General features: G+C 70.8%; 50 protein-coding genes, 1 tRNA gene, 1 pseudogene and 1 riboswitch. Of the genes and pseudogenes, 30 read left to right on the top strand and 22 right to left on the bottom strand.

Features of this window, described 5'->3' with window-relative positions; genetic code table 11:
- From ACWIHY_RS33675 to ACWIHY_RS33655, 5 genes and pseudogenes are all read left to right on the top strand, one after another.
- Positions 1-140, top strand: a pseudogene (locus ACWIHY_RS33675) (flavodoxin-dependent (E)-4-hydroxy-3-methylbut-2-enyl-diphosphate synthase); the annotation flags it as partial.
- Between the two features lie 22 nt (positions 141-162).
- A complete protein-coding gene (gene dxs / locus ACWIHY_RS33670; protein WP_454380139.1) occupies positions 163-2,058 on the top strand; it encodes a 1-deoxy-D-xylulose-5-phosphate synthase in 1,896 nt (631 codons plus the stop codon).
- A gap of 12 nt (positions 2,059-2,070) precedes the next feature.
- Positions 2,071-3,468 carry an aspartate aminotransferase family protein gene (locus ACWIHY_RS33665; protein ID WP_454380138.1) on the top strand — a complete coding sequence of 466 codons (1,398 nt, stop codon included), beginning with the start codon at positions 2,071-2,073 and terminating at the stop codon, positions 3,466-3,468.
- A 67-nt stretch (positions 3,469-3,535) separates the two neighbouring features.
- Complete coding sequence (locus ACWIHY_RS33660; protein WP_454380137.1) at positions 3,536-4,138, top strand: helix-turn-helix domain-containing protein; 603 nt, start codon at positions 3,536-3,538, stop codon at positions 4,136-4,138.
- Between the two features lies 1 nt (position 4,139).
- Positions 4,140-4,286, top strand: a complete 147-nt coding sequence (locus ACWIHY_RS33655) for a DUF6126 family protein (protein ID WP_454380136.1) — start codon at positions 4,140-4,142, stop codon at positions 4,284-4,286.
- Here ACWIHY_RS33655 and ACWIHY_RS33650 read toward each other — a convergent pair whose 3' ends face one another.
- Positions 4,287-5,111 carry a tyrosine-protein phosphatase gene (locus tag ACWIHY_RS33650; RefSeq protein WP_454380135.1) on the bottom strand — a complete coding sequence of 275 codons (825 nt, stop codon included), beginning with the start codon at positions 5,109-5,111 and terminating at the stop codon, positions 4,287-4,289.
- Positions 5,112-5,762: 651 nt separating this feature from the next.
- Positions 5,763-5,935, top strand: a riboswitch (cyclic di-AMP (ydaO/yuaA leader).
- A gap of 2 nt (positions 5,936-5,937) precedes the next feature.
- On the opposite strand from ACWIHY_RS33650, the gene ACWIHY_RS33645 reads away from it, so the two are divergent.
- Together ACWIHY_RS33645 and ACWIHY_RS33640 are read left to right on the top strand one after the other, a co-directional pair.
- A complete protein-coding gene (locus ACWIHY_RS33645) occupies positions 5,938-6,861 on the top strand; it encodes a M23 family metallopeptidase (protein WP_454380133.1) in 924 nt (307 codons plus the stop codon).
- A gap of 188 nt (positions 6,862-7,049) precedes the next feature.
- A complete protein-coding gene (locus ACWIHY_RS33640) occupies positions 7,050-7,841 on the top strand; it encodes an SGNH/GDSL hydrolase family protein (protein ID WP_454380131.1) in 792 nt (263 codons plus the stop codon).
- On the opposite strand, the gene ACWIHY_RS33635 is transcribed toward ACWIHY_RS33640, so the two are convergent.
- Genes ACWIHY_RS33635 through ACWIHY_RS33610 form a run of 6 tightly spaced genes read right to left on the bottom strand, consistent with a single transcriptional unit; the run spans position 7,794 to position 13,935 of the window.
- Positions 7,794-8,699: an STM4011 family radical SAM protein gene (locus ACWIHY_RS33635; protein ID WP_454380129.1), complete on the bottom strand. Its 906-nt coding sequence runs from the start codon at positions 8,697-8,699 to the stop codon at positions 7,794-7,796. The genes ACWIHY_RS33640 and ACWIHY_RS33635 overlap by 48 nt on opposite strands.
- Before the next feature lie 8 nt (positions 8,700-8,707).
- On the bottom strand, positions 8,708-10,045 hold the full coding sequence (locus ACWIHY_RS33630) for an STM4012 family radical SAM protein (protein ID WP_454380128.1): 1,338 nt from the start codon (positions 10,043-10,045) through the stop codon (positions 8,708-8,710).
- Positions 10,042-10,854 (bottom strand): STM4013/SEN3800 family hydrolase, encoded by an 813-nt coding sequence (locus ACWIHY_RS33625; protein WP_454380142.1) that lies wholly within the window; start codon positions 10,852-10,854, stop codon positions 10,042-10,044. Before ACWIHY_RS33625 ends, ACWIHY_RS33630 begins: the two co-directional genes overlap by 4 nt.
- A 1-nt stretch (position 10,855) precedes the next feature.
- On the bottom strand, positions 10,856-12,025 hold the full coding sequence (locus tag ACWIHY_RS33620; RefSeq protein ID WP_454380126.1) for an STM4014 family protein: 1,170 nt from the start codon (positions 12,023-12,025) through the stop codon (positions 10,856-10,858).
- Positions 12,006-12,977: an STM4015 family protein gene (locus ACWIHY_RS33615; RefSeq protein WP_454380125.1), complete on the bottom strand. Its 972-nt coding sequence runs from the start codon at positions 12,975-12,977 to the stop codon at positions 12,006-12,008. Before ACWIHY_RS33615 ends, ACWIHY_RS33620 begins: the two co-directional genes overlap by 20 nt.
- 7 nt (positions 12,978-12,984) lie before the next feature.
- Positions 12,985-13,935 (bottom strand): STM4015 family protein, encoded by a 951-nt coding sequence (locus tag ACWIHY_RS33610; RefSeq protein ID WP_454380123.1) that lies wholly within the window; start codon positions 13,933-13,935, stop codon positions 12,985-12,987.
- Positions 13,936-14,108: 173 nt separating this feature from the next.
- Between ACWIHY_RS33610 and ACWIHY_RS33605 the strand changes: the two genes are divergently transcribed.
- Positions 14,109-14,435, top strand: a complete 327-nt coding sequence (locus ACWIHY_RS33605; protein WP_454380121.1) for a hypothetical protein — start codon at positions 14,109-14,111, stop codon at positions 14,433-14,435.
- 71 nt (positions 14,436-14,506) lie between these two features.
- Positions 14,507-15,508 carry a DUF6745 domain-containing protein gene (locus ACWIHY_RS33600; protein ID WP_454380119.1) on the top strand — a complete coding sequence of 334 codons (1,002 nt, stop codon included), beginning with the start codon at positions 14,507-14,509 and terminating at the stop codon, positions 15,506-15,508.
- 28 nt (positions 15,509-15,536) lie between these two features.
- On the opposite strand, the gene ACWIHY_RS33595 is transcribed toward ACWIHY_RS33600, so the two are convergent.
- The gene (locus tag ACWIHY_RS33595; protein ID WP_454380117.1) at positions 15,537-16,451 is read right to left on the bottom strand and encodes a carbohydrate kinase family protein; all 915 of its coding nucleotides are present in this window, start codon (positions 16,449-16,451) and stop codon (positions 15,537-15,539) included.
- 132 nt (positions 16,452-16,583) lie between these two features.
- Between ACWIHY_RS33595 and ACWIHY_RS33590 the strand changes: the two genes are divergently transcribed.
- Complete coding sequence (locus tag ACWIHY_RS33590) at positions 16,584-17,339, top strand: SIMPL domain-containing protein (RefSeq protein ID WP_454380115.1); 756 nt, start codon at positions 16,584-16,586, stop codon at positions 17,337-17,339.
- 21 nt (positions 17,340-17,360) lie between these two features.
- Here the strand turns inward: ACWIHY_RS33590 and ACWIHY_RS33585 are convergent, their stop codons facing one another.
- On the bottom strand, positions 17,361-17,981 hold the full coding sequence (locus tag ACWIHY_RS33585; protein ID WP_454380113.1) for a TetR/AcrR family transcriptional regulator: 621 nt from the start codon (positions 17,979-17,981) through the stop codon (positions 17,361-17,363).
- Positions 17,982-18,157: 176 nt separating this feature from the next.
- On the opposite strand from ACWIHY_RS33585, the gene ACWIHY_RS33580 reads away from it, so the two are divergent.
- Genes ACWIHY_RS33580 through ACWIHY_RS33565 form a run of 4 tightly spaced genes read left to right on the top strand, consistent with a single transcriptional unit; the run spans position 18,158 to position 19,572 of the window.
- On the top strand, positions 18,158-18,388 hold the full coding sequence (locus tag ACWIHY_RS33580) for a hypothetical protein (RefSeq protein WP_454380112.1): 231 nt from the start codon (positions 18,158-18,160) through the stop codon (positions 18,386-18,388).
- On the top strand, positions 18,389-18,787 hold the full coding sequence (locus ACWIHY_RS33575; protein WP_454380111.1) for an amino acid permease: 399 nt from the start codon (positions 18,389-18,391) through the stop codon (positions 18,785-18,787).
- Positions 18,763-18,972 (top strand): hypothetical protein, encoded by a 210-nt coding sequence (locus ACWIHY_RS33570; protein ID WP_454380110.1) that lies wholly within the window; start codon positions 18,763-18,765, stop codon positions 18,970-18,972. Before ACWIHY_RS33575 ends, ACWIHY_RS33570 begins: the two co-directional genes overlap by 25 nt.
- Positions 18,973-18,996: 24 nt before the next feature.
- Entirely contained in the window at positions 18,997-19,572 is a 576-nt protein-coding gene (locus ACWIHY_RS33565) for a hypothetical protein (RefSeq protein WP_454380109.1), read from the top strand.
- Positions 19,573-19,845: 273 nt separating this feature from the next.
- Here ACWIHY_RS33565 and ACWIHY_RS33560 read toward each other — a convergent pair whose 3' ends face one another.
- From ACWIHY_RS33560 to ACWIHY_RS33550, 3 genes are all read right to left on the bottom strand, one after another.
- Positions 19,846-20,154: an SDR family oxidoreductase gene (locus tag ACWIHY_RS33560; protein WP_454380108.1), complete on the bottom strand. Its 309-nt coding sequence runs from the start codon at positions 20,152-20,154 to the stop codon at positions 19,846-19,848.
- Between the two features lie 519 nt (positions 20,155-20,673).
- Entirely contained in the window at positions 20,674-21,819 is a 1,146-nt protein-coding gene (locus ACWIHY_RS33555; protein ID WP_454380107.1) for a Glu/Leu/Phe/Val dehydrogenase dimerization domain-containing protein, read from the bottom strand.
- Between the two features lie 23 nt (positions 21,820-21,842).
- Positions 21,843-22,610 (bottom strand): acyl-CoA dehydrogenase family protein, encoded by a 768-nt coding sequence (locus ACWIHY_RS33550; RefSeq protein WP_454380106.1) that lies wholly within the window; start codon positions 22,608-22,610, stop codon positions 21,843-21,845.
- Between the two features lie 268 nt (positions 22,611-22,878).
- On the opposite strand from ACWIHY_RS33550, the gene ACWIHY_RS33545 reads away from it, so the two are divergent.
- From ACWIHY_RS33545 to ACWIHY_RS33505, 9 genes are all read left to right on the top strand, one after another.
- Positions 22,879-24,111 carry an MBL fold metallo-hydrolase gene (locus ACWIHY_RS33545; protein WP_454380105.1) on the top strand — a complete coding sequence of 411 codons (1,233 nt, stop codon included), beginning with the start codon at positions 22,879-22,881 and terminating at the stop codon, positions 24,109-24,111.
- Between the two features lie 247 nt (positions 24,112-24,358).
- Positions 24,359-26,530: an ATP-binding protein gene (locus tag ACWIHY_RS33540; protein WP_454380103.1), complete on the top strand. Its 2,172-nt coding sequence runs from the start codon at positions 24,359-24,361 to the stop codon at positions 26,528-26,530.
- Between the two features lie 64 nt (positions 26,531-26,594).
- The gene (locus ACWIHY_RS33535; RefSeq protein ID WP_454380101.1) at positions 26,595-27,029 is read left to right on the top strand and encodes a roadblock/LC7 domain-containing protein; all 435 of its coding nucleotides are present in this window, start codon (positions 26,595-26,597) and stop codon (positions 27,027-27,029) included.
- The gene (locus ACWIHY_RS33530) at positions 27,029-27,403 is read left to right on the top strand and encodes a DUF742 domain-containing protein (RefSeq protein ID WP_454380100.1); all 375 of its coding nucleotides are present in this window, start codon (positions 27,029-27,031) and stop codon (positions 27,401-27,403) included. Before ACWIHY_RS33535 ends, ACWIHY_RS33530 begins: the two co-directional genes overlap by 1 nt.
- Entirely contained in the window at positions 27,381-27,986 is a 606-nt protein-coding gene (locus tag ACWIHY_RS33525) for a GTP-binding protein (protein WP_454380098.1), read from the top strand. The genes ACWIHY_RS33530 and ACWIHY_RS33525 overlap by 23 nt, the downstream gene beginning before the upstream one ends.
- Positions 27,983-28,552 carry a GAF domain-containing protein gene (locus ACWIHY_RS33520; RefSeq protein ID WP_454380096.1) on the top strand — a complete coding sequence of 190 codons (570 nt, stop codon included), beginning with the start codon at positions 27,983-27,985 and terminating at the stop codon, positions 28,550-28,552. The genes ACWIHY_RS33525 and ACWIHY_RS33520 overlap by 4 nt, the downstream gene beginning before the upstream one ends.
- A gap of 178 nt (positions 28,553-28,730) precedes the next feature.
- Positions 28,731-29,609: an ABC transporter permease gene (locus ACWIHY_RS33515; protein WP_454380095.1), complete on the top strand. Its 879-nt coding sequence runs from the start codon at positions 28,731-28,733 to the stop codon at positions 29,607-29,609.
- Between the two features lie 13 nt (positions 29,610-29,622).
- Positions 29,623-30,651 carry an ABC transporter substrate-binding protein gene (locus tag ACWIHY_RS33510; RefSeq protein WP_454380093.1) on the top strand — a complete coding sequence of 343 codons (1,029 nt, stop codon included), beginning with the start codon at positions 29,623-29,625 and terminating at the stop codon, positions 30,649-30,651.
- Positions 30,648-31,451, top strand: a complete 804-nt coding sequence (locus ACWIHY_RS33505; protein ID WP_454380091.1) for an ABC transporter ATP-binding protein — start codon at positions 30,648-30,650, stop codon at positions 31,449-31,451. Before ACWIHY_RS33510 ends, ACWIHY_RS33505 begins: the two co-directional genes overlap by 4 nt.
- 75 nt (positions 31,452-31,526) lie before the next feature.
- On the opposite strand, the gene ACWIHY_RS33500 is transcribed toward ACWIHY_RS33505, so the two are convergent.
- Positions 31,527-32,255, bottom strand: coding sequence for a TetR/AcrR family transcriptional regulator (locus ACWIHY_RS33500; RefSeq protein ID WP_454380090.1), 729 nt, complete (start codon positions 32,253-32,255; stop codon positions 31,527-31,529).
- A gap of 147 nt (positions 32,256-32,402) precedes the next feature.
- Between ACWIHY_RS33500 and ACWIHY_RS33495 the strand changes: the two genes are divergently transcribed.
- Entirely contained in the window at positions 32,403-33,353 is a 951-nt protein-coding gene (locus ACWIHY_RS33495; RefSeq protein WP_454380088.1) for an NAD-dependent epimerase/dehydratase family protein, read from the top strand.
- Between the two features lie 90 nt (positions 33,354-33,443).
- Here ACWIHY_RS33495 and ACWIHY_RS33490 read toward each other — a convergent pair whose 3' ends face one another.
- Positions 33,444-34,319, bottom strand: coding sequence for a sugar phosphate isomerase/epimerase family protein (locus ACWIHY_RS33490; RefSeq protein WP_454380086.1), 876 nt, complete (start codon positions 34,317-34,319; stop codon positions 33,444-33,446).
- A gap of 11 nt (positions 34,320-34,330) precedes the next feature.
- Positions 34,331-37,810, bottom strand: a complete 3,480-nt coding sequence (locus tag ACWIHY_RS33485; RefSeq protein ID WP_454380084.1) for a ThuA domain-containing protein — start codon at positions 37,808-37,810, stop codon at positions 34,331-34,333.
- Between the two features lie 192 nt (positions 37,811-38,002).
- Between ACWIHY_RS33485 and ACWIHY_RS33480 the strand changes: the two genes are divergently transcribed.
- From ACWIHY_RS33480 to ACWIHY_RS33470, 3 genes are all read left to right on the top strand, one after another.
- Positions 38,003-38,929 (top strand): alpha/beta fold hydrolase, encoded by a 927-nt coding sequence (locus ACWIHY_RS33480; protein WP_454380082.1) that lies wholly within the window; start codon positions 38,003-38,005, stop codon positions 38,927-38,929.
- 82 nt (positions 38,930-39,011) lie between these two features.
- A tRNA-Pro gene (locus ACWIHY_RS33475) sits at positions 39,012-39,085 on the top strand.
- Between the two features lie 259 nt (positions 39,086-39,344).
- Positions 39,345-40,499, top strand: a complete 1,155-nt coding sequence (locus ACWIHY_RS33470; RefSeq protein ID WP_454380081.1) for an acyltransferase family protein — start codon at positions 39,345-39,347, stop codon at positions 40,497-40,499.
- A gap of 4 nt (positions 40,500-40,503) precedes the next feature.
- Here the strand turns inward: ACWIHY_RS33470 and ACWIHY_RS33465 are convergent, their stop codons facing one another.
- From ACWIHY_RS33465 to ACWIHY_RS33450, 4 genes are all read right to left on the bottom strand, one after another.
- A complete protein-coding gene (locus tag ACWIHY_RS33465; protein ID WP_454380079.1) occupies positions 40,504-41,274 on the bottom strand; it encodes a metallophosphoesterase family protein in 771 nt (256 codons plus the stop codon).
- Positions 41,271-41,525, bottom strand: coding sequence for a hypothetical protein (locus ACWIHY_RS33460; RefSeq protein ID WP_454380077.1), 255 nt, complete (start codon positions 41,523-41,525; stop codon positions 41,271-41,273). The genes ACWIHY_RS33465 and ACWIHY_RS33460 overlap by 4 nt, the downstream gene beginning before the upstream one ends.
- Complete coding sequence (locus ACWIHY_RS33455) at positions 41,522-42,151, bottom strand: nucleotidyltransferase family protein (protein ID WP_454380141.1); 630 nt, start codon at positions 42,149-42,151, stop codon at positions 41,522-41,524. The genes ACWIHY_RS33460 and ACWIHY_RS33455 overlap by 4 nt, the downstream gene beginning before the upstream one ends.
- Before the next feature lie 112 nt (positions 42,152-42,263).
- Positions 42,264-43,067: a VOC family protein gene (locus ACWIHY_RS33450; RefSeq protein ID WP_454380076.1), complete on the bottom strand. Its 804-nt coding sequence runs from the start codon at positions 43,065-43,067 to the stop codon at positions 42,264-42,266.
- Between the two features lie 251 nt (positions 43,068-43,318).
- Here ACWIHY_RS33450 and ACWIHY_RS33445 point away from each other — a divergent pair, with 251 nt between their 5' ends.
- Positions 43,319-43,645: a plasmid stabilization protein gene (locus ACWIHY_RS33445; protein WP_454380074.1), complete on the top strand. Its 327-nt coding sequence runs from the start codon at positions 43,319-43,321 to the stop codon at positions 43,643-43,645.
- A 12-nt stretch (positions 43,646-43,657) separates the two neighbouring features.
- On the opposite strand, the gene ACWIHY_RS33440 is transcribed toward ACWIHY_RS33445, so the two are convergent.
- Positions 43,658-45,190, bottom strand: coding sequence for an FAD-dependent oxidoreductase (locus ACWIHY_RS33440; protein WP_454380072.1), 1,533 nt, complete (start codon positions 45,188-45,190; stop codon positions 43,658-43,660).
- A gap of 85 nt (positions 45,191-45,275) precedes the next feature.
- Complete coding sequence (locus ACWIHY_RS33435; protein WP_454380140.1) at positions 45,276-45,386, bottom strand: DUF6766 family protein; 111 nt, start codon at positions 45,384-45,386, stop codon at positions 45,276-45,278.
- 306 nt (positions 45,387-45,692) lie between these two features.
- On the opposite strand from ACWIHY_RS33435, the gene ACWIHY_RS33430 reads away from it, so the two are divergent.
- Both ACWIHY_RS33430 and ACWIHY_RS33425 read left to right on the top strand, forming a co-directional pair.
- Positions 45,693-47,102 carry an NADP-dependent succinic semialdehyde dehydrogenase gene (locus tag ACWIHY_RS33430; RefSeq protein WP_454380071.1) on the top strand — a complete coding sequence of 470 codons (1,410 nt, stop codon included), beginning with the start codon at positions 45,693-45,695 and terminating at the stop codon, positions 47,100-47,102.
- A 29-nt stretch (positions 47,103-47,131) separates the two neighbouring features.
- A complete protein-coding gene (locus ACWIHY_RS33425; RefSeq protein ID WP_454380070.1) occupies positions 47,132-47,650 on the top strand; it encodes a GNAT family N-acetyltransferase in 519 nt (172 codons plus the stop codon).
- Between the two features lie 39 nt (positions 47,651-47,689).
- Here the strand turns inward: ACWIHY_RS33425 and ACWIHY_RS33420 are convergent, their stop codons facing one another.
- Positions 47,690-48,523, bottom strand: a complete 834-nt coding sequence (locus ACWIHY_RS33420; RefSeq protein ID WP_454380068.1) for an isocitrate lyase/PEP mutase family protein — start codon at positions 48,521-48,523, stop codon at positions 47,690-47,692.
- Positions 48,524-48,924: the final 401 nt, after the last annotated feature.

Raw genomic sequence — 48,924 nt, 5'->3', positions numbered from 1 at the left:
TCTTCGTCAAGGGCGAGGTCATCAAGACCGTCCCCGAGTCGAAGATCGTCGAGACCCTCATCGAAGAGGCGATGAAGATCGCCGAGCAGATGGAGGACGAGGGCATCCCTTCGGGGGCGCCCGCCGTCACCGTGAGCTGAACGACCAGAGAGGGGGCCGAGCGTGACGATCTTGGAGAACATCCGGGGGCCGCGCGACCTGAAGGGTCTGACAGACCCCGAGATCTGTCAGCTGTCATCGGAGATCCGGGAGTTCCTGGTCCACGCGGTCGCCCGGACGGGCGGCCACCTCGGCCCCAACCTCGGGGTGGTGGAACTGACCATCGCCCTGCACAGGGTCTTCGACTCGCCCGTCGACCGCATCCTGTGGGACACCGGCCACCAGAGCTACGTACACAAACTGCTGACCGGCCGGCAGGACTTCTCCAAGCTGCGCGGCAAGGGCGGGCTCTCCGGCTATCCGTCGCGCGAGGAGTCCCAGCACGACGTCATCGAGAACTCGCACGCCTCGACGGTCCTCGGCTGGGCCGACGGACTCGCCAAGGCCAACCAGGTGCTCGGCCGGCACGATCACGTCGTCGCCGTGATCGGGGACGGGGCGCTCACCGGCGGCATGGCCTGGGAGGCGCTCAACAACATCGCCGCCGCCAGGGACCGGCCGCTGATCATCGTCGTCAACGACAACGAGCGCTCGTACTCCCCGACCATCGGCGGACTCGCCAGCCACCTGGCCACCCTCCGCACCACGGACGGGTACGAGAAGTTCCTCGCCTGGGGCAAGGACGTGCTCCAGCGCACCCCCGTCATCGGGCAGCCGCTGTACGGGTCGCTGCACGGCGCGAAGAAGGGCTTCAAGGACACGTTCGCCCCGCAGGGCATGTTCGAGGACCTGGGGCTGAAATACGTCGGCCCGGTCGACGGCCACGACACTGCGGCCGTCGAGTCGGCCCTCAGCCGCGCCAAACGCTTCCACGGGCCGGTACTGGTGCACTGTCTGACCGAGAAGGGGCGGGGTTACGCCGCCGCCGAGCAGGACGAGGCCGACCGATTCCACGCTGTCGGCGCCATGGACCCGCTGACCTGCGAACCTCTCGCGCCGGCCAACGGCCCTTCCTGGACCTCGGTGTTCGGCGACGAGATCGCGAAGATCGGTGCGGAGCGGCCCGACGTCGTCGCGATCACAGCGGCCATGCTGCATCCCGTGGGGCTGACCAAGTTCGCCGAGGCGTTCCCCGACCGGGTCTGGGACGTCGGGATCGCCGAGCAGCACGCCGCGGTCTCCGCGGCGGGGCTCGCCACCGGCGGACTGCACCCCGTCGTCGCCGTCTACGCGACCTTCCTCAACCGCGCCTTCGACCAGCTGCTCATGGACGTGTCGCTGCACAAGTGCGGCGTGACCTTCGTACTGGACCGGGCGGGCGTCACCGGGGCCGACGGGCCCTCGCACAACGGCATGTGGGACATGTCGCTCCTCCAGGTCGTACCCGGCCTGCGGATCGCCGCGCCGCGCGACGCCGACCAGCTGCGTGCCCAGCTGCGCGAGGCCGTCGCCGTGGACGACGCGCCCACTGTCGTGCGTTTCCCCAAGGAGTCCGTGGGGCCGGTGATTCCGGCGGCCGGCCGGGTGGGCGGCATGGACGTGCTGTGCCGGACCGGTGAGCCCGACGTACTCCTGGTCTCCGTCGGGGCGCTGGCGCCCGTCTGTCTCGAGGCGGCCGGGCTGCTGGCGGAGCGCGGCATCGGCTGCACGGTCGTGGACCCGCGCTGGGTCAAGCCCGTCGACGAGCATCTCGCGCCGCTCGCGGAGCGGCACCGTCTCGTCGCGGTCGTCGAGGACAACAGCCGCAGCGGCGGCGTCGGTTCGGCCGTCGGGCAGGCACTGCGGGACGCCGGTGTCGACGTACCCCTGCGTACGTACGGCATCCCCGAGCAGTTCCTCGCGCACGCGAAGCGCGGCGAGGTGCTGGCCGACATCGGGCTCACGCCCGCGTCGATAGCGGGCCGGATCAGCCTCGCCCTGGCGGCCGGGGAGACCGGCCGTCCCACTGGGGAACGCTAAGGAGACGGCGGAATGACAGACGGCGCGCCGATGGGGTTCGACCTGGCGAAGCTCCTCGCGGAACGCGGGGACGAGCGCTACGAGCTGCACGCCAGGCACCTGAACCACCAGCTGCCCCGCATGCTGCGCACCATCGGTTTCGACAAGGTCTACGAACGGGCCGAGGGTGCCTACTTCTGGGACGCGGAAGGCAACGACTACCTCGACATGCTCGCGGGCTTCGGCGTGATGGGCCTCGGCCGGCACCACCCCGTCGTACGCAAGGCGCTGCACGACGTACTGGACGCCTCGCTCGCCGACCTCACGCGCTTCGACTGCCAGCCGCTCCCGGGGCTGCTCGCCGAGAAGCTGCTCACGCACAGCCCGCACCTGGACCGCGTGTTCTTCGGCAACAGCGGCACGGAGGCGGTGGAGACCGCGCTGAAGTTCGCCCGGTACGCGACCGGCAGGCCCAGGATCCTGTACTGCGCGCATGCCTTCCACGGCCTGACGACGGGCTCGCTCTCGGTGAACGGCGAGGCGGGCTTCCGCGACGGCTTCGCGCCGTTGCTGCCCGACACGGAGATCACGCTCGGCGACCTGGACGCCCTGGAGCGGGAGCTGAGGAAGGGGGACGTGGCCGGCTTCGTCGTGGAGCCGATCCAGGGGAAGGGCGTCCACGCGTCACCGCCCGGGTTCCTGCGCGCGGCCCAGGAACTTCTGCACCGCCACAAGGCGCTGCTGATCGCCGACGAGGTGCAGACGGGCCTGGGCCGGACCGGCGACTTCTACGCCTACCAGCACGAGGGGGGCGTCGAGCCCGATCTGCTGTGCGTCGCGAAGGCACTCTCCGGCGGCTACGTTCCGGTCGGCGCGACCCTCGGCAAGGACTGGATCTTCAAGCGCGTCTACTCGTCGATGGACCGGGTGCTGGTCCACTCGGCCAGCTTCGGCTCCAACGCGCAGGCCATGGCGGCGGGACTCGCCGTGCTCGCGGTGATGGAGGAGCAGGAGATCGTCGCGAACGCCCGGCGCACCGGCGACCTCCTGCGCGAGCGGCTGACGGCGCTCATCAGCCGCTACGAACTGCTGCACGACGTGCGCGGGCGCGGGCTCATGATCGGCATCGAGTTCGGACGGCCCGGCTCACTGAAGCTGCGCAGCCGGTGGACCATGCTCCAGGCCGCCCGCAAGGGGCTCTTCGCGCAGATGGTCGTCGTACCGCTCCTGCAGAAGCACCGGATCCTGACGCAGGTCTCCGGCGACCACCTGGAAGTGATCAAGCTTATTCCGCCGCTGACCGTGGGGGAGAAGGAGGTGGACCGGTTCGTCGACGCGTTCACCGCGGTGATGGACGACGCGCACAGCGGTGGCGGTCTGATGTGGGACTTCGGCCGGACGCTGGTGAAGCAGGCGGTCGCGAACCGCTAGTTCCGGGCGCTTTGCCTCTGAGGCAAGTTATTTGCCCCAGAGGTAAACCCTCTGGCCCAATGGAGGCATGACACCCCGCCTCGAAGAGCCGGCCGAAGGAGCGCTGCCCTCGGTCGCCCCGCGCCTGCGCGACCTGCGCCGGCACAGCGGTCTCACGCTCGAGGCCGCCGCCCGTCGCGCCGGACTCTCGCCCGCGCACCTGTCCCGCCTCGAGACGGGACAGCGCCAGCCCTCGCTGCCGATGCTGCTCGCACTCGCGCGTGTCTACGGTACGACGGTCTCCGCCCTTCTCGGCGAGACCGCCGGCGACCGGGACGCCGTACTGCGCGCGGGTGAGGCCGAGGCCCGGGAGGCCGACGGCTGGACGTACCACCGGGCAGGCGGTCCGGGACGCGCCATGCAGGCGCTGCGCGTGCATGTGCCGCACGGCGCCCAGGGCGATCTGGTGCGCGTCCATCCCGGCGAGGAGTGGCTGTACGTGCTGTCGGGGCGGCTGCGGCTGGTCCTCGGCGAGAGCGTTCACCGGCTCGATGCCGGGGACAGCGCGCATTTCGACTCGCTGACCCCGCACCGCATCGCGGCGGCCGGCCCCGAAGGGGTCGACCTGCTGTTCGTCCACACGCTGCTGCAGAGTGCCACCGCCGGGCTGTGCCTACCTCAGGAGATCTGACATGCCGGAACAGAAATCCACCGCGCGCCGCTTCATCGAGGACAAGATCCCGAGGGGCCTCGCGATCCGGTTGTTCGTGTACTTCGTCGCGGGGCACCTGTTCGCGGCCTTCGTCTACCTGCTCTTCACGCTCGGCGGCTCGCGCTGATCAGCCCTGGTCGAGCAGACGTGTCCGCAACCGCTCGCGGACCTCGGGCGTGACGTTCAGCCCCTCCTCGAGGTAGCGGTCGGTGGTGCCCCAGATCTTCTCGATCGTCTCGAAGGCGGCGGCCAGGTACTCCGCGCGGGCCTCGAAGAGCGGGCTCAGCAGCTCCATGACCTCGGGGGACATCCCGGCTGACGAATCGTCACTGCGGTGGACCTTGTAGCGGCGGTGCGGATCGTTCGACTTCAGGTAGTCGGCCTCGATCGCCTCGCGCTCGACGCCGACCGCCAGTAGCGTCACGGCTATCGACAGGCCGGCGCGGTCCTTGCCCGCCGCGCAGTGCATCAGCGCGGGGACGCTGTCCTCGGCGAGAGCGTGCAGCACCTGGCTGTGCTCGGCCGTGCGCTCCTTGATGATCACCCGGTACGTCGCCGACATCCGGTCCGCGGCCTTGCCGTCCGAGAGGATCTCGCGCAGCTCGTCGAGATTCCCGTCGCGCACCATCTTCCAGAACACGGCGCCGTCGGCCGGGTCCGTCAGCGGCAGATTGACATTGCGCACCCCCGGCAGCTCGACGTCCGGGCCCTCCAGCCGCTGGTCCGCCTCGTTGCGGAAGTCGAAGATCGTGTGGAGACCGAGCGAATTGAGGAACGCCGCGTCGGTGGCGGTGGCGTGCGCCAGATGACCGCTGCGGAAGAGCGCTCCGTACCGGACCCGCCGCCCGTCCACCGTCGGCAGGCCACCCACATCGCGGAAGTTGCGCACCGCGGCAAGCTCCGGCTCCTGCTCGGGCTCTGTCGGCGGGACCTGCGGCAGCTGCTGTGTCACGTGAGCTCCTGAAGTCTGCCGTCGGCGCTGCTCGCCGACTTCGGCGCGTTTCGACGATACGACATGGGTACCTGGGGCAATCATCGCGGCCGAGCCCGCTCGGCCGTCGCCCCCGGCACTCCGCACGGACAGCATTTTCGCACCTGTGCGGATCCGGGGACTCTTACGGCCGGGACAGACGATCACGGCCGTTCCCGGCTGCTCTGCGGGGCGGCTGGAAGGCACGGGCCGTATCTCACCGATCGAGGCGAGCTGGTCCACCCGCACCGCGGTCACGGGGGCTCGGATCTTCCTCGCCGCTGCCGAGTGGCTCTGTCGCCGGGGGTAGTCATATTGCCGCAAAGCGGGCGTAAGCGGCACTTGGCGTGAATGGGGCTATTTCGTGCCAACACCCTTGGCGGGTAAGGGAAATGACGGGACCGCTGGTGAGCAGGATCATATTTGTGACGGTGCGTGGCGAAGGGGTGGGGTCAAATGCCTGTTCGCAGGCGGGGCGTAATGATCCGTAATCCACAGAGGGTGACGGGAATTGCGTCATGAATTCTCGTGGGGCAATGACGGGGTGAATGGACCGGCTTGTACGGGGGAGCTGCATCGGCTTACGGTCACCGTCAATCCGGGTGGACCGCCGAATCCTGCCACCTCCCGGAATCCGCACTCACACTCACTCACGCGTGGCAGGAGCGGGGGAACCAGGTAAGTACGCCGGCGAACCGGAAGTTTCACCTCCGGACCGGCTTTGGGGTTAAGCCGCGCGACAGTGCGGCCGGGCATCTCCAGCCCGAACCCGACAGCTCACCTCGTAGGCGCCGGAGAGGAATGTTCCATGCCCGCAAAGGGTAAGCACCGCCGCCCGAGGTCCAACTCGCTCACGCGCGGATTCGTCGCCGCCGGCACGGGCGGAGCAGTACTCGCACTTCCCCTCATCGCCGCCACCGGCGCGAACGCCGCGGAGAAGGCCGCTCCGGCCGCCGCGTCCGCCGAAAAGGCCGCCGTTTCGGACGTGTCCGAGAAGGCGACGCCGAAGAAGAAGTCCAGCACCAAGACCTACTCCGTGGTCTCCGGCGACTATCTGTCGAAGATCGCCGACGAGCAGGACGTGCGTGGCGGCTGGCAGAAGCTGTACGACGACAACCGTGAGGTCGTCGGCGGCAACCCCTCGCTGATCCTGCCCGGCACGAAGCTGACCCTCGGCGCGAAGGCGGCGGCCCCGGCCGAGTCCGCCCCCGCGAAGCCGGCGCAGCCGGCGGCCGAGGCGCCCGCGCCCGCCGCCCCGAAGCCCGCCCCGAAGGTCGAGGCCAAGACCGAGACCCAGAAGCCCGCCGCCGCGCCGCAGGCCACCGGTTCCGGCTTCACCGCCCCGGTCTCCGCGGGCGTCACCACCTCGTACCGCGCCGCCGGCGGCAGCTGGTCCAGCGGTTACCACACGGGCGTCGACTTCTCCGCCTCCAGCGGCACCCCGGTCAAGGCGGTCGGTGCCGGCACCGTCGTCTCCGCGGGCTGGAGCGGCGCGTACGGCAACGAGGTCGTCATCAAGCACGACGACGGCCGCTACTCGCAGTACGCCCACCTGTCCTCGCTGGCCGTCTCCTCCGGCCAGAGCGTCAGCGGCGGCACCCAGATCGGTCTCTCCGGCAGCACGGGCAACTCCACCGGCCCGCACCTGCACTTCGAGATCCGCACCGGTCCGAGCTACGGCTCGGACGTCGACCCGCTGGCCTACCTGCGCGGCCACGGCGTCACCATCTGACGGATCTGATCCCTCAGGGCTCTTCCGTACGCCCCCTTTTGCTGCCACCCTCGGCGACAAAAGGGGGCGTACGTGCGTTTTAGTCCTATTCCGGGTTGGGTGAATCTTGACCGGTGTCTTATCTCACGCCGCGTCAACCCCTCCCTACGGTGGCGTAGGTCACTCGCTCCAGTGAAGGATGTGCCGACGTGGCAGACGATTCGAGATCATTCAGTGCAGGCACCATCGGGTCGTACGCGGCGATCGGCGACAGCTTCACCGAAGGCGTCGGAGACCCCGGACCCGGCGGTGCGTTCATCGGCTGGGCCGACCGGCTCGCCGTACTCCTCGACGACCGCGTCCCCGAGCACACGTTCCGCTACGCCAACCTCGCCGTACGCGGCCGCCTCCTCGACCAGATCGTGGCCGAGCAGGTCCCGCGCGCCAAGGAACTGGCCCCCGACCTGGTGACCTTCTGCGCCGGCGGCAACGACATCCTGCGGCCCGGCAGCGACCCCGACGCCGTGGCCGAGCGCTTCGAGCGGGCCGTGGCCGAACTCACCGACGCGGTGGGCACCGTCATGGTGACGACCGGCTTCGACACGCGCGGCGTTCCCGTGCTGCGCCATCTGCGCGGCAAGATCGCGACGTACACGGCGCACGTACGCGCGGTCGCCGACCGCTACGACTGCCCGGTGCTCGACCTGTGGTCGCTCAAGTCCGTCCAGGACAGGCGCGCCTGGGACGGCGACCGGCTCCACCTCTCGCCCGAGGGCCACACCCGCGTGGCCCTGCGCGCCGCTCAGGTGCTCGGGCTCGAGGTCCCGGCCGACCCGGACCAGGCGTGGCCGCCGATGGCGCCCCGCGGCTCGCTGGAGGTGCGCCGGGACAACATCCAGTGGGCGCGGGAGTACCTGGTCCCGTGGATCGGGCGGCGGCTGCGCGGCGAGTCCTCAGGTGACCACGTCGAGGCGAAGAGGCCCGATCTGCTGCCCCTGTGAGAGGGCGGCCGGTACGCGCTCCAGGACGCCGCCGGCGAACACGTCGTACAGCGGCAGCGTCTCCAGGTGGACGTAGCCGATGTGGCAGTCGCAGGTGGCGAGCGGGCAGGCGCGGGGGCGCAGTGCCCGGCGGTACGAGCCGTCGTAGAGGTTGCCGAGCTCGGCGCGTACGAAGTGGCAGCGGCGTACCGTGCCGTCGCCGTCCACGGAGATCACCGACTCGCCGGTCCGGCAGGGGAGACCGGCGGAGCGGTGTGGATGGCGGCTGTACGGGAAGAGCGGGTCCAGGGCCGTCCACCGGCCGGCTTCCTCGTCCGTGTAGGTGCGGCCCTCGGCCGCGTTGACCCACAGGTAGACCTCGGAGGGGAGCGCCGCCCGCAGCTTGCGGGCCTCCTCCAGGTGCTCGGGGAAGCCGACCACGCCAACGCTGAAGCGCACGCCACGGGCGGTCAGTTCGCGGCACTTGGCGAGGAAGCGGTCGTACGGCGTCTGACCGGGATGGTACGTGCACCACAGCGCCAGCGTGCCGAGGTCGGCGCCGGCGTCGGTGAGCCAGTCGGTGCGGCAGCTCAGATTCGTCTGGATGGCGACGCGCCGGATGTGCGGCAGCCGGGACAGCTCGGTGAGGGCGCGGCGGTACCAGGAACGGACCAGGCCCTCGCCCCAGGGTGTGAACAGCACCGAGAGGCGGTCGCCGGTCTGTGCGGCGGCCCACGCGGTGAAGCGCTCCAGCGCGGCGCGGTCGGCCCGCAACTGCTCACGGGTGTCGCGCCGCTTCGCGAACGGGCAGTACGGGCAGTCGTAGTCGCAGGAGGCGAGCGGGCCGCGGTAGAGGATCGTCAGGTCCGTCGGGTCCATGGCCGGGCTCACTTCAATTCGTACGCGGCCATGGCGGCCCGTACAGCGGGGGAGAACAGCTCGGGGCCCAGCGCGTCGGAGTGCGCGAGGCCTTCGGGGGACAGCCGCAGCAGGTCCTTCGGCGCGCTGTCGTCGAGCCAGCCGCGGGCGGCGAAGCGGTCGAGCTCGGCGGCGAAGTCGTCGGCCGGCGCTGTGCCGAACCGCTCGCCGTACTCGGCCAGGGGCATGCCCTCGGCCTGGAGGAGGGACTGGAGCAGATGGCGGCGCCGGGCCTCGTCGGCGTCGACGTACCAGCCCAGCTCGGCACGGGAGAAGTCCTCGGTGGCGGTGTAGTCGTCGATGATCTTGCGGATCTCGCGCATGTCGACGGCGTAGTCGAAGGAGTAGTGGAGCGCGGAGGTGTACGAACGGGCTCCGCAGCCCAGGCCGATCATGCCGTCGGTCTGGCAGGCGTAGTCGTCGGCCGCCTGCTTCGGCGCGTCGGTGCGACGGAACATCCGCATCGAGACCTGCTCGTACCCGTGCGCCAGGAGATGGTCCCTTCCCCGGCGGTAGAGCCGCAGCCGCTGGGAGTCCCAGGCCGCGCCGGCCTCGGCGCCGACGCGGCCGAGGCCCGTGAGCGGGCGTACGTACAGCGGATAGAGGTAGAGCTCCTCGGGCCGCCAGGCGAGCGCCGCGTCGAGCGAGGTCTGCCAGGTGACGGGGGTCTGGCCCTCGATGCCGTATATGAGGTCGATGTTGAGGACGGGGATGCCGGCGTCGCGGACGGCGGCGAGGGCCGTCTCGACGTCGGCGCGGCGCTGCGGGCGCACGGCCGCGCGCGCCTCGGCGTCGACGAAGCTCTGGACGCCGAGGCTGAGGCGGGTCGTGCCGCGCCCGGCCAGTACGGCGAGCCGGTCGGGGGTCGCGGTGGCGGGCGATGCCTCGACGGACAGGGGTACGGCGCCGAGGTCCGCGCCCATCCGCTTCTCCGCGATGTCGCAGAGCCTCTCGAGTTCGCCGGCGTCCAGGAAGGTGGGGGTGCCGCCGCCGAAGGCCGCGGCGGCGAAATGGACGCCGGTGGCGTCGCTGTCGCCGAGCGCGTCGCGGACGGCGGTGGCCTGGCGGTCGAGGGCGTCGAGATACCGGCCGGTCAGCTCGTCCGGGGCGCCGATCCGGGTGAAGAGATTGCAGAAGCCGCAGCGGACCTCGCAGAACGGTATGTGCAGGTAGAGGGAGAGGGCGTTCTTGGGCTCGCCGGACCAGAGGTCGCGGAGCGACGGGCGGCTCCCCAGCTCGCGGTACGCCGTTTTGTGCGGGTAGGCGTAGACGTAACTCTGGTAGGGGCGGGGCGTCGCGGTGCTCATCGGGTGGCCCCTTGATCGAGGGTGAAGTGGGCGTAGGGGACGGTCCAGACAGCCTCGTGGCCGAGGCGGTGGCCGGTGTAGCCGTCGTCGCCGTACGCCGTGCCGTGGTCGGAGCAGACGATCGCGAAGCAGGGGCGGCGGCTGCTCGCGGCGGCGAACAGGCGGCCGATGTGCTCGTCGACGTACTCCAGAGCGGCCGCGTGGGTGGCCCGCGAGTCGCCGGCCTCGCGGGTGGCGCCCGGGAGGTGGAACCAGTTGGGCTGGTGCAGCGCGGAGACGTTGAGGAACAAGAACAGCCGCTGGTCGGCGGGGAGCCCGGCGACGACCCGTTCGGCGCGGGAGACCTGCTCCTCGAAGGACGTGGGCGAGGCCACGCCGAACTCCGGCTCCCAGTGGCTCTCCTGGAACATGCCGGGCAGCACGGAGCCGAGCGGGCCCTGCCGGTTGAAGAACCCCACGCCGCCGATGCACACGGTGCGGTAGCCGGCGTCCGCGAGGCCGGAGACGAGGTCCGGCGCGTCGAAGACGAAGGTACGCTCCGCGGTGGTCTCGCTCCCCGCGAAGCGCGCGGCGAACAGCCGGGGGTGCGGTCCGGGGGCGGCGGGCGTCGGCAGGAAGCCCGCGAAGATCGCCTGGTGCGAGGCGTAGGTGAAGCTGCCGGGAGCGTGCCGCTTCTCCCATGCGCCGCCGGGCAGGTGCCGGACGAGATTCGGTATGCGGCCGGCGGCGGCGAGTTCGGCGGCCACGTCGTGGCGCAACGTGTCGAGGGTGACGAGCAGCAGATCGTGGCTGCCGACGATCTCGTTCATGTCAGGTGATCGCATGGTGGTTCCTTGTCGTGCGCGATACGGCGCGCTGTACGGCGGCTACCTGCGCCGCGTAGGTGTCCAGGCCCTCGGCGCCGCTGCCCGGCAGGCCGGTGAGCCGCGGCAGCAGGTCGCCGAACGCGTTGACCTCGCAGACGGCGAAGCGGCGCCAGCCGACGGCGGGCAGCAGGTCGACGCCCACACAGAGGGTCCGGGGGAAGCACGCGGCTGCCCGCTCGCACACCTCCGCGGCCTCTTCCCAGCTGCCGCCCGCCGCGGCCATGGCGGCGCGGGCGTCGTCGAGGTCCCCGCGCACGCCGCCGAGATGGAGGTTGGTCATGGGGGAGCGGCTGGTGCGGACGACGGCGTGCGTCGCCCTGCCGCCGATCACGACGACCCGCAGATCGGCGGCCCGGCCCCGCTGCGCTGCCTTGGGCAGCCAGCGTTCGATGTGGAGTCCGTCCGGTGCGAGCGCGTCCACGATGGCCGCGACCTCGGCCTCGGTCGTACAGCGGCGTACCCGCAGGGAGTTGAAGAGCCTGCCCCGCGGGTCGCGCTCCACGGACGTGGTCGCCCGTACGCGGCCGGGGCCCGCCGTCTCGACGGCCAGCACACCGGAGGCCGACGAGCCGTGCGCGAGCTTCACGAACGCGCGCGGCATTCGGTGCGCGCGCAGCAGTTCCCGTACGTCGGCCCAGCCGCGCAGGGCCGGATCCGTGGGGCCGGAGGTGGGCGAAGGCGGCACGGGGACGCCCGCGTCGTGCAGGACGGCATGGCACAGCCGCTTGTCGAACAGCACCGCCAGCTCGTCGGGGTCGTCGAGGAGGGTGCGGCCCGCCGCCGCCCGGCCCACTGCGCGCACGGCAGCCGTGAACCGCTCGTACCAGCGCGCCGAACCCTCCACGCGGGTGGCGTCGCCGACGCCCCGCAGGAGCTGCTCGACCTCGGGGTCTTCGCCGGGTGAGTCGATCCGCACGGTCTCGTCCGGCCGGAAGGAGGCGGCCCGCCCCTCGAGCACCTCCAGCCAGGGGACGACTCGCGCGGCGGGGAGGCCGGCGGCGGCGACGGCGGCCTGGAACAGGGCGACGCGGCGGTTGGCGGGGTTGGCGACGACCGCGAAGCGCGGCCCCGGGCCGCCCGCGTCGCTGTCGGGTCTACTCGTCGACGGCGACATAGCGGGGTTCGTCGTCCTCGGGGTCCCAGTAGTCGGGCCCGTCGAGATTCAGCCGTACGCCGTGCGGTTCGAGCGTCTTGCGCAGGCGCTGCTGGAGGGGCTCGGTGATGTAGTGGTGGTGCAGGTCCAGTTCGCTCAGGTGGGTGAGCGGCTGGCCGTCGAGCAGGGCCTGCGCGCCGCTGTCGCCGAGGGTTCCCATCGACAGGGCCAGCGAGTCCAGTTGCGCCACGACGGGCGCGGCGGCGACGGCTGCCGCGATCTCGTCCTGGATCTCGCTGTTCTGCACGCCCAGGTGACGCAGGCGCGGAAGGGCACCGCCGGACAGCAGGGGCGCGAGGTCTGCGACCGTCGCGTCGCCTCCGTAGTGCGTGACACCCAGCCACAGTTCCAGGCGTTCCAGGGCGGGGAGCCGGGAGGCGGCGACGGCGCGGACCACGGAGCCGGGCAGGCCACCCGATTCGAAGCGCAGTACCTTCAGCGCGTCGTGGCTGACCGGCCGCAGGGAGAGGACGTCCGTGTCGGAGAGCGACTCGCCGCAGCCACGCACGATCAGCTCCTCGAGCCTCGGGAACGCTTCGACGCACGGCGTGAGGTCGGTCATCTCCAGCCAGGACACCTCGCACTCCTCGCTGATGACGTCGGCGAGGAAGAGCCCGCGCAGCGCGGGGAAACGGTGCGCGTCCGCGAGAACCCGGTCCAGGACGGGACGCAGGTGTTCGTAGTCGCCGTGCCACCAGGGGCCGATCAGCAGGGCGCGCACCTGCGTGGAGTCGACGGAGTCGAGGAAGCGCGGCCACAGTTCGGTGAACGGATTGTCCTCGTTCCACAGACAGTCCAGACGCCAGGCCACGGAGTCCGCGGGCGGGAGGGGTGGGGCGTGCGCCTGGCCAGGCTCGGGCAGGGTGAAGACCGGAAGCGCGTGGAACGTCTCGGGGTGCTCGATGTCGGTCATGTCCGTCTCACTCCGCCACTGCGGTGTAGCGGCCCTCGGCGCCGCGGTTGTCCCACGGCTCCAGACGGTCCGACAGGTCGACACTCACGCCGTGGGGCTCCAGGGCCCCGGCCACACGCTGCGCCATGTCCTCCGAGAGGAAGTGGTGGTGCAGGTCGAGCTGCTCGAGGTGAGTGAGCGGCTGTCCTTCGAGGAGCGCCGCCGCGCCCTCGTCGCCGAGGGTGCCGTTCGACAGGTCGAGAGTGTCCAGCCGGGCGACGACGGGGGCGGACGCGAGCGCCGCGGCGATCTCGTTCTGGATCTCGCTGTTGCGCAGCCCCAGATGGCGCAGCCCCGGGAAGCGGGTTCCGGAGAGCAGCGGCGCGAGGTCGGCGATCTCGGTGTCGCCGCCGTACTCGGAGACACCGAGCCAGAGTTCCAGGTGGTCCAGGGAGGGCAGTTCGCTCTCGGTGACGCCGCGTACGACCGTCGCAGGCAGGCCGCCGGACTCGAAGACGAGTGAGCGCAGCCGCTCGTGCCGCACCGGCGGGAAGACGAGGCCCGTACCGCCGCGTACGCCGAACTCCAGCAGCCGGGGGAAGGCGTTGAGCAGGACGGTGACGTCGGACTGTTCGATCCAGGAGATCTCGGCCTGCTCCTGGGTCATGTCACCGACGAAGAGGGCTTCGAGGGAGGTGAGCCGGTCGGCCGCTGCGACGACCAGGCTGACGGGGTAGCTCGAATCCGCGTCGTACGACTCGCCCCACTGGCCGATGATCAGCGCACGTACCCGCGCCGGATCGACGGACTTCAGAAACGCGCCGAACCTGTCCTCCCACGGCTCGTCGTCGTCTTCGTACGGGTCCACGGAGACGCGCCACGCCGCGGCGTCCGCGGCCGGCAGTGGCGAGGGGGAGTCGGGACGGAAGTCGACGGCCGGGAGGCCGAGCAATTCCTGCAGATGGTCCACACCGGACATGGCCCTGATCTCCTGACACTGTGCGAGCGACTGACGTGCGAAAGGTTTATCAAGCGCCACTGACAATCGCGCCAGTGGGTTCGTTTTCGCAGGTCAGGCTCGATTGTCAGACCCTGGCCGTAGCGTTTTCCACGTGGTCGGCACAGGGTGTGCGGCCTGGGAGGGAGACAGTCATGTACCGGCAAGGGGACGTGCTCATCGTGCCGTTGGACGAGTCGGCGGTGCCGGCGCGGCTGGCGGAGGCGTCGGGTGAACGGCGCGACGCACGCGGCCGGCTGGTGCTGGCGCTGGGCGAGGTCACGGGGCACGCGCACGCCGTGCAGGGGCCCGGCAGGCTGCTGCGGGAGGGGGGCCCGCTCGATCCGATGCTGCTCCATCTGCCCGAAGGCGGACGGGTCGTGCATGAGGAACACGCGGCGATACCGCTGCCCAAGGGCTGGTACCGAGTGGTGCGCCAGCGCGAGTACGTACCGGGATCGGTACGCGTCGTGGCGGACTGACCGGCAGGCGCGGGAAACGCCCGAACAGGGAAGCACGACCGGGGAACAGGGATCAGGGGACAGGGAATTCGATGCAGCATGTGAACACTTGGCGGGCCGTCGCGGCGGCGACCGGCGCGGCGGACCGCGTGGCCGCGGAGGAGGGTGTGCGGCTCGCCTACCGCACGGCGGGCCTCGCGGAGCCGGAGCGGATCATCTGGGCCACCTCGCCCAAGGCGGCGGTCGAGGCCGTCGAGCGGCTGTCCGGCGCGGGACGGTCGGTGCGCGAGGAGGTACGCACGGGACCGTGGGCCGGGGAACGGCGGCGGCTGCACGACGAGTTGGGCCCGGCGGGCTGGGCGGCGCTGTGGTCCGCCACCGGGGCCCAGTTGTGGGACACCACCAGGGAACTGGCCGAACGGATACGGACGGGGGTCGTCGCCGAGCTCATGGAGAGCCCGCAGGACGAGTCCGACGTCCGGCTGGTCCTGCTCGACGCGGTGCTCGGCCAGCACGACGCCGCCTGGCTCGCGGCGTTCGACGGCCGCGGCGAGCGCCTCGCGGGGCTGGCCCAGGTGGCCAGGAACGCCGGCTGGTGGTGGCCGTACGAGAACGCCGTGGTGATCAGCGAACGGCCGGTGGAACTCCACCGGGACGAGGCGGGACGGCTCGACCGGGGCGACGGCCCCGCCCTGGCCTTCCCCGACGGCTTCGCGCTGTACGCCTGGCGCGGCATGCCGGTGCCGGCGGCGTTCCTCGCCGAGCTGTCCTCGCTGACACCCGGGCGCATCCGGGCCGAGGAGAACGCCGAGCTGCGCCGCGTGATGCTCGAGTACTACGGCTACGACCGCTACCTCGGCGAGTCCGGCGCGCAGCCGGTGCACCGCGACGAGACCGGCGTCCTGTGGCGCATAGCACTGCGGGGCGACGAGGACGTGGTGATGGTCGAGGTAGTCAACTCCACCCCCGAGCCGGACGGCACACACCGCACGTACTGGCTGCGTGTGCCGCCCGCTACCAGGACCGCCAAGGAAGGGGTGGCCTGGACGTTCGGGATCGGTCAGGAGGCGTACGAACCGCTGCGGCAGACCTGAGCCCGAGGGCCCGCAGCCCGCGCGTGCTCTAGGCGGAGAGGAGGTCGCCCGGCCCGATGAGGTCCGCGTTGCCCTCCGTCGTGCAGGCGTGGGCACCCGCCCGTGCGCCGAGGCGGGCGCACTCCTCCAGGCCCCGGCCGGTGAGGCGCCCGTACAGGAATCCACTGACGTACGCGTCCCCGGCGCCGTTGGAGTCCACCACCGGGCCGGGCGGTACGGTCGCCGGGACGGGCCGCGGCGTACGGCTGCCGTCCCGCGTCAGCAGGTACGAGCCGCCCGCCCCCGCCGTGGCCACCACGGCCTCGGCGCGGCCCTCGCGAAGGATGTCGCGCATCACGGCGGCGATCCGTTCACCGGCGCCGGCCGCGCTGAGGAACACCAGGTCGCAGCGGAGCGCGAACTCCCGTTGATGATCGGCGAGTCCGTCCCAGTCGTGCAGATCGGTCGAGACGGGGACGCCCAGCTCCTCGATGTCGTCGAGCAGGTACCGGGCGAAATCCATGATGGACAGGTGGACATGCCCGGCCCGCCGCAGGTGGGGCAGGTAGAAGTCGCGGGGCATCCGCAGATCGCCGGGGTCCCGGGCGTCGTAGAACGACATCCGGTGGCCCGTCGAGCTGTCGACAAGGTTCACCGCGCGGCGGGTGCCCGCCGGTGAGATCAGCGGCTCGAAGTCGACACCGCCCTTGGCGAGCCGCTCCCTCACCTGCCCGCCGACCCAGTCGTCACCGATGAAGTCGAGGAACTTGACGTCGAGTCCAAGTGCCCGGCAGCCGAGGGCGACATTGCCGCCCGTGTGCCCCGGCCACTCCCGGATGGCCGGTACGCCGAACGAATCGGCGACCGGTACGGGCAGCGAGTCGACGCGGACGACCGTGTCCACCCCGCTGCCGCCGACGACCAGGACGTCGTACACCGCGTGTTCAGACTGCTGTTCAGACACCGCAACTCCTTCCGGCCCCGCTGGAGCACAGTATGGCTGGTACGGAGAGGTGACAGGGCGGGAGTGGCGCGACCGGTCCGGCGGCGCCCGGTGCTGGGATGGGCTTTCCTGACCTCTGGAAGGACGAACTTCATGTCCGTACGTACGGCCCTCACCGTCGCAGCGCTCACCGGCGGACTGTTCCTCAGTGGCGGCGCACCCGCCGTCGGGGCGGTCCCCGCGGCAGCCGCACCGTCCTCCGCCCCCGCGTCCACTCCCGACGCCGCCACTGTCTCCGTGGGCGGCGAGGGGAGGGCCGCGGCGGCCCCCGACATGGCGGTCCTCACCGCCGCCGTCGAGACCACGAAACCCACGGCGAAGCGGGCGCTGGCCGCCCAGTCGGCGGCGGCCGACGCGCTGCTGGCCGCCGTACGCAAGCAGGGCATCGCCGACCGTGACGTACAGACCGAGAATCTCTTCCTGAACGCCGTTTATCAGCACACCGACCGCGCCTCCAAGCTGACCGGCTATCAGGCAGGTCAGTCCTTCGCCATCAAGATCCGCGAGATCGGCAGGACCGGCGCGGTCGTCGAAGCCGTGACGAAGGCGGCGGGTGACGCGGTCCGGATCAACGGCGTCAGCTTCGATGTGGCCGACCCGTCCGCGCTGCGCGCGAGGGCCCGCGAGGCCGCTCACGCCGACGCGAGGTCGAAGGCCGAGCAGTACGCGCAGCTCAGCGGCCGTAGGCTCGGCAGGCTGGTGTCGCTCGCCGAGACGGGAAGCGAGGTGCACCGGCCCGCGGAGGTACCCGGGGCCGCGTTCGACGAGGCGAAGGTTCCCGTGGCACCCGGCGAGATCCGTAACGCGGTCAGCGTCACCGCGGTGTACGAGCTGCGCCGAGCGTACTGATCGGCGGGCCCGACCGGCGCCTCAGCGCGTCGCGGACGCCAGCGTCGCGCGGTCGATGCCCAGCTCGCGGGCGAGCGCGTCGTCGGTCCACTCCAGCATGGCGGTACGGGACAAGGACCCCGCGTACGAGGTCATTTGGACGGCGAGGCCGTCCAGCAGGGCGGTCAGCCGCCAGGCCGCGGACGCGGGGTCCTCGCACCGGAACTCCCCGGCCTCCGCGCCCTCCGTGATGACGTCCGTCAGTGCCGCCTTCCACCGCTGGTCGAGGTCACGCGCCACCTCGCGGAGCGCCGGCTCACGCAACGAGGCCGCCCACCCCTCGATCCACAGCTTCCACCCCTTGGCCTGCCCGGTCGGCGCATACCACCGGACGGCGGTGCGCAGCCTGCGGACAGCGCTGGTGCGGCGGCCGAGCAGCTTGCGCAGCTGGGCGAGATCGCCCTCGGCGGCGTACGCGAAGGCGGCCGCGACGAGCTTCTCCTTGGTCGAGAAGTGATAGAGGACCAGCGCGTTGCTCACGGAGAGGGCCGAGGCGACGTCGGCGATGCGTACGGCGCTCACGCCCCGCGCCTCGATCTGCTCGACAGCGGCGCGCAGCATTTCCTCGCGCCGTTCCTCCACGCTCAACCGGACTCTGGCCACGCGGTAACCCTACACACGGGTCACCTGACGAGGCCGGTCACGCGGATGCCGAAGAGCCCTTGACAGCGTGCTGTGGCGCAGGCCGCAGTCGCCTCTACTGACTGTCTGTTCAGTCAATTGGAAGGGTGAAGTGCCGCGCCAGTACACACTCCCGTACCGCCGTAGGAGTCAGCCCCGTGACCCAAGCACCTCCTTCCAGAACAGCATCGGCATCGGCATCCTCATCAGGATCCGGGACAGCGGCTGCCGCCCAAGCACCCGACCTCTCCGAGGGCTGGGGCGAACAGCGCGGCAGGCTCCACAAGGACCTGCGCCGCCTCGACGTCCTCTTCTTCCTCATATGTGCGCTCGTCGGCCTCGACACCATCGGTTCGGTGGCGGCCGAGGGCCCCAGGGGCCCGACCTAAATGGCGATCCTCGCCGTCGCTTTCTTCCTCCCGTACGGACTGCTCGTAGCCGAGCTCGGCTCCGCCTTCCCGGTGCAGGGCGGCCCGTACGTCTGGACACGGCTCGCCTTCGGACGCCTCACCGCCGGGCTCAACCAGATCCTCTACCGGATCTCCAACCCGGTCTGGGTGGGCGGCAGCCTGTGCATCATCGCCCTCACCACCTGGGAGGAGTTCTTCACTCCGCTGCCCGGCGGCTGGAAGTACGCGGCCGGACTCGTCTTCATCTGGGGCGGGGCGCTCGCCGTCGTACAGTCCGTACGCGTCGGCAAGTGGGCGCCGATCGCGGCGCGATCGCCCGGATCGTCCTGCTCGGTTTCTTCCTCGTCTCGGTCGTGGTCTTCGCCGTCGTCGTACTGATCTGGCCGGGCTTCGGCGTCAGATGGTTCGGCAAGGAGGGGTCGGCCGCCGACTCGCTGCCCGAAGCCTTCGCGGGCGAACGGCTCCAGTACACGCTCAGCCAGGTCGTACCGCTGCTGTTGTTCCTGGCGATCGGGCTCGTCTTCTACGCGCGGGGCGCGAAGACGCGGCGCGCCAAGGGATGAGATGTAGGGGATAACGTGCGGCGCATGGGCGATGCGTACGTATGGGTGGCCGATCTGGATGCCCGGCCGGAGGAAGCCGCTGTGCTCGCCGGCCGGGTCATGGACTGGCTGGAGCGCCGTGGCATCGTCCAGGGCGAGCTGACGAACTGCCTGCTCGGCGACGAGCTCGGCAGGGCGCCGGGGCCGCACGCCGCGCGCGCCGTCACCGAGGACGAGGTGACGGCGGGCGGGGCGTGCGGCGTCGGCATGGAGATCGAACGCCGCGTCTACGTGTGCGCGGACCTCTGGACGGCGACCTGCCCGTCCTGCGGCGCGACGCCCGAGCCCGCCGACCGGGGTCCGGACATGTGGACGGGTGAGTGGGCCCCGCTGCTCGACGATCTGTACGCCTGGTTCGGGGGTACGGGGCCGGGCAGCGGGGCCTGTGTGCGGTGCGGTGAGCGGGCGGAGTTCATGGCGTGGGCGATCGATCCGCCGGTCGCGGTCGCGCACCTGGGGCTGGTGCTGTGGAACTGGCCGCCGCTGGGGGAGCCGTTCCTCGCGGAACTCGCCGCGGTGCTGGGTGGTCACCGGCTGGTGACCGCGAGGACCACGGTCTGACGAAGCGCTGTCGGGGCCGCGCCGCGGGGAGCGGTGTCCGGGGCTGCCTACGGCTTCGCCCGGCGAGATGCCCGGGGCTGCCTCCGGCTTCGCCCGGCGAGATGCCCGGGGCTGCCTCCGGCCTCGCCCGGCGCGCTGCCCTGGGCTGCCGTGCCGTGGCCCGCCGCGCGCTGCCGCGCTCCCCCATGGCCCGCCCGCCCGGCGTACTACCGCCCAGCCGCCTCCGCGGCCCTCCCGTACACCTGCTTCCCGAGCCACTGCCCGCGTCCACCGTCAGCACTCGCCCGTCACGTACGACGCCCGCTCGCCCAGCAGGAACAGCGACGCGTCCGTGATCTCCGCCGGGTCCGCGAAGCGGGCCGCCGGCACCGACGCGAGCACCTCGGACCGTGCCTCGTCCGTGACCCACAGCGCGGCGCCCGCGCCTGCTGTCTCCGTCGGCCCCGGTGCGACGCGGTTCAGCCGGATGCCGAGCGGGGCGAGTTCGACCGCGAGGGTGCGGGTCATGGCCAGGACGCCGGCCTTCGCGGCGGCCGAACGGACCGTCCCCGGGTGCCCGTGCCAGGCGTACGTCGCGATCACCGACAGCACCGAACCCCCGGTGCCCTGTTCACGCAATGCCTTGCGACGGCGCGGGTGCAGTACTACGAGCCGTTGAGGACGATGTCGACGACCGCGCGCCAGCCGTTCGGGCTGATGTCGATGCCCGGCGCGACGAAGTTGCCCGCGGCACCGTCGCGCGGGCGCTGACCAGGGCCCCGTGTGGCAAGCCGCCGCCCGGCCCGAGGCCTCGCTGCGGCCCACGGTCAGCAGGAGTACCGGCTTGCCCGCCGCGTGGGCCGGCGGCCAGGGTGCGGGCCAGGCGGCGCCCGTCGCGGAAGTCCTCGACGTACGCGGCGACGACGCGCGTGGGGCCGCCGCGCAGTTCGCCGCCGCGCCGGTTCACCAGGTGGACCGTACGGCGGTCACGTCCTTCGAGGGCTCCGGAGGTCAGCCAGTACCCCCATTTCGCCGGGGTGGCGGACGCGCCGACGACCGCGACCGACCTGGGGTCGAAGAGCGCGTCCAAGCCGACGCCCGGCGCCGGCTGAGCGGCCGCGGTCACCTGTACCACCCGAACCGCTCCGCGATCACCGGCAGACGGTCGGCGACGATCGCGTGCGCCGCGGCGCGCGGCGTCGTGCCGTCCGTCTCGGCCCGCGCCAGCATCTGGTCGATCAGCGCGCGCATCGAGCGCCGCGTGTACGCGAACGCCTCGTCCGCGTCGGCCCCGATGTCGCCGAAGAGTGTCCACCACCACCAGGCGTTCGTACCGGAGTTGACCACGACGTCCGGCAGAACCGTCACCCCGCGCTCCGCCAGCAGCACCTCGGCCTCGGGCAGCACCGGCATGTTCGCCGCCTCGACGATCCAGCGGGCGGTGTGCCCGATCCGCTCCTGATTGGTGGCGTCGACGGCGTACGAGACGGCTGCCGGAACCAGAACCTCCGCCTCCGCGGACAGCCAGGCCCCGCCCGGCAGTTCGAGGTCGCCGGGGCGCAGCACACCCCGGTCCACGGCCCCGTACGCGTCCCGCCCTGCGAGCAGCGCTTCGACGTCCAGGCCGTCGGGGTTGGCGACCGTGCCCCGCACGTCGGCCACCGCGACGACTCTCAGCCCGGCGCGGGACAGGAATCGGGCGGTCGCGCCGCCCATCGTGCCCAGGCCCTGCACGGAGACCCGTGCGTCCTCGTACGCGAGACCCGCGCGGTCGAGCGCCGCGAGCACCGACTCGGCGACCCCGCAGCCACCGACCAGCTCGTCCAGCCCGATGCCGTCGACCTCGACGGCGAACGCCTCGGCCAGCCGCCGCCGCGCCGCCACCTCGTCGTCGAGCAGCGGATAGACGGCCTGGATGGAGGAGACCAGACCGGCCTCGGCGCCGGCCTTGTCGACGATGTCCTGGGTCAGTCCGAGGTCCTCGCCCGTGGTCCAGAAGTTCTCGATGTGCGGACGCATGGCGCGCAGATAGCGGACCAGAATTCCGTACGCCTCGGGGTCCCGCGGGTCGCAGTCGATGCCGCCCTTGGCGCCGCCGAGCGGGATGTATCGGCCTTCCGCGTTGTAGTGGAGGGCCTCCTTCATCGTCATGCCGCGGGCCAGTCCCGCGACCTCGGCGAGCGTGCAGCCCTCGCGCATGCGCAGGCCGCCGCTGGACACACCGCGTACGAGCCGGTCGACGACCAGGAAACCCCGGCGCCCTGTCACGTGATCGGTCCAGGTCTGCGAGATCAGCCCAGCACGGCGCGCGAGATGTCGAAGGTACGCGTCAGACCGCTGAAGCCCTGGCCCCGGGCGCCGAGGCGGTCGGCCTCGGGCACGAAGGCGTCCGAGAAGAAGATCTCGCGGCAGACGATCGCGCGCCGGCCCATCTTGCGCATGGGCTCACCGAACACGACGCCCGGCGTGTCCTTGCGGAACAGGAACGCCGTAACGCCGCGCGAGCGCAGGGAAGGGTCGGTCTTGGCGAAGACGACGTACTGCTCGGCCTCTCCGGCATTGGAGATGCACGCCTTCTGACCGTTGATGCGGTAGCCGCCGGCCGTACGGGTCGCCGTCGTGACGATGGAGGCGGCGTCGGAGCCCGAGACGGGCTCGGTGGTCGCCAGGGACGTCATCGGAGTGTCGGGCCCGGTCAGCGGGGTCAGCCACTCCCGCTTCTGCTCCGGGCTGCCCAGCGCCATTAGGGGGTCGGCGAAAAAGCCGTTCGAGCAGAGCGGATTCCCGATGCCGAGGTCGCCGACGCACAGCTCCTCCTGGACGAGGCACTGGGTGAAGACATCGGTGAAACCCCCGCCTCCGTACTCCTGCGGGAGCATGAATCCCGTGATGCCGACCTCGGCGGCCTTGCGCCACAGGTCCCAGGGGGTCTCGATGTCCGCCTCGTCCACGGCGCGGGCCCGGGGCCTGATCTCCTCCCGCGCGAAGGTGCGTGTGAGCTCAACGATGTCGCGCTGCTCCGCGTGGAGCGGAACGAGCTCGGTGGGGAGGCCGGACATCGGTGCCTCCAGGAACGACGACGGTGTCTTAACTGAACCGTCGGTCAGTATCTGGAGCCTGGAGCGCCCCTGTCAACGAGATGTGTTACTGAACCCCCGATCAGTTCAATTCGCGCCCCGGGCTGCCCCGGACTGCCCCGCGCCCGACCGCGTGGACGCCCGCCCGCCGTCCCGTGCCCCTCCTCGTACGCGTGCCCGTAATGGCCCCGTTCCCGCGCTGTCGTACCCGACGCTCATAATGGGAAGACACTGAGCCCCTGGAGGTCCTGTGACCGGCGCTGATGCCCTGCAACCGCTGCGCTCCCGGCTGCGCTCGCTGCGGACCGCCCCCTTCGGCGCGGACCCGTCGGGTGAGCGGATGGAGCGCATCCGCCGCTCACCCAACTTCGCCGACGGCGTCTTCCAGAACCCGGTGGGTGCGCGGACGCGGCCCTCGGGCTCGACGCTCGAACTGATGAAGGTCTACTTCCGCAAGGAGGAGCGGCGCCGCCGCGCTCCGGCCGGTCCCGTACCCCTGCACGCCACGACCGTCGCCGAGCTGGCCGGGGCGCCCGTCACAGGGCTGCGCCTCACCTGGATGGGGCATTCGAGCGTGTTCGCCGAGATCGACGGGCGCCGCGTGCTCTTCGACCCGGTGTGGGGGGAGCGCTGCTCGCCCTTTTCCTTCGTCGGCCCCAAGCGGCTGCATCCCGTGCCGGCCCCGCTGGCGTCGCTGGGCCCGCTCGACGTGGTCGTCATTTCCCACGACCACTACGACCATCTCGACATGTCCACGATCCGCGCGCTCGCCGGCACGCGCACGGCCTTCGCGGTACCGCTGGGCGTCGGAGCCCACCTCGAACGCTGGGGGGTACCGGCGGACCAGGTGCACGAGCTGGACTGGAACGAGTCGGTGAAGATCGCCGGGCTCAGCCTGACCGCGACCCCGGCCCGCCACTTCTGCGGCCGTGGCCTGCGCAACCAGCAGCACACCCTCTGGGCGTCATGGGCCGTCGCGGGGCCGGAGCACCGGGTGTACCACAGTGGCGACACCGGTTACTTCGAAGGCTTCAAGGGCATCGGCGCCGAGCACGGCCCGTTCGACGCCACCATGATCCAGATCGGCGCGTACAGCGAGTACTGGCCCGACATCCACATGACGCCCGCCGAGGGCGTGCGGGCGCACCTGGACCTTCAGGGCGGCTTGCCGGCGGGCCTGTCGAGCGGCCCGATGCTGCCGATCCACTGGGCTACGTTCAACCTCGCCCCGCACCCGTGGTCCGAACCGGCCGAAGGCACCGTACAGGCAGCCGACGAGACGGGCGCCCGCATCGCGCTGCCGCGCCCCGGCGAGCCCTTCGAGCCCGGGGCCGAGGTCCTTCCCTCCGCGCCGTGGTGGCGCGCGGTCGCCGTGGGCCACGCACCGGACCGTCCCGGCGGCGGGATGCCCGCCACCCCCGGGCGGAAGGTGGACACCGGCCGCGCCGGCACCGGCGAACCGGAGACGGCCCCGGCCGTGTAGCGGGTCGAACAGTTGTCCACGGCTGCGGGAGCCGTAGGTTTTTCGGTCTGTAGTACGAGGCGTCATACCAGAGCGGGACGCTGCGCGGGCAAGTTTGGCAACAGCCCGTCGATCATGAAAGGTTGCCGACTACTGTGAGTGTCCGGTGATCAACATGGGGCCACATCGCCCAAGTTGAGCCCAGACCGACAGTGGTCGAACCGACGCAGTACGCCGATCCCTGGGGCCCCACGTACCGAGGACGCTGATGTCTCAACTTCGCGCACCCGCCGCGCGCGCAGACCGCCGCGAGGGCGGGCGGCACGGACGGCCGGGCCCCCGGCCCCAACCCCCGCAGCCGATGCCCGATGTCCACATACGCCCTCAGCTCCTGCGTGCCGCCGTACTCCCGGCCGTAGTCGTCGCCTTCAGCGGTGCCGCCGCCGTGCTGTTCACCCTCCGGGCCACCTCCACCGCCGAGCCCGCGCGCAACTTATGGGTCGCGCTCGCCGGGGCCGGAGCGCTCGTCATCGTCTCCCTCGCGGCGGCCGTCGTGGGCGCCGACAGGGCCGCGAAAACCGTCCTCGACCGCTGCAACGCGCTGCGCAGGGCCAGCGCGCGAGGGCAGGCCGACCTGTGCGCGATCGTCGAGCAGCTGCGGCGCGGCGAGGGGCCGCCCGCCCGGCGTACGCCGCCCCCCGGCCCGCCGGGCGGCGACGAATTCGACCGGCTGGAGCTGGAGATGGGGCGGGCGCACGAGGCGGCCGTGAGCGCTGTCGTGCAGGCTTCGCAGCTGTCCAGCAGCGCCGGCGCGGACCAGATGGTCGAGGTCTTCGTCAATCTGGCCCGCCGCCTCCAGTCGCTCGTGCACCGGGAGATCCAGCTGCTCGACGAGCTGGAGAACGATGTCGAGGACCCCGAGCTGCTCAAGGGCCTCTTTCACGTCGACCATCTCGCCACCCGCATCCGCAGGCACGCGGAGAACCTCGCGGTCCTCGGCGGTGCGGTCTCCCGCCGCCAGTGGAGCAACCCGGTGACCATGACGGAGGTGCTGCGCTCCTCGATCGCCGAGGTCGAGCAGTACTCACGGGTCAAGCTGGTGCCCCCCATCGACGGCACCCTGCGCGGCCACGCCGTCGCCGACGTCATCCATCTCCTCGCCGAACTCGTCGAGAACGCGACAGTGTTCTCCGCCCCGCACACCACCGTGCTGCTCCGCGCCCAGCACGTCGCCTCGGGCCTTGCCATCGAGGTCGAGGACCGTGGCCTGGGTATGCCCCTCGGCGAGCAGAACAAGATGAACGCCCTGCTGCACAACCCGGACAACGTCAACGTCGGCCGCCTGCTCCAGGACGGGCGCATCGGCCTCTTCGTGGTGTCGGCACTGGCCCGCAGGCACGGCATCACCGTCCGGCTCCAGGCCAACATCTACGGCGGCGTGCAGGCCGTACTCGTGCTGCCGCAGGGGTTGCTGGGCGGGGAGGACCAGGACGTCGGTCAGAGCCGGGGGGCGGCCGCGGGCACCCGGCAGACGGTCCCGGCATGCGCGCCCGCGCCGGCCTCGCTCATGTCGCCCCAGGTACCGGCGCCCCAGGTACCGGCACCGCACCAAGCGGCGCCCCACGTGCCCGCACCGCACGTACCGGCACCGCACGTACCGGCACCGCACGTACCGGCACCGCACGTACCGGCACCGCACCAACCGGCGCCCCACGTACCGGCACCGCACGTACCGGCACCGCACCAACCGGCGCCCCACGTACCGGCACCGCACGTACCGGCACCGCACGTACCGGCACCGCACCAACCGGCGCCCCACGTACCCGCACCCCACGTACCAGCACCCGCCGGACTCGGCCCCGTGGGTCCCGGCCCCGCCGGTCCTGGAGCGGCCGGTTCCGCCCCCGCCGGCCCCGGGCCGGACGGCTCCGGCCACCCGGGGGCCGCCCCGGCCGTCAACGGGCACCGCCACCCCCCGCTCCCCGTACGCGGTGAGCGGGAGGACCGGCCGACCCCGGCGGCCGCCCGCCCCGGCGTCGACCGCTCCGCCCGGCCCGATTTCGCCGCCGAGCCGGTGCACACACAGGCCCAGCCGCGCGCCGCCGGATACGTACGCGACATCACGAGCCGCCCCAGTCTGCCCAGGCGCCGCAGCCAGGAGAACCTGGTGCCGCAGCTCAGGGAAGCCCCGGCCGTGTACCCGGACGACGAGTACCCCGCCCTGCACGACCCGGGCCTCATGGCGGCGTTCCAGCGGGGCATCGGCCTGGCGGAGACACAGTCGGACCCGTACCCCGTTCCGTCCCCGGACCCGGCACCGGACCTGTCCGCCCACCCCCCGGCCATCGGACCGGCGTCGCCCGCGACCGCGCCCGCCCCGGTCCAGGCCTCCGGACAGCATCCGCGTCCGTACCACCCCCGTGAGGGCGAAGCAGGCTGACCACAGCCTCCTCCCTCCCCTCCCCATCCCTCCACACCGCGGTACCCCAAGGAGTAGATGCACCATGGCGAGTGATGCGCCGACCGGTCAAGTGTCCGATCTCGACTGGCTGTTGAGCGGCCTGGTCCAGCGTGTTCCCTTCACGCGCAACGCGGTTCTGCTCTCCTCCGACGGCCTGGTCAAGTCGGTCCACGGCCTCGACACCGACAGTGCCGACCACATGGCCGCTCTGGCCTCCGGCCTGTACTCGCTCGGCCGCAGCGCGGGCGCCCGCTTCGGCGACGGCGGCGAGGTCCGCCAGGTCGTCGTGGAACTCGACTCCACCCTCCTCTTCGTCTCCACGGCGGGATCCGGGACCTGCCTGGCGGTGCTCGCGGGCCGCGAGGCGGACGCGGCGGTCCTGGGCTACGAGATGGCGATGCTCGTCAAGAGCGTGCGGCCCTACCTCGTCACGCCGGCCAGGCAGCGGGCGGGCGTACCGAGCGCCTCAGGACGCTGATGGGGCCGCTCCCGCAGGACGGGCCGTGGCTCGACGACGCGGCCGGCCGGCTCATCCGCCCGTACACGGTGAGCGACGGCCGCACCCGCCCCACGGCCGCTCTCGACATGCTGTCGCTGGTACGGGCCACCGGGACGGAGCCCCTCATGCACCTCGGTCCTGAACACGCCGAGGCACTCGCGCTCTGCGCACGCCCCACCTCGGTGGCGGAGATCGCGGCGTATCTGCGGCTTCCCGTGGTCGTCACCAAGGTGCTGCTCTCCGACCTGGTCGACTGTGGAGCGCTCACCACCCACACCCCCCGCTTCGACGACCAGCCCACCGACCTCACCCTGCTGGAGGCAGTGCTCGATGGCCTACGACGACGGCTCTGATCTGTTTCCCACCGCACTCAAGATTCTCGTCGCGGGCGGGTTCGGCGTCGGAAAGACCACCCTCGTGGGAGCGGTCAGCGAGATCGCGCCACTGAGTACGGAGGAACTGCTCACCCAGGTGAGCGTCGGAACCGACAGCTTGGAAGGCATCGAGGAAAAGGCCACGACGACCGTGGCCATGGACTTCGGCCGGATGACCCTCGACGAGCACCACGTGCTCTACCTCTTCGGCACCCCGGGCCAGGAGCGCTTCTGGTTCATGTGGGACGAACTCTCCAAGGGCGCCCTCGGCGCCGTCGTGCTCGCCGACACCCGCCGCCTCCAGGAGAGCTTCGCGGCGCTGGACTTTTTCGAACGGCGCGGCATCGAATTCGTCGTGGCCGTGAATGAGTTCGACGGCGCGCACCGCTACGAACCGGAAGAGGTACGGGCCGCCCTCGACCTCGCGCCGGAGGTCCCCGTCGTGCTGTGCGACGCCCGTATCGCCAGCTCAGGGATCAGGACGCTGGTCACCCTCGTCCGGCACCTGCTCACCATCACCTCGGCCACGCCGAGTTACGGAAGCTACGGAGCACCCACATGACATACAACCGGATCGGTCACCTGCTGCTCACCCCCGTCGACCCGGAGGCGCCCGCGCGCGTACGGCGGCTGCACCAGCTCGGGCTCGGCGACCGGGCCGTGCCGGCCTTCGACACGTTCGCCGACCGGCTCGCGGAGGTGACCGGAGCGCCGTACTCCATGGTCAACTTCATCGACGAGAACCGGCAGTTCTTCGCCGGGCTGCACACACCGACCGGGACGCACAGCGGTACGGACCTGGGCGCGGTCGCCGCCACGAGCCGCATCGGCCGCTTCCTCGCCCGCGATCACGGGTACTGCCCGCATGTCGTCGCGCGGCGCAAGGCGCTTGTCCTGGAGGACGTCTGCGACTATCCGCGGTTCGCGGGCAATCCGGTTGTCGACGAGATCGGCATCCGGTCGTACATGGGCGCGCCCGTCATCGACCGTACGGACATCCTGCTCGGCACGGTCTGTGTCGTCGACACCGAGCCGAGGCAGTGGGGGCGGGCGGGGCTGGGGACGATCAAGGCGATGGCCGCGGAGCTGGCCGAACTGATCCGGCGCCGTGAGGACGGCGGCATCTGACGGGTCGCCGCGGCACTGCGCCGATTGTTCGGGACGACCTATTGACCATGGCCGCGGCCAGTCATTAGCGTGGCGGCACGTTGCCAGAAAGCGCTTTCTGCGAGCGCTTTCCCCACTTCGGCCGTACTCGGCCGCACAGCTCTTCGCAACTGCCCGGGCATTCCCTGAGGAGTTCACCGTGAGCCAGCACGTCATACCGGGAACGGCGGCCGAAGCGCCGGCCCCGGTCGTCGCCGGAGTCGCCGTACGGGCTAAGCCCGGCACCCGCGAACGGCTCATCGGCGCGGCGGAGAAGAGCTGGCGTCCCGTGGCCCTCCTGGTGGCCCTCCTGGCCGCCTGGTGGGCGATCGCTGCGGCCGAACTGGTCGAGGCGTATCTCGTGCCCTCGCCCGGCGCGACGCTCGACGTGCTGACGCAGAAGACGGGTTACCTCACGCAGCACAGCTGGGTGACCACCTACGAGACGCTGCTGGGCTTCGTGATCGCGGTCGCGATCGGCGTGCTCGCCGCCGTGGTGATGGTCTACTCCTCGACGGTCGAGAAGACGCTCTATCCGGTCCTGCTCTTCGCCCAGGTCGTACCCAAGATCGCCATCGCCCCGCTGTTCGTCGTGTGGCTCGGATTCGGTATCGCGCCGAAGATCCTCATCGCCGTACTGATCGCCTTCTTCCCCGTCGTGATCTCCATGGTCGCCGGTCTCAAAGCCGTCGATCCGGAGACGCTCCAGCTCTCGGCGACCATGGGCGCGAGCCCGTGGCAGACCTTCGTCAAGATCCGGTTTCCCGCCTCGCTTCCCCACCTCTTCTCCGGGCTCAAGGTGGCCGTCACGCTCGCGGTCACCGGTGCGGTCGTCGGGGAGTTCGTCGGTGCCAACGAGGGGCTCGGCTATGTGATCCTCCAGGCCAACGGGAACCTCGACACCCCCATGCTTTTCGCGGGGCTGCTTGTCATGTCAATGATCGGCGTCGTTCTCTTCGTACTTGTCGAGATCGCCGAGAAGCTGCTGCTCCCGTGGCACGCGAGCCGCAGGGACGCGTCCGTCACCACCACGTACTGAGAGGGTCGGCCCCATGCACGCGCGCAGACTTCTGATCGGACTCCTACCGCTGGCCCTGATCGCCACGGCCGCCTGCGGCGGGGACGGAGCCGCGACCAGCACGAGCGACTCGGGCAAGAAGCTCGACAAGGTCACGCTGACGCTCAACTGGTATCCGTACGGCGAACACGCGCCGTTCTACTACGGCAAGCAGAAGAAGATCTTCGAGAAGCACGGCATCGACCTGACGATCAGGGCCGGGCAGGGATCGCAGAAGACCGTCCAGGCGGCGGCCGCGGGCCAGACCGACTTCGGCTGGGCCGACACACCCGCGCTGCTCGCCGGAGTCGACCAGGGGGTGAAGGTCAAGAGCCTCGGCGTCTTTCTCCAGACCACTCCGGCGTCAGTGCAGTTCTTCGACGCGCAGGGCATCACGAAGCCCGCTGACCTCAAGGGCAGGTCCATCGCGGGTACGGCGGGTGACGCGCTCTCCAAGACCTTCCCGATCTTCCTGAAGAAGAACGGCCTGAAGGAGTCCGACGTACAGGTCCAGAACACCGACCCGGCCGGCAAGATCGCCGCAGTCATCTCCGGGAAGACCGACGCGCTGCTCGGCTACGCGAGCGACCAGGGGCCGACCATGCGGAACAAGGCGAAGAAGGACGTCGGTTACCTTCGCTTCTCCGAACACGGCCTCAACTTCTACTCCAACGGTCTGATCGCCGGGCCGAAGAGCCTGGCCGGCGAGGCCAAGGCGGACATCGCCAAGCGCATGGTGCGGGCCGTCAGCGAAGCCTGGGCGGCGGCCGCGAAGGCACCCGGGCCCGCCGTCGCCTCGATGAACGGCGCATCGGAACAACTCCCGCCCGGGGAAGTGCTGTCGGAGCAGTTCAAGACGACGCTGTCGCTGCTGCACACCGACGCGACGGCGGGCAAGGAGCCCGGCGTCAACACCGAGGCCGACTGGAAGCAGACGATCGACGTCTTCGCCGAGGCCGGGATGGTCAGGAGCCCGAAGGCCGTCTCGGAGTACTGGGACGCCGGTACGGCGCTGAAGGGATGACGATGGCCAGGGACGCAACGCTCCGCGCCACGGCGGCGGTCGCCCTCGATGACGTCGCCGTCCGCTTCCGTACGAAGAACCGAGACGTCACCGCGCTGCGTGATGTCTCGCTCGATGTCGCGACCGGCGAGTTCGTGGCGATCGTCGGCCCTTCCGGCTGCGGCAAATCGACGCTCCTCAAACTGGTCGCGGGCCTGCTTGAGCCGTCCTCGGGCCAGGTCCGGCTCCGCGACGAACAGGTGAACGGGCCCCGCCACGACATCGGTTACGTCTTCCAGCGCGCCGCACTCCTGGAGTGGCGCTCGGCGCGCCGCAACATTCTCCTCCAGGCCGAGATGCGCAGGATGCCCGCCGGGCGGGCTCGCGAGCGCGCCGCCGAACTGATCGCGATGACCGGGCTCGGCGGTTTCGAGGACGCCTACCCGCACGAACTGTCCGGCGGCATGCAGCAACGGGTCGCGCTGTGCCGGGCGTTGCTGCACGCCCCGCCCGTCCTGCTCATGGACGAGCCGTTCGGCGCGCTCGACGCGCTGACCCGCGAGCAGATGAACATGGAGCTCAACCGCATCTGGCGGGAGACCGGCACCACTGTCCTGCTCGTCACCCACTCCATCTCCGAAGCGGTGTACCTCGCTGACCGGGTGGTGGTGATGAGCCCGCGGCCCGGCACGATCACGGAGATCGTGGAGGTGGGGATGGGCGCGGAGCGGGACTACGCCCGGATTATGGGGCGACCGGAGTTCAGGGACGCGACGGCGCACATCCGCGGGCTGCTGGGGACGGCCGCCGCGGGCGACTGACCCGGCGGGGCGCCTCGGCCCTGTCGGCACGGGCTGCCGACAGGCGCCTCCGTCCGGCCCTCGGGCGACCGTCACTCAGGCCAGCTGGAAGGAGTCCGCCAGCGCGTCCATCTGGGCGGCGAGCAGCGTCGCGCCGTCATGCCCCATGCCCGTGAACTGGCCCGCGACTTCGAGGCTGACGGCTCCGTGCACCTGGGCCCACGCGAGTACGGCGCCCGCCAGGGCCGGTCCGGCGTCGCCGTCCCTGGCCTCCTCGGGAAACTCCACGTACTCCGCCACCCAGCCGGCGACCGTCGCGTCCGACTCCGCCCAGTCGGTCATCTGCCGTACGACCGGCTCCACGGACGCGCCCGCGCGCGTTCCCGCGAACACGCGCAGGAACGGGCCGAGAACGGCCCGCGCGCGGTCGAGCGTGTCCGCCGGGGCGACGTACCCGGGAACGGGCGCGCCCTGGATCAGCAGGTAGCGGTGCGGCTGCGCGATCGCCCAGGCGCGGTAGCCGCGCGCGAGGACGTGCAGTTGTGCGCGGGGGCCCTCGTCGGCGGCTTCCGCGGAAGCCGCTCCCACGGCTGCGGCGGCGTCGTCGTACGCGTCCCTGATGAGAGCGTTCAGCAGATCGTCGCGGCTCGCGAAGTAGCGGTAGAGCGCCGGGCCTGACAGGCCCATCTCCTTGGCGATCCGGGTGAGGGCGAGCGCCGCGGCGCCGCCTTCGGCGAGCTGCCGAAGGGCTGCCTCCTTGATCTCCGCACGAGTCTGCTCCCGGTAGCGGGCCCGGGGCCCTTGCGGGGCTCGGGTGGCGGCCATGACCGGCCCCTTTCGTTAGGGAAGATCGCATTCGTTACGGACCATAACACGGGCTATTGCTATAGAGACTCGCGAGAGTTACTGTCCATAACAGTTGCAAGAAGCGCTAACGCAGCCCTACCGCACCGCATGAGAGGCAGACAGACCATGACGACAAACGGACGCGAACTCCAGGTGGTCCTCGGCGCCGGTCCTGCCGGCACCGCACTCGCGCAGGAGCTGGCGCGCCGCGGCCATCGTGTGCGTCTCGTGAACCGCCGGGGTGAAGGCCGTTCCCTGTCAGGCGTCGAACGGCGCGCCGCCGACATCACCACGCACGAAAGCGCACGAGCCGCCGTCGAAGGCGCCGCCGTCGTCTATCACTGCGTCAACGTCGGCTATCACCTCCAGGTCGAGGTCATGCCGGGGATCACGACAGCGGTCCTCGCCGCGACGGAGGAGGTGGGGGCGCGTCTGGTCGTGCTCGACACCCTCTATCCGTACGGCGAGACGCACGGCGGCGTCATGACCGAGGACTCGCCCTGGAACGCCACCTCCGCCAAGGGCCGCATGCGCGCCGACCTCGACGCCCGTTACCTGGCGGCCCACCGCGAGGGCCGCGTCCGGGTCGCGCTGGGCAGGTCGGCCGATTTCGTCGGTCCCGGCGTCCTCAACTCCACACTGGGCGGCGCCGTCTTCCCCGGCGCGCTCACCGGGGGAGAGGTGCCGGGCCTCGGTGACATCGGCCTCCCGCACAGCTACACGTACATAGGGGACGTGGCCGCCGGCCTCGCCGCACTCGGCGAGCACCCGGACAGCGACGGCCGCGTCTGGCACCTGCCCACCGCCCCCGCCGTGTCGACGCGCGAGATCTTCACGATGATCGAGGAGCGGACCGGCAGGCCGCTGAACGTCGTTGTCGTCGACGAGCCGCGCCCGTTCGGCCCGTTCGACGCGGTGTTCATGGACGCGTACGCCGAGATGTTCTACCAGCACACCGAGGCACAGATCATGGACTCGACGGCCATCGAGAAGGCGTACGGCCTGACACCGAACCCGCTCGCCGCCACCATCGACGAGACCATCGCCTGGTACCGCCAACTGCTCTCCGGGCACTGAGGAAACCCAGGACACCGACCGCCGCCGGCCCCGGACGCGCACGGCGCCCGGCCCCGGAAGCCCACCAGCGCCCGGGGCCGCCGCGCGTCCTCAGTACCGCAGCCGCGACAGATACGTGTAGCTGTTCAGCGCCGTCGCGAAGGGATCGGCCGGTGCGTCGTGCTCCACCAGCCACTGCTTCACACCACCCCGCCGCGCCACGTCGAACATCGCCGGGAAGTCGAGCACCCCGGAGCCCACGTCGGCGAAGTCCCCGTCAGGGGCCATGTCCTTGACGTGCAGCGCGGGGAAGCGTCGCGGATGCCTTGCGAACAGCCGCGCCGGATCCGCACCCCCCTTGGCTGCCCAGTACACATCCAGCTCGAAGCCCACCAGCTCGGGATCGGTCTCGTTGAGGAGGATGTCGTAGAGGTTCTCGCCCTCGATGGCCACGTGGTCGCTGCCGTGGTTGTGGAAGAGCAGCTTCAGGTCCTTCTCGCGCGCCACGAGCCCCGCCTTGTTGAACTGCCGCGCCGCTTCCCGGAACCCGGCCGGGCTGTGCATCGACCCCGGGAGGCTCGGCACGACGATCCACTTCCCGCCGAGCGTCACCACGTCGTCGACGGCCTGTCGCAGTCCGCTGCCCGAGACGACGGTGTACGCGACGTGTTCGAGCACGGCCCTGAGCCGCGTCTCGTCGAGCATCCGCCGGATGTCCACCGCACTGTTGCCGTGCCTGCCGCTGACCCCGACCGTCGCGTAACCCATCTCCGCGAGGCGTGCGAGCGTCCCTTGGAAGTCGTTAGCCAGGGGCGTGCGCATCGTGTAGAGGTGCATGCCGATCCCGGACGGCGGGATGCGCCGCCGCCCCGCCGCGTCCGTGGCCTGCGCGGTCGTGCCACTGACCGCCGTCCCGACCGCCGCCGCGATCCCGGCGACCGTACCGAGGAACGCGCGTCGCGTGCCGCTGTTCATGCTCCCGGTCATGTGCAACCACCTCAACTCACGTCGATCCGGACGGCGCCGGAGGTCGTGTCACCCTTGTCGTCGGTGACGGTCAGATGCGCGGTGTACGTGCCCTTCCTGGCGTACGTGTGCTCGGCCGCCGGCCCCTCCGTTCCCGGCGCCGGCTTCACGTTGTCGCCGAAGTCCCAGTGGTACGAAGCGATGGTGCGACCGGACAGCGGCTTGACCTCGCCGGTCAGCTCGACCCTGAGCGGCGCGGAACCGCCGGCCGGAGCAGCGGTCACGGAGACCCGCGTGCCCGGCTTCTTCTCGACCCCACGGCCGTTGAAGTGCAGCCAGTCGACGGCGAAGAGGTCCGGCTTGTCCGCCGACCACTGCGGGTTGGTGAACACGGCGTACAGCTTCACCGTCCGGTCCAGGACGGGCAGTCCGACCGTCGGCGAGACCACATTGCCCCACCCGCCCGTGTCCGGGACGCTCACCTTGGCGAGCAGCGGACCGGTCGGCGAACCCGTGCGGAACTCGATGTCGCCCCCGATGCCGCCGGAGGCCGCGCCGACCGTCACCGAGTCGATGCCCCTGAGGTGCACCGGATCGAACGAGATCCAGTCGCCGTCCTCGATCTCCGTCAGCCGCTTCCCGCCCGACGCGTCGGCACGGCTCGCGACGACCGCGCCGTCGTGCGCGCCGCCCGTCGTCGTGAAGTGCTCGGCCTCGCGAAGCGCCGGGCGCAGCGTCAGGGACGCGGATCCGGTGAGAGCGGGGACACCGCCGGGGCCGCCCTTGTCCTCGTACTGCGCGGTGATTCCGTAGTACAGGTTCTGGCCGGGACCGTGGCTTTCTCCGGCATCGGTCACGATCTCGCCGGTGCAGCCCGTGTAGTTGTCCAGCGGGTGGAGATGGCTGTCGTGGCCGAGCTGGGACTGGACGACGACCCGCGAGCAGTCGATGCGCCGCCCGTCCTCACGGTCCTTCACCTTGACGGTGAAGGGGATCGTGTCGCCGAAGCTGAACATGCCGCCGTCCGGCGGCCGCTGGATCGCCACCTCGGGTCGGCTGTTCCCCACGGTGATCTCCTGCACCGCCAGCCCCGTCAGGCCCTTGGGCGCGCCGACCGTGAGGCGGGCGGTGAAGCGGCCCTTCGCCTCGTAGGTGTGGGTGGGGTTAGCCTCCGTCGAATCCGTCGTTCCGTTCCCGTCGAAGTCCCAGGCGTACGTCACCGGCGTGCCGTCCGGCAGTCCGGAACCCGCACTGGAGAACGCCACGGTCAGCGGTGCCGGGCCACTGTCCGGGCTCGCGGTCACCTTGGCGGCGGGCAGCCGGCCGTCGGCGACGTAGTCGATGCGGTAGATCCCCGCGCCCTCGTTGCTGCCACCGCGGCCCGTGCCGCTGCCGAGGCCGAAGTCGATGACGTACATCGCGCCGTCGGGCCCGAAGTCGGCGTCGAAGGGCTGGTTCCACCTCATGTCACCGAAGACGGGGTTGATCGAGTGGAGATCACCGGCCTTGGCGGGTGCGAAGCGCGGATCGGCGAAAGTCTGGTCCTTCTCCTGGATCGAGAAGGCCTTGAACCACTGGCGCGTCAGCTCGTAGGTGAACCACTTCCCCTCGAAGTACTCGGGGAACTTCGTCGGGTAGGTATTGGCCTCGTCGTAGTCGTACACCGGCCCGCTCATCGGCCCGCCGCCCCCGGTGCCCAGCTCGGGGAACTCGGGTGACGCGGAGTACGCGTACCAGATCGAGGCGGGCTGGGCGGGCGGCAGTTCACGCAGCCCGGTGCTGTTCGGCGAGTCGTTGACCAGCGACGCGCAGTCGAACTTCGCGCCCGGCGTCTTCGCCGCGAAGTCGTAGTCGTTGAAGGGAGTGTTGTCACCGATGCAGTAAGGCCAGCCGAAGTTGCCCGCCTTGGTGATGCGCGTGTACTCCACGGTCCCCTCGGGGCCCCGGTCGGGCTTCGCCTGGCGGGCGTCCGGCCCGTAGTCGGCGACCATCAGCGCGCCGCTCTGCGGATCGGTCGTGATCCGGAAGGGGTTGCGCATGCCCATCGCGTAGATCTCGGCCCGCGTCCTGTCGGTCCCCGGCGCGAAGAGATTCCCGGCGGGGACGGTGTACGTACCGTCGTCCTGCGGGGTGATGCGCAGTACCTTGCCGCGCAGGTCGTTCGTGTTGCCCGAGGTGCCCTGCGCGTCCCAGGCGCGGCGTCCCTCGCGCTCGTCGATCGGCGCGAAGCCGTCGGACGCGAACGGGTCGGTGTTGTCGCCGGTCGCGACGTACAGGCTGCCCTTCTTGTCGAAGGCGACCGACCCGGCCATGTGGGAGTTGGCCCGGCCCTCACCGCGCAGGGTGGGGATGGTCAGGAGCCGCTTCTCGGAGGCGGGGTCGACCGTGGTGCCGCCGCCCGTGCCGCTCACGGTGAACCGCGACAGGTTGAGCCGCTTCTCGGTCTTGTCGGAGTGCAGCAGATACAGCCACTTGTTCTGCGCGAAGCCCGGGTCGAGCGCGAGCCCGAGCAGGCCGTCGGACTGGCTGGTCATCTCCGGCGTGTAGGCGAAGTCCAGTGCCGTCGTGACCTTGAGGGTCGCCTGGTCGATGACCTTCAGCTTGCCGGTGCGCTGGATGAAGAAGACCCGGCGGTCGGGCGCGACCGCCAACTCGAACGGATCGGCGAGATCGCTCGTCGCCAGGGGAGTGCGCTGGAACGCGCCCGTCTTCGTCGCCGTGCAGTCGCCCGGCTTGTTGCCCGCGGCCCACTGGATGCCGCCGAGGATGTGCTGGAGGAAGTTCTCCTCCTGGAACGCCGACTTGGCGTGGCCGCCCGCGGTGAACCAGGACCGCCCGCCGTCGTAGTTCTGGCACCAGGACCACGGGTGGTCGACGCCTTCGTCCAGACCGGTGACGCCGTCGCGCACTTTGATCTGCGCGAGAGTGTGCACCTTGCCGGTCGGACTGGTGCGCCAGTTGTACCACTCCTCCGTACGCTCCCAGAGCTCCGGCAGCCCCTTCGTGGAGGGATGCGCCTGGTCGAGGACCTTCACCCTGCCCGTCTGTACGGCGGGGTGCTGATCGAAGATGGCGCCGACCAGACCCTCGTACCAGCCCCAGTCGCGCTCGCTGGCCGACGCGGCGTGCAGGCCCACCCAGCCGCCGCCGGCGCGTACGAACTTCTGGAGGGCCGCCCGCTGCTCGGCGTTCAGCAGATCACCCTTCTCCGGGGTGGAGTTGGTGTTGTTGAAGACGATCGCCTGGAAGCGGGCGAGATTGGCGTCGGTGAAGGCGGCGGCGTCATCGGTGGCCTCGACCTCGAAACCGTTCTCGCTGCCGAGCTTCTTGATCGCTTCGATCCCCGCCGGAATCGAGTCATGGGCGAAATTCGTGACTTTGGAGAAGACAAGAACACGGAAGGGCGCCGCCTCGGCGAGGGGAGGCGAGGCCACCCCGAGTCCGAGCAGCAGCGCCAGCAGGGTTCCGACGACGGTGAAAGGCAGAAGGAGTCTTCGCGCGGGGTGACTCATGGGCGCTCCCGGGGCTGGTGAGGCGGCTGCGGGCGTAGAAAGCGCTTTCTGGAGGGCGTCGCTCAGAGTAGGTTCCCGCCACAAGGGGGTCAATGGGTCGACAGAGGTCTGGTGTGAGCCGCTCCCCCCTGGGGAGAGTCAGCCCCAATAGCCCGAGCACGGACATCAGCAGACACCCAGGAGGCGTGCCCGATGAGCACCGCACACCGCACGGGAACGGCGACCGCAGGCGACGGCGCGCAGATCGCCGCGTACACCTGGCTGCCCCAGAACGGGCGGCCCCGCGCCCTCGTCCAGATCGCCCACGGCGCGGCCGAACACGCCCTGCGCTACGACCGCTTCGCCCAGCACCTGGTCTCCCACGGCTACGGCGTGATCGCCTCCGACCACCGAGGCCACGGCGCGACCGCCGTCGGCACCGGCGGCTACGGCGTGGCCGGCGAGGACAGCTGGCGGGCGACCGTCGACGACCTCAAGGCGGTCGGCGACCAGGCCCGGGCCCTGCACCCCGGCGTGCCGGTCGTACTGCTCGGCCACAGCCTCGGCTCGATGCTGGCCCGTGACTACGCCCAGGAGTACCCGGACGGCCTGGCCGGGCTCATCCTTTCCGGCACCTTCCGTACGCTCCCGGGAGCCGAGCTGCAGGAATCGATGGCCGACCTGGAGGCGGAGATCGCGGAGCGCGGCCGTACGGCCCCTTCCTCGTACATCCCCGCCCTCTTCTCCTCCTTCAACGACGCGTACGAGCACCGCACGGGATTCGAGTGGCTCTCGCGCGACGAGGCGGAGGTCGACGCGTACGCGGCTGACGAGCGCTGCGGTTTCGCCTTCAGCGCGGGTCTCGCGCTGGACTGGGTGCACGCGGTCCGCAAGATCAACGACCCGCGCAATCTCGCCCGCATCCCCGCCGATCTGCCCGTCCACATCGCCGTCGGTACGGAAGACCCGTGCAACCAGCGGATGACCCTCGTCTACGAACTCCTGGAAGACTTCCGCTACCTCGGCACCGAGGACCTCACCTGGAAGGGCTACCGGGGCGCCCGCCACGAGATCCTCAACGAGACCAACCGGGACGAGGTCCAGGACGACCTGACCGCCTGGCTCGACAAGCGTGTGTAAATGCGGTTCGTGACCACCGGCCCAAGTGCGGTATTGTTCTCAAGCGCGTTCAGCCAGGGGAAACCCCAGGCCAGACGGGCACCGGGACGTGGCGCAGCTTGGTAGCGCACTTGACTGGGGGTCAAGGGGTCGCAGGTTCAAATCCTGTCGTCCCGACTCGAAAGAGTCGCAGGTCAGGGCCAGTATCAGAGGAATCTGAAACTGGCCCTGACTCGTTTTCTGAAGCGGTTGGTTGCGAGGAGCGCCGACGGGGCTCGGATGACGGGTCGATGTACATGTGGAGTTCACCGTACGAACCTGAAGCGGCAACCGGGTCCTCCGCCACGGTCGGCACAGTGTGCCCACCCACCCGATTCGATCATCAGTGCCGCAGCCCGTGTCGTGGCCGGCCCGCTGTCAGGAGCCCGTCGCCGCGATGGACAAGCCACTGCCCGCAATCGCCGTCACCGACACCGCCGCCGGCAGTCCCGACGGGGCCGTGCGGGCCGAGCGGGCCAGGAATCCGTGGTGGGACAACGCCCGGTTCGTCTCCGCCACACTGATCGTGGTTCTGCACACCGTGGGCAGCATCATGACCAGGGAAGAGGTACTGCACTCCTTCCACATCGCCGCCTGGGCCTTCCGGGTGCCGGCCTTCGTCATGCTGGCCGGTGTTTTCAGCAGCGCGGGTCCGCTCGGCCCGCGCCCCCTGCGCTCCCTGCTGCAGAGCATCGTGCTGCCCGCCCTGGTGTTCAGCCTGCTCTTCTCGCTGGAGAGCCGCTGGCTGGGCGCCGAGTTCACCGTGCATGTCGTCCAGCTGCCGTGGACCCTGTGGTTCCTGATGTCCCTCTTCTTCTGGCGGCTGCTGCTGCCCCTGGTGGTGCAGCTGCGTCACCCGCTGCTCGTCACCACGGGCGTCGCCCTCGCGGTGGGATACGTCGACGAGTTCGGGATGGCCTTCTCCGCCAGCCGGACCCTTGTCTACCTGCCGTTGTTCTACCTCGGCTGGCGGATCGGCCAGGGCTATTTGCACACCTGGTTCACCAGCCGCTGGAGCCTGCCCGTGGCGGTCGCCGGGATCCTGGCCTCCTGCGTCGTGGGATGGCTGTGGCACCGGGACATCAAGGGCAACTGGCTGTCGATGCGCCACCCCTACTCCGTCGCCGATCCGCTGAGCCTGGAATGGGCCTGGGTCACCCGGCTGCTGGTGCTGGCGTCGGCCGCGGCCCTGGTGCTCTGTCTGCTCCGGCTGATGCCCCGGCGGCGACTGCCGCTCATCTCCACGGTGGGCGCGGGCGGCTTCACCGTCTATCTGCTGCATCCGCTGGTCATCATGCCCGTCCGGGAGCAGGGCTGGATCTCCCGGGTGAACACCCCTGCCGAGATCGTCGCTCTGGTGCTGTGCGCGGTCCTGCTGACGATGGTGCTCGGCTCTCCGCCGGTCCGCCGCCTGGTCCGGCCACTGACCCGGCCGTCCATCGGCTGGCTGTTCGCCCCTGGCCCGCCGGGCCGGCAGCGGGCGTACCCGGAGATGTCCACGGCGCCGGTCCTCCCGACGACGCGGCGGCCCGCGACGAGCGCCCGGAAGTAGTCCGCTATTCGGCCGCGACAGGAACGCTGTCCGTACTCGCGCCCGCCTTGGTGTGCACCGGCAGGTGGTAGACGGCGAAGGCGCGGTCGAGCACCGGCTGGGCGACATTGCGCACCCGCACGCCGCCGCTGGTCATCCCGTGCTCGGTGCCCAGGTGCGCATGGCCGTGGATCGCGAGATCGGCCCCGGAGCGGTCCATCGCCTCGGCCAGCAGGTAGCTGCCCAGGAAGGGAAAGATCTCCGGCGGCTCACCCGCCAGCGTGTCCGGCACCGGTGCGAAGTGCGTCAAGGCGATGCGTACGGCGCAACCGCGCTCCCTCAGCTCGTCCAGGGAATGCCGCAGGCTCTCCGCGCACCGCCGGCTGTACCGGATGAACTCCTTCATCTCCGGTTCGCCGAACTCGCCGCCGCTGCGGCCGGCGAACCCACCGCCGAAGCCCTTGGTCCCGGCGACACCGACCCGCACCCCGCCGATGTCCAGCACAGTTCCCCGGCCCTCCAGAACGCTCACGCCCGCCTCGCCGAGCACGGCTGTCACCTCGGCCTGCTGATCACTGTGGTAGTCGTGATTTCCCAGAACGGCCACCACCGGGACGCCGAGCCCGGTCACCTCCTGGGCGACCACCCGCGCCTCCTCGGCCGTGCCGTGCCGCGTCAGGTCCCCCGCGAGCAGCAGGACGTCCGCCGCGTCCCCGATGGTCTCGAACGCGGGCCTCAGCACCCCCGCACTGTCCAGTCCCAGATGAATGTCGCCGACGGCCGCGATCCGGATCACGCGAGCTCCTCAGGGTGGTCGGGGGCGGTCGCGGAGACCACGATCAGGTCCTCACGCAGCGGGAGACCGGCCAGCTCGTCCTCGGCGATACGCAGGATCTCGTCCCGGCAGGCGGCGCTGGAGACCGTGCCGGCGATCAGGACGCTGTTTCCGCGCAGCTCGATCCGTACGCCCATCTCGGCGTAGTCCCCACCGGCCAGCCGTTCCTGCAGATGGGCGATGCGGTACTCGGCGGCGGATGAGTCGTTCACGGCCCGGCCTCCCGTGGCTCGATGACGTCCAGACGCTCGAGAAGGTAGAGAAACGCGTCGGGCATGGGCGAGTCCTGATGCTCACGGCGCAGGCGCGTCCAGTCGATCCTTTCCCGCAGGGCCCGTGCGATGGGAAGTACGGCCCCGAAGTCGCAGTGGTGCTCGGAGAAGGCGTGCAATTGGCTGCCCATGAGGTCGGTGGGTGACAGTACGGGCATGTGAACCGAGTCCACGGGAAGTGTCTGCGCCCGGCTCAGCAACTCCCTGGTCACCGGCTGCCGGGCCAGTTCGAAGATCAGGTCGATCTCCTCGCCGTGACTCCGCGCCTTGACCAGCCAGTCCTCCGGCGGGACGTGCACCTCGATCCCGGCAGCCTCCAGGGCCTCCGTCACGGCCTCGGCGTCCTCGCGCAGGATGCAGAAGTCGGCGTCGTGCTGGAAGCTGGCCGGCACGCCGTGGGCGTACGCCGCCACGCTCCCGACCAGCGCGAACGGGTATCCGGCGCTCTTGAGCCTGGACGCCACATGCTTGGTGGCCTCCAGGATGGCCTGGGTGCGGTCCGGCGGCAGGGGTCGGGAACTGCCGTGCGTGGCGCCGGACAGTGGCCCTACGGGCCCGCTGTTCACAGCTCTCCCCGCCGTCAGCCGCAGCCCGGCCGACTCGGTCCGGCCGGCGGGCTGTGAGGCGTCCTTCGGGTAACCGTGCACGGGTGCACCTTCCTCGTCGCCTTGTCCGGCCTCATCCGGGCCCGGCACTGGTGACGGTGAAGATCGCGCCGTCCGGGTCGCGCAGCGTCGTCTCCATTCCGTAGACGGTGGGGCCGTGCCCGAGCGCGGTGCCGCCGTGACGGAGCGCCGTCGCGACGGTCGCTTCGACGTCCGGCACGGGGAAGTGCGCGTGCCACCGCGGCTGGATCAGGGGATCGGGCGCTGTGTCGACGGCACCGGAGCTCAGCCGCGCCAGGGTCTGCCCGTCCTGGAGCAGTACGACCTCGTCCTCCTGGTACTCGACCTCGCAGCAGCCGGGGCGGCCGGAGGCCCATTCGAGGACCTGCCCGTAGAAGATCGCCGCGTCGAACGCGTCCCGGGTCCGCAGACGCAGCCACACGGGTGCGTTCTTGCGCCACACGTGCCAGTCGGAGAAGAGCTGCCCTTCCCAGATGCCGAAGACGGCCCCGTCCCGGTCCGCCGCGATGGCGCCGCGGCCGGTGGCGAACCGGAGCGGCCCCACGGCGACGGTGGCGCTCCGCTCCCTGATCCGGCTCGCGGTGTCATCCACACTGGCGACGGCGAAATAGGGCGTCCAGGTGACGGGCGCCCGCAGAGCGGTGTCGAGGGCGCCGATTCCGGCGACGGGTTCGCCGTCGAGCAGGGCGATGCTGAAACCGCGGCCGAGACCGGCCCGGCGGAATTCCCAGCCCAGCACCGCGCCGTAGAAGGCCTGGGCAGGCTCCAGGTCTCGTGCCATCAGGGTGATCCAGCACGGGGCGCCGAAGATCTCGTGGCTCGAAGTTCTACCGGTGGCCGTCTTTTCCATTTCCATCGCACGTGTCCTGGTCGAATGGGGGCATGTGAGGCCAGTTTCGTAATCCATCCTGCCCCCGGGGGGCCGTGCTGGCGAACCCGCGCAAGCACCTGGAGCAGGTTGTCGATCATGAAATTGTGCGTCCGTTCCCATGCCCTGTGGGTACGCGGAACTGCGTTTGCGGACGGAAGGCACCGGACGCAGGGTGGGCGGTGGCCGCTCATCGCTGGGCAGCGGCAACCACTGAATCACGTGCGAAGGAGTAACAAATGCCCGAGGGTTCGAGCTCCAAGCGGGAACGTCAGTACGAGCACATCAAGGAGAGCGCCGAAGAGCGCGGCGCGGGCACCAAGCGGGCCAAGGAAATGGCCGCGCGGACCGTCAACAAGGAGCGGGCGCGCTCCGGTGAGTCCAGGACCGCGAGCAGGAGCTCGACGCAGGGCAAGTCGCCCTCGCAGCGCGGCGGGGAGCGTTCCCGGAGCGGGGCGGAGGGGCAGACCTACGACCAGCTGTACGCCGAGGCGCGGCGCCGCAACGTCCAGGGCCGTTCGTCGATGAACAAGTCCGAACTCCAGCGTTCCCTCGGCAAGTCCTGACCGGCGCGCCCCTCAGTCGCGAGGCTCCAGAGGCCGGGTGGCGGGGCCGTGCAGCACCGCACCGTCCGTCCCGAAGCGCGAGCCGTGGCAAGGACACTCCCAGACCTTCTCGGCGTCGTTGAACTGCACCAGGCAGCCCAGATGCGTGCAGCGGGCCGAAACGATGCGGGCCTCGCCGGATTCGTCGCGGTACACCGCACAGCGGTGGCCTTCCAGGCGGACGACCGCGCCGCTGCCCGGCGGGACCTCGTCCACCGAGTCGACGTGACCCGTGTGCCGGCGGTCGCCCACGAAGTGCCGGGCGACGGCCCTCTGGAACTTCGCCAGCTCCGCCGTCTCCCTCACCTGGGGCAGGCGCCGCGGGTCGTACAGATCCGTCCACGCGGGGCGGGGTCCGCCCGCGATGTGTGCGGCGAGCAGGCGGCCGGCCATCACTCCGTTGCTCATGCCCCAGCCGCCGAACCCTGTCGCCACGAACACGTGCTGGGTGCCCCCGTGCGCGTGTCCGACGTACGGCAGACGGTCGCTCGAGTCGTTGTCCTGCGCCGCCCAGCGGTATGACAGGTCGGCTCCCGCGAAGCCCGGCAGCCGTTCCCGCGCCCAGCCGTCCAGGCGCGCGAAGCGTTCCCGTACACCGCCGGCGCCCGGCTCGAACGTCTCGCCCGTGACGATGAGCAGCCGCCGTCCGTCGTCGTACGGCGCGCTTCGTACCGAACGGACACGGTCGGCCGGGCTCATGTACATGGCCTGCGGCGCGTCACCGGTAGGCACCGGGGCCGCGATCACCAGCTCCCGCCTCGGCTTCAGACGGGTGAACAGGAGCGTGTGGTCGAAGACCGGGTAATGCGTCGCGATGACGGTGTCGCGCGCCTCGACCGTGAACCCGCTCTCGGTCGACAGCCGGCACCGCGCACCGTCCCGGAGCCCGGTCACGCGGGTGCGCTCATGGATGCGTCCGCCCGCACCGGTGATCCGCTCGGCCAGCGCCAGCAGGAACTTGCGCGGGTGGAATTGCAGCTGCCCCTCCACCCGCACCGCCCCGGCCACCGGGAACGGCAGCTCCGTTCCGCTCACGAAGGAAGCGTCGAGGCCGGCCCGCCGGGCGGCCGCCGCCTCCTCCTTGAGTTCGTCCGCCCGCCCTGGATCCGCCAGGTACGTACAGGCGGCGGCGCGCTCCAGATCGGCGTCGATGCCCAGCTCGTCGCAGAGGGCCGCGGTACGGTCGACCGCGTCCTGCTGCGAGAGCGCGTACAGCCCGGCGTTGTCGGCGCCGTGACTCGCCTCCAGCCGGGCGTACGCCAGACCGTGCAGCGCCGTCAGCTTGGCCGTGGTGCAGCCGGTCACCCCGGCGGCGATCCGGTCCGCCTCCAGGAGTACGACGTCCAGGCCGGCCCGCACCAGCTCCCAGGCGGTGAAGAGGCCGGCGATGCCACCGCCGACGACGGCGACATCCGCGGTCAGGTCGGAAAGCGGGGCCGGATAGCGGGTGCCGGGGGCGGTAACCATCCAGTACGACTCGTCGATGGTCGGACGTTCAGCAGCCATGGCCTTCGGCTTCCCCTTCTGCGTTGCGGATAACGGCGGCGCCACGCCGCGCGCCGCGTGGCGTGGCCTTCGTGCTCGGCGCGGTTCAGCCCTCGACGCCCGTGGACCTGTGCGGTGATCCGACGGGCTGGGACTCCGGCGATCCCCGCTGGCGCGGATGGACGAAGAGGATGGCCATCGCGGCCGCCGCGAGCAGTCCGACCGCCGGTTCCGCAGGGCCGGCGAAGCTCAGGTACGCACCTCAAGCTTCACCTCCTCCAGGCTCGGCGGGCGCAGGGACCGCCCGCTCACCCGCACGACGCATCGCAGCAACCGCCTCCCGCCCTCGGTTCCCGGGAACGGGCCGAAGGAGTCCCCGGAGCCTTCCCGCACGCGTCCCCGGACGCTCCGCATCACCCCCGACATCCACCTGACAGGTGAGGCAAAGGGGAGACCCCTCGCGTTGCGGGACAGCCCGCGGCGCGCCAGTGTCGAAACGACCGAGTCCGAGGAGGACGGCAGCATGCCCATCGCCACGGTGAATCCCGCCACCGGAGAGACGCTCAAGACGTTCGACGCGCTCGGCGCGGAAGAGATCGAGCGGCGCCTGGCCCTCGCCGCGACCACGTTCGCGCAGTACCGCACCACCGGATTCGACCGGCGGGCGGAACTCCTGAACCGCGCGGCGGACCTGCTCGACGAAGACCGGCAGGACATCGCCCGCATCATGACCACCGAGATGGGCAAACCGATCACGGCCGCCCGCGCGGAAGCGGCCAAATGCGCGAAAGCGATGCGCTGGTACGCCGAGAACGCCCGGGAACTCCTCTCCGACGAGTACCCCTCCGCCGCCGACGTGACCGACTCCGGGGCGTCCCGCGCGATCGTCCGCTACCGCCCGCTCGGTGTCGTCCTGGCCGTGATGCCATGGAACTTCCCGCTCTGGCAGGTCGTACGGTTCGCCGCCCCCGCACTCATGGCCGGCAACGTGGGCCTGCTGAAGCACGCGTCGAACGTTCCGCAGACCGCCCTCTACCTGGAGGAGCTCTTCCGCCGCGCCGGCTTCCCCGACGGGTGCTTCCAGACGCTGCTCGTCGGATCCGGAGCGGTCGAGGACATCCTGCGCGATCCCAGGGTGGCCGCCGCGACGCTCACCGGAAGCGAGCCGGCCGGACGCGCCGTCGCCGCCGTAGCGGGTGACGAGGTGAAGCGGACCGTTCTGGAGCTCGGCGGCAGCGACCCCTTCGTGGTCATGCCGTCCGCCGACATCGAGCGGGCCGCCCGGACAGCCGTCACCGCCCGGGTGCAGAACAACGGCCAGTCCTGCATCGCCGCCAAGCGCTTCATCGTCCATACCGACGTCTACGACGCGTTCTGCGAACGCTTCACCGCCGGCATGCGGGCACTGGCCGTCGGTGACCCGATGCAGGACGCCACCGACGTGGGACCGCTGGCGAGTGAACAGGGACGTACCGACCTCGAAGAGCTCGTCGACGACGCCCTGCGCCTCGGCGCCACCGCGCACTGCGGAGCGCAGCGCCCGGAGAAGCAGGACAAGGGGTGGTTCTACGAGCCCACCGTCCTCGCCGGGGTCACCGAGGGCATGCGCATCCACCGGGAGGAGGCCTTCGGCCCCGTGGCCACGGTCTACCGGGTGTCCGGCCTCGACGAGGCGGTGACCCTAGCCAACGACTCTCCCTTCGGACTGAGCTCCAACGTCTGGACGCGCGACGAGGCGGAGGTAGAACGGTTCGTGCGTGACCTGGAGGCCGGCGGCGTCTTCGTCAACGGCATGACGGCCTCCCACCCCGCTCTGCCCTTCGGCGGAGTCAAGCGCTCGGGTTACGGCAGGGAACTCTCCGGCCACGGCATCCGCGAGTTCTGCAACATCACCACGGTGTGGCACGCGGCCGAGCCGACCGGCAAGGACTGAGTACTCCGGGAGCGGGCTAGCGTGCCCTTATGCGGAGGACCCTGTACGGCGCCCAGGTCGTGTTGCGCCCGCCCACGGCGGACGACATTCCCGTACTGGCCGGGATCAGAGCCACTCCCGAGGTGCGCGCGATCTGGCGTAGGGGCGAGGACCTGGTGGCGGCGGTCACCGCGGACCTCGCCGCACCGGACGTCACCACCCTGGTGATCGAACACGCCGGGCACACGGCCGGCGCCATCCAGTGGGGCGAAGAGCAGGACCCCGACTACCGCCACGCCAACATCGACATCTACCTCGACCCGGCCGTCCACGGACGCGGCCTGGGCACGGACGCCGTACGCACGCTCGCCCGCCACCTGCTCACCGACCTCGGACACCACCGGATCGTGATCGACCCCGCGGCGGACAACGCCGCCGCCATCCGCTGCTACACGAAGGCCGGCTTCCAGCCTGTCGGCATCATGCGCGCATACGAGCGCGGCCCCGACGGCACCTGGCACGACGGCCTGCTCATGGATTTGCTGGCGGCGGACCTGCCGACGTCGTGACGGTGCCGGTCATGCTTGTCGCAGATTAGGGACGAGCTTTCAGCCGCGCCCCAGAAGGGCGTTCAGCTCGCCGTAGCTCACACCGTCCGCCAGCGCGTTGTACGTACCGCTGGTGAACAGTTCCCGGGCCGAGCGGCGTGCCACGGCATAGGCGGCCTCGGCTACTGCGGACCCGAGGCTGACGCGGGCCACCCCGAGCTCGCCGAACTCGGCCACAGAGGGCGCCCCGGGGCCGGCCAGCACGTTCAGCGGAACGGTCAGCTCGGCGGCCAGCGCCGCAACGGTGCCCGGGTCGGTCACACCGGGGACGAAGACGCCGTCGGCCCCGGCCTCGATGTAGAGCGCTGCCCGGTCCAGCGTCTCCCGCAGACGAGCGGCGGGGTCACCGACCGAGCGGAGGTACGTGTCGATGCGAGCGTTGATGAACAGGGGAACGCCCAGCGCGTCGGCGGCGTCGCGGGCGGCGGCGAGCAACTCGGCCTGTTCCGCCGCAGCGCGCAGCGGGCCGGGTCCGCCGTGGAGCGCGTCCTCGATGTTGACGCCCACGGCTCCCGCGGCCAGTACCCCTTCAATCGTCTTCGCGACGCCGTCCGGGGTGTCCGCGTAACCACCCTCGATGTCGGCGGTGACGGGCACGCCGACCGCCGACGCCACACGGGCCACGAGTTCGAGCCCGGCGCCGGCGCCGAGCCGTCCACCGTCGGCCACACCGAGCCCCCAGGCGACGCCCGCGCTGGTGGTGGCGACCGCGAGCGCACCGGCGTCCTCGACGAGCCGTGCGCTGGCGGCGTCCCATGCGTTGGCGAGGGCAAGGGGGGAAGGGCCTTGGTGAAGGGAACGGAAGGCCTGGGCCTTCGCATGCAGGTGGTCCATGCGGTCCACTCGATCAGCCTGGGGCCCGCGCTGTCTGGCGGTTTCGCGACATGGCCGTCGGCCGGAGGAGCCGGGTTGACTCGCGGGCGGCGGATCCGTAATGTTCTCCGAGCTGTCGCGGAGCCGGAACGGTTCTGCGGCTCCACCCGTCGCGCGAGCGACAACCCCAAACCCAGCACGTTTTCCCGGTCCGGGAGAATTTCGGCATGCCGGAATTCATTCGACAGGCTCGATTATGAGCCGCCCGGGAAATCCGCTAGAGTTTGGGACGTCGGAACGGCCCAACAGCCGGAAAGACAAAGACACACCCCGCCGACGGGGAATCGGACACGAAAGAGTCTGATAGAGTCGGAAACACGAAATACCGAACGAAAGCCCGGAGGAAAGCCCGCGAGGGTGAG

The organism is Streptomyces sp. NPDC055287 (assembly GCF_053646035.1).
Note: the sequence above shows the minus strand (reverse complement) of the source record. Positions and strands in the feature narration are given on the sequence as shown.

Bases quoted from the DNA above. Each gene is read 5' to 3' on its own strand.
- ACWIHY_RS33430 (WP_454380071.1), top strand. From the start codon at position 45,693: ATGCCCATCGCCACGGTGAATCCCGCCACCGGAGAGACGCTCAAGACG.
- ACWIHY_RS33625 (WP_454380142.1), bottom strand. From the start codon at position 10,854: ATGAACGAGATCGTCGGCAGCCACGATCTGCTGCTCGTCACCCTCGAC.
- ACWIHY_RS33495 (WP_454380088.1), top strand. From the start codon at position 32,403: ATGACGACAAACGGACGCGAACTCCAGGTGGTCCTCGGCGCCGGTCCT.
- ACWIHY_RS33425 (WP_454380070.1), top strand. From the start codon at position 47,132: ATGCGGAGGACCCTGTACGGCGCCCAGGTCGTGTTGCGCCCGCCCACG.
- ACWIHY_RS33490 (WP_454380086.1), bottom strand. From the start codon at position 34,319: ATGACCGGGAGCATGAACAGCGGCACGCGACGCGCGTTCCTCGGTACG.
- ACWIHY_RS33525 (WP_454380098.1), top strand. From the start codon at position 27,381: ATGGCCTACGACGACGGCTCTGATCTGTTTCCCACCGCACTCAAGATT.
- ACWIHY_RS33540 (WP_454380103.1), top strand. From the start codon at position 24,359: ATGTCTCAACTTCGCGCACCCGCCGCGCGCGCAGACCGCCGCGAGGGC.
- ACWIHY_RS33615 (WP_454380125.1), bottom strand. From the start codon at position 12,977: ATGACCGACATCGAGCACCCCGAGACGTTCCACGCGCTTCCGGTCTTC.
- ACWIHY_RS33420 (WP_454380068.1), bottom strand. From the start codon at position 48,523: ATGGACCACCTGCATGCGAAGGCCCAGGCCTTCCGTTCCCTTCACCAA.
- ACWIHY_RS33630 (WP_454380128.1), bottom strand. From the start codon at position 10,045: ATGAGCACCGCGACGCCCCGCCCCTACCAGAGTTACGTCTACGCCTAC.
- ACWIHY_RS33520 (WP_454380096.1), top strand. From the start codon at position 27,983: ATGACATACAACCGGATCGGTCACCTGCTGCTCACCCCCGTCGACCCG.
- ACWIHY_RS33590 (WP_454380115.1), top strand. From the start codon at position 16,584: ATGTCCGTACGTACGGCCCTCACCGTCGCAGCGCTCACCGGCGGACTG.
- ACWIHY_RS33600 (WP_454380119.1), top strand. From the start codon at position 14,507: ATGCAGCATGTGAACACTTGGCGGGCCGTCGCGGCGGCGACCGGCGCG.
- ACWIHY_RS33485 (WP_454380084.1), bottom strand. From the start codon at position 37,810: ATGAGTCACCCCGCGCGAAGACTCCTTCTGCCTTTCACCGTCGTCGGA.
- ACWIHY_RS33535 (WP_454380101.1), top strand. From the start codon at position 26,595: ATGGCGAGTGATGCGCCGACCGGTCAAGTGTCCGATCTCGACTGGCTG.
- ACWIHY_RS33645 (WP_454380133.1), top strand. From the start codon at position 5,938: ATGCCCGCAAAGGGTAAGCACCGCCGCCCGAGGTCCAACTCGCTCACG.
- ACWIHY_RS33550 (WP_454380106.1), bottom strand. From the start codon at position 22,610: ATGTCCGGCCTCCCCACCGAGCTCGTTCCGCTCCACGCGGAGCAGCGC.
- ACWIHY_RS33500 (WP_454380090.1), bottom strand. From the start codon at position 32,255: ATGGCCGCCACCCGAGCCCCGCAAGGGCCCCGGGCCCGCTACCGGGAG.
- ACWIHY_RS33665 (WP_454380138.1), top strand. From the start codon at position 2,071: ATGACAGACGGCGCGCCGATGGGGTTCGACCTGGCGAAGCTCCTCGCG.
- ACWIHY_RS33565 (WP_454380109.1), top strand. From the start codon at position 18,997: ATGGGCGATGCGTACGTATGGGTGGCCGATCTGGATGCCCGGCCGGAG.
- ACWIHY_RS33605 (WP_454380121.1), top strand. From the start codon at position 14,109: ATGTACCGGCAAGGGGACGTGCTCATCGTGCCGTTGGACGAGTCGGCG.
- ACWIHY_RS33635 (WP_454380129.1), bottom strand. From the start codon at position 8,699: ATGGACCCGACGGACCTGACGATCCTCTACCGCGGCCCGCTCGCCTCC.
- ACWIHY_RS33620 (WP_454380126.1), bottom strand. From the start codon at position 12,025: ATGTCGCCGTCGACGAGTAGACCCGACAGCGACGCGGGCGGCCCGGGG.
- ACWIHY_RS33445 (WP_454380074.1), top strand. From the start codon at position 43,319: ATGCCCGAGGGTTCGAGCTCCAAGCGGGAACGTCAGTACGAGCACATC.
- ACWIHY_RS33480 (WP_454380082.1), top strand. From the start codon at position 38,003: ATGAGCACCGCACACCGCACGGGAACGGCGACCGCAGGCGACGGCGCG.
- ACWIHY_RS33450 (WP_454380076.1), bottom strand. From the start codon at position 43,067: ATGGAAATGGAAAAGACGGCCACCGGTAGAACTTCGAGCCACGAGATC.
- ACWIHY_RS33610 (WP_454380123.1), bottom strand. From the start codon at position 13,935: ATGTCCGGTGTGGACCATCTGCAGGAATTGCTCGGCCTCCCGGCCGTC.
- ACWIHY_RS33505 (WP_454380091.1), top strand. From the start codon at position 30,648: ATGACGATGGCCAGGGACGCAACGCTCCGCGCCACGGCGGCGGTCGCC.
- ACWIHY_RS33660 (WP_454380137.1), top strand. From the start codon at position 3,536: ATGACACCCCGCCTCGAAGAGCCGGCCGAAGGAGCGCTGCCCTCGGTC.
- ACWIHY_RS33510 (WP_454380093.1), top strand. From the start codon at position 29,623: ATGCACGCGCGCAGACTTCTGATCGGACTCCTACCGCTGGCCCTGATC.
- ACWIHY_RS33530 (WP_454380100.1), top strand. From the start codon at position 27,029: ATGGGGCCGCTCCCGCAGGACGGGCCGTGGCTCGACGACGCGGCCGGC.
- ACWIHY_RS33470 (WP_454380081.1), top strand. From the start codon at position 39,345: ATGGACAAGCCACTGCCCGCAATCGCCGTCACCGACACCGCCGCCGGC.
- ACWIHY_RS33440 (WP_454380072.1), bottom strand. From the start codon at position 45,190: ATGGCTGCTGAACGTCCGACCATCGACGAGTCGTACTGGATGGTTACC.
- ACWIHY_RS33655 (WP_454380136.1), top strand. From the start codon at position 4,140: ATGCCGGAACAGAAATCCACCGCGCGCCGCTTCATCGAGGACAAGATC.
- ACWIHY_RS33575 (WP_454380111.1), top strand. From the start codon at position 18,389: ATGGCGATCCTCGCCGTCGCTTTCTTCCTCCCGTACGGACTGCTCGTA.